The organism is Serratia sp. OS31, from assembly GCF_014164835.1.
In the GTDB taxonomy this organism is placed as follows: Bacteria; Pseudomonadota; Gammaproteobacteria; order Enterobacterales; family Enterobacteriaceae; genus Serratia; species Serratia liquefaciens_A.
This window is the reverse complement of record NZ_JACJFQ010000014.1, coordinates 1-55,833: the sequence shown is the minus strand read 5'-3', so window position 1 is coordinate 55,833 and position 55,833 is coordinate 1. Positions and strand designations below refer to the sequence as shown.

At 56.5% G+C, this 55,833-nt stretch carries 59 protein-coding genes and 1 riboswitch (1 of these 60 only partly in view); of the genes, 47 read left to right on the top strand and 12 right to left on the bottom strand.

Annotated elements, in window-relative coordinates; genetic code table 11:
* The 12 genes from miaB to H5P17_RS13535 form a co-directional block, all read left to right on the top strand.
* Positions 1-1,097 carry the 3' portion of a tRNA (N6-isopentenyl adenosine(37)-C2)-methylthiotransferase MiaB gene (miaB, locus tag H5P17_RS13590; protein WP_182823462.1) on the top strand. Its footprint begins 328 nt before the window's first position, so 1,097 of the gene's 1,425 nt are visible here — the last part of the coding sequence; its start codon lies off the left edge, out of view; it ends in the stop codon at positions 1,095-1,097.
* Positions 1,098-1,229: 132 nt separating this feature from the next.
* Positions 1,230-1,565 carry a zinc ribbon domain-containing protein YjdM gene (locus tag H5P17_RS13585; RefSeq protein WP_182823460.1) on the top strand — a complete coding sequence of 112 codons (336 nt, stop codon included), beginning with the start codon at positions 1,230-1,232 and terminating at the stop codon, positions 1,563-1,565.
* A gap of 215 nt (positions 1,566-1,780) precedes the next feature.
* Complete coding sequence (locus H5P17_RS13580) at positions 1,781-2,836, top strand: PhoH family protein (RefSeq protein WP_020825631.1); 1,056 nt, start codon at positions 1,781-1,783, stop codon at positions 2,834-2,836.
* Positions 2,833-3,306: an rRNA maturation RNase YbeY gene (gene ybeY, locus H5P17_RS13575; protein ID WP_182823458.1), complete on the top strand. Its 474-nt coding sequence runs from the start codon at positions 2,833-2,835 to the stop codon at positions 3,304-3,306. Before H5P17_RS13580 ends, ybeY begins: the two co-directional genes overlap by 4 nt.
* A gap of 84 nt (positions 3,307-3,390) precedes the next feature.
* Positions 3,391-4,269 (top strand): CNNM family magnesium/cobalt transport protein CorC, encoded by an 879-nt coding sequence (gene corC / locus H5P17_RS13570; protein ID WP_012005653.1) that lies wholly within the window; start codon positions 3,391-3,393, stop codon positions 4,267-4,269.
* Positions 4,270-4,276: 7 nt separating this feature from the next.
* Positions 4,277-5,806 (top strand): apolipoprotein N-acyltransferase, encoded by a 1,530-nt coding sequence (lnt, locus tag H5P17_RS13565; RefSeq protein WP_182823456.1) that lies wholly within the window; start codon positions 4,277-4,279, stop codon positions 5,804-5,806.
* A gap of 577 nt (positions 5,807-6,383) precedes the next feature.
* On the top strand, positions 6,384-7,280 hold the full coding sequence (locus tag H5P17_RS13560) for an amino acid ABC transporter substrate-binding protein (RefSeq protein WP_044548871.1): 897 nt from the start codon (positions 6,384-6,386) through the stop codon (positions 7,278-7,280).
* 211 nt (positions 7,281-7,491) lie between these two features.
* Positions 7,492-8,232, top strand: a complete 741-nt coding sequence (locus H5P17_RS13555) for an amino acid ABC transporter permease (protein WP_017891917.1) — start codon at positions 7,492-7,494, stop codon at positions 8,230-8,232.
* Positions 8,232-8,906, top strand: coding sequence for a glutamate/aspartate ABC transporter permease GltK (gene gltK, locus H5P17_RS13550; protein WP_020825627.1), 675 nt, complete (start codon positions 8,232-8,234; stop codon positions 8,904-8,906). The genes H5P17_RS13555 and gltK overlap by 1 nt, the downstream gene beginning before the upstream one ends.
* Positions 8,906-9,631 carry an amino acid ABC transporter ATP-binding protein gene (locus tag H5P17_RS13545; protein ID WP_020825626.1) on the top strand — a complete coding sequence of 242 codons (726 nt, stop codon included), beginning with the start codon at positions 8,906-8,908 and terminating at the stop codon, positions 9,629-9,631. The genes gltK and H5P17_RS13545 overlap by 1 nt, the downstream gene beginning before the upstream one ends.
* A 117-nt stretch (positions 9,632-9,748) precedes the next feature.
* Positions 9,749-10,681: a pyrimidine-specific ribonucleoside hydrolase RihA gene (rihA, locus tag H5P17_RS13540; protein ID WP_182823454.1), complete on the top strand. Its 933-nt coding sequence runs from the start codon at positions 9,749-9,751 to the stop codon at positions 10,679-10,681.
* A gap of 146 nt (positions 10,682-10,827) precedes the next feature.
* The gene (locus tag H5P17_RS13535; RefSeq protein ID WP_044548866.1) at positions 10,828-11,526 is read left to right on the top strand and encodes an FMN-dependent NADH-azoreductase; all 699 of its coding nucleotides are present in this window, start codon (positions 10,828-10,830) and stop codon (positions 11,524-11,526) included.
* A gap of 54 nt (positions 11,527-11,580) precedes the next feature.
* Here the strand turns inward: H5P17_RS13535 and H5P17_RS13530 are convergent, their stop codons facing one another.
* The gene (locus H5P17_RS13530; RefSeq protein WP_020825623.1) at positions 11,581-12,063 is read right to left on the bottom strand and encodes a zinc ribbon-containing protein; all 483 of its coding nucleotides are present in this window, start codon (positions 12,061-12,063) and stop codon (positions 11,581-11,583) included.
* 390 nt (positions 12,064-12,453) lie between these two features.
* Here H5P17_RS13530 and leuS point away from each other — a divergent pair, with 390 nt between their 5' ends.
* The 13 genes from leuS (at position 12,454) to lipA (ending at position 25,941) form a co-directional block, all read left to right on the top strand.
* Complete coding sequence (gene leuS, locus H5P17_RS13525) at positions 12,454-15,036, top strand: leucine--tRNA ligase (protein ID WP_182823452.1); 2,583 nt, start codon at positions 12,454-12,456, stop codon at positions 15,034-15,036.
* Positions 15,037-15,050: 14 nt separating this feature from the next.
* Complete coding sequence (gene lptE / locus H5P17_RS13520; protein ID WP_182823450.1) at positions 15,051-15,611, top strand: LPS assembly lipoprotein LptE; 561 nt, start codon at positions 15,051-15,053, stop codon at positions 15,609-15,611.
* Positions 15,608-16,642, top strand: coding sequence for a DNA polymerase III subunit delta (gene holA, locus H5P17_RS13515; protein WP_182823448.1), 1,035 nt, complete (start codon positions 15,608-15,610; stop codon positions 16,640-16,642). Before lptE ends, holA begins: the two co-directional genes overlap by 4 nt.
* Positions 16,632-17,294 (top strand): nicotinate-nucleotide adenylyltransferase, encoded by a 663-nt coding sequence (gene nadD / locus H5P17_RS13510; protein ID WP_044548860.1) that lies wholly within the window; start codon positions 16,632-16,634, stop codon positions 17,292-17,294. The genes holA and nadD overlap by 11 nt, the downstream gene beginning before the upstream one ends.
* A 189-nt stretch (positions 17,295-17,483) precedes the next feature.
* On the top strand, positions 17,484-17,801 hold the full coding sequence (gene rsfS / locus H5P17_RS13505) for a ribosome silencing factor (RefSeq protein WP_020825618.1): 318 nt from the start codon (positions 17,484-17,486) through the stop codon (positions 17,799-17,801).
* A gap of 3 nt (positions 17,802-17,804) precedes the next feature.
* A complete protein-coding gene (rlmH, locus tag H5P17_RS13500; RefSeq protein WP_004949595.1) occupies positions 17,805-18,275 on the top strand; it encodes a 23S rRNA (pseudouridine(1915)-N(3))-methyltransferase RlmH in 471 nt (156 codons plus the stop codon).
* 38 nt (positions 18,276-18,313) lie between these two features.
* Entirely contained in the window at positions 18,314-20,209 is a 1,896-nt protein-coding gene (mrdA, locus tag H5P17_RS13495) for a peptidoglycan DD-transpeptidase MrdA (protein WP_044548858.1), read from the top strand.
* Positions 20,210-20,217: 8 nt separating this feature from the next.
* A complete protein-coding gene (gene mrdB, locus H5P17_RS13490) occupies positions 20,218-21,330 on the top strand; it encodes a peptidoglycan glycosyltransferase MrdB (protein WP_044548856.1) in 1,113 nt (370 codons plus the stop codon).
* A gap of 10 nt (positions 21,331-21,340) precedes the next feature.
* Positions 21,341-22,417: an endolytic peptidoglycan transglycosylase RlpA gene (gene rlpA, locus H5P17_RS13485; protein ID WP_182823446.1), complete on the top strand. Its 1,077-nt coding sequence runs from the start codon at positions 21,341-21,343 to the stop codon at positions 22,415-22,417.
* 176 nt (positions 22,418-22,593) lie between these two features.
* On the top strand, positions 22,594-23,805 hold the full coding sequence (gene dacA, locus H5P17_RS13480; RefSeq protein ID WP_020825614.1) for a D-alanyl-D-alanine carboxypeptidase DacA: 1,212 nt from the start codon (positions 22,594-22,596) through the stop codon (positions 23,803-23,805).
* Positions 23,806-23,916: 111 nt separating this feature from the next.
* A complete protein-coding gene (gene ybeD / locus H5P17_RS13475; protein WP_020825613.1) occupies positions 23,917-24,180 on the top strand; it encodes a DUF493 family protein YbeD in 264 nt (87 codons plus the stop codon).
* A 134-nt stretch (positions 24,181-24,314) separates the two neighbouring features.
* Positions 24,315-24,983, top strand: a complete 669-nt coding sequence (gene lipB / locus H5P17_RS13470) for a lipoyl(octanoyl) transferase LipB (RefSeq protein ID WP_044548854.1) — start codon at positions 24,315-24,317, stop codon at positions 24,981-24,983.
* Positions 24,976-25,941, top strand: coding sequence for a lipoyl synthase (gene lipA, locus H5P17_RS13465; protein ID WP_182823444.1), 966 nt, complete (start codon positions 24,976-24,978; stop codon positions 25,939-25,941). Before lipB ends, lipA begins: the two co-directional genes overlap by 8 nt.
* A 95-nt stretch (positions 25,942-26,036) precedes the next feature.
* On the opposite strand, the gene tatA is transcribed toward lipA, so the two are convergent.
* Positions 26,037-26,246, bottom strand: a complete 210-nt coding sequence (gene tatA, locus H5P17_RS13460) for a Sec-independent protein translocase subunit TatA (RefSeq protein WP_020825610.1) — start codon at positions 26,244-26,246, stop codon at positions 26,037-26,039.
* A 218-nt stretch (positions 26,247-26,464) separates the two neighbouring features.
* On the opposite strand from tatA, the gene H5P17_RS13455 reads away from it, so the two are divergent.
* The 4 genes from H5P17_RS13455 to H5P17_RS13440 all read left to right on the top strand — a co-directional run bounded on the left by H5P17_RS13455 (position 26,465) and on the right by H5P17_RS13440 (position 30,238).
* On the top strand, positions 26,465-27,526 hold the full coding sequence (locus H5P17_RS13455) for a diguanylate cyclase (protein WP_044548851.1): 1,062 nt from the start codon (positions 26,465-26,467) through the stop codon (positions 27,524-27,526).
* 98 nt (positions 27,527-27,624) lie between these two features.
* Positions 27,625-27,687: riboswitch (Fluoride riboswitch) on the top strand.
* A gap of 76 nt (positions 27,688-27,763) precedes the next feature.
* Positions 27,764-28,147: a fluoride efflux transporter CrcB gene (crcB, locus tag H5P17_RS13450; RefSeq protein ID WP_020825608.1), complete on the top strand. Its 384-nt coding sequence runs from the start codon at positions 27,764-27,766 to the stop codon at positions 28,145-28,147.
* A 298-nt stretch (positions 28,148-28,445) separates the two neighbouring features.
* A complete protein-coding gene (locus tag H5P17_RS13445) occupies positions 28,446-29,042 on the top strand; it encodes a TetR/AcrR family transcriptional regulator (protein WP_044548850.1) in 597 nt (198 codons plus the stop codon).
* A 5-nt stretch (positions 29,043-29,047) separates the two neighbouring features.
* The gene (locus tag H5P17_RS13440; RefSeq protein WP_182823442.1) at positions 29,048-30,238 is read left to right on the top strand and encodes a multidrug effflux MFS transporter; all 1,191 of its coding nucleotides are present in this window, start codon (positions 29,048-29,050) and stop codon (positions 30,236-30,238) included.
* A 67-nt stretch (positions 30,239-30,305) separates the two neighbouring features.
* On the opposite strand, the gene cspE is transcribed toward H5P17_RS13440, so the two are convergent.
* Positions 30,306-30,515: a transcription antiterminator/RNA stability regulator CspE gene (gene cspE, locus H5P17_RS13435; RefSeq protein ID WP_002210315.1), complete on the bottom strand. Its 210-nt coding sequence runs from the start codon at positions 30,513-30,515 to the stop codon at positions 30,306-30,308.
* 341 nt (positions 30,516-30,856) lie between these two features.
* Here cspE and H5P17_RS13430 point away from each other — a divergent pair, with 341 nt between their 5' ends.
* From H5P17_RS13430 to H5P17_RS13405, 6 genes are all read left to right on the top strand, one after another.
* Positions 30,857-32,020, top strand: a complete 1,164-nt coding sequence (locus H5P17_RS13430) for a M20 peptidase aminoacylase family protein (protein ID WP_182823441.1) — start codon at positions 30,857-30,859, stop codon at positions 32,018-32,020.
* Positions 32,021-32,206: 186 nt separating this feature from the next.
* The gene (locus H5P17_RS13425) at positions 32,207-33,532 is read left to right on the top strand and encodes an LLM class flavin-dependent oxidoreductase (protein ID WP_044548831.1); all 1,326 of its coding nucleotides are present in this window, start codon (positions 32,207-32,209) and stop codon (positions 33,530-33,532) included.
* A 29-nt stretch (positions 33,533-33,561) separates the two neighbouring features.
* Positions 33,562-34,494, top strand: a complete 933-nt coding sequence (locus H5P17_RS13420; RefSeq protein WP_182823439.1) for an ABC transporter substrate-binding protein — start codon at positions 33,562-33,564, stop codon at positions 34,492-34,494.
* Between the two features lie 10 nt (positions 34,495-34,504).
* Positions 34,505-35,032 (top strand): GNAT family N-acetyltransferase, encoded by a 528-nt coding sequence (locus H5P17_RS13415; RefSeq protein WP_182823437.1) that lies wholly within the window; start codon positions 34,505-34,507, stop codon positions 35,030-35,032.
* Between the two features lie 46 nt (positions 35,033-35,078).
* The gene (locus H5P17_RS13410; RefSeq protein WP_044548827.1) at positions 35,079-35,966 is read left to right on the top strand and encodes an amino acid ABC transporter permease; all 888 of its coding nucleotides are present in this window, start codon (positions 35,079-35,081) and stop codon (positions 35,964-35,966) included.
* A gap of 9 nt (positions 35,967-35,975) precedes the next feature.
* Positions 35,976-36,803 carry an amino acid ABC transporter ATP-binding protein gene (locus tag H5P17_RS13405; protein ID WP_044548825.1) on the top strand — a complete coding sequence of 276 codons (828 nt, stop codon included), beginning with the start codon at positions 35,976-35,978 and terminating at the stop codon, positions 36,801-36,803.
* Positions 36,804-36,833: 30 nt separating this feature from the next.
* Here H5P17_RS13405 and H5P17_RS13400 read toward each other — a convergent pair whose 3' ends face one another.
* A complete protein-coding gene (locus tag H5P17_RS13400; protein WP_182823435.1) occupies positions 36,834-37,343 on the bottom strand; it encodes a VOC family protein in 510 nt (169 codons plus the stop codon).
* A gap of 166 nt (positions 37,344-37,509) precedes the next feature.
* Between H5P17_RS13400 and H5P17_RS13395 the strand changes: the two genes are divergently transcribed.
* Positions 37,510-37,989: a cold-shock protein gene (locus tag H5P17_RS13395; protein ID WP_044552831.1), complete on the top strand. Its 480-nt coding sequence runs from the start codon at positions 37,510-37,512 to the stop codon at positions 37,987-37,989.
* 292 nt (positions 37,990-38,281) lie between these two features.
* Positions 38,282-38,443, top strand: a complete 162-nt coding sequence (locus H5P17_RS13390) for a YnfU family zinc-binding protein (protein WP_182823433.1) — start codon at positions 38,282-38,284, stop codon at positions 38,441-38,443.
* 5 nt (positions 38,444-38,448) lie between these two features.
* On the opposite strand, the gene H5P17_RS13385 is transcribed toward H5P17_RS13390, so the two are convergent.
* The 3 genes from H5P17_RS13385 to H5P17_RS13375 all read right to left on the bottom strand — a co-directional run bounded on the left by H5P17_RS13385 (position 38,449) and on the right by H5P17_RS13375 (position 42,297).
* The gene (locus H5P17_RS13385; RefSeq protein ID WP_255477913.1) at positions 38,449-39,897 is read right to left on the bottom strand and encodes a GGDEF domain-containing protein; all 1,449 of its coding nucleotides are present in this window, start codon (positions 39,895-39,897) and stop codon (positions 38,449-38,451) included.
* 806 nt (positions 39,898-40,703) lie between these two features.
* Positions 40,704-41,255: a flavodoxin family protein gene (locus H5P17_RS13380; RefSeq protein WP_044548820.1), complete on the bottom strand. Its 552-nt coding sequence runs from the start codon at positions 41,253-41,255 to the stop codon at positions 40,704-40,706.
* Positions 41,256-41,403: 148 nt separating this feature from the next.
* Positions 41,404-42,297 (bottom strand): LysR family transcriptional regulator, encoded by an 894-nt coding sequence (locus H5P17_RS13375; RefSeq protein ID WP_182823429.1) that lies wholly within the window; start codon positions 42,295-42,297, stop codon positions 41,404-41,406.
* A 96-nt stretch (positions 42,298-42,393) separates the two neighbouring features.
* Between H5P17_RS13375 and H5P17_RS13370 the strand changes: the two genes are divergently transcribed.
* Positions 42,394-43,455, top strand: a complete 1,062-nt coding sequence (locus H5P17_RS13370) for an aldo/keto reductase (RefSeq protein WP_182823427.1) — start codon at positions 42,394-42,396, stop codon at positions 43,453-43,455.
* A 314-nt stretch (positions 43,456-43,769) separates the two neighbouring features.
* On the top strand, positions 43,770-43,931 hold the full coding sequence (locus tag H5P17_RS26550) for a YnfU family zinc-binding protein (protein ID WP_220496837.1): 162 nt from the start codon (positions 43,770-43,772) through the stop codon (positions 43,929-43,931).
* Between the two features lie 97 nt (positions 43,932-44,028).
* Here H5P17_RS26550 and H5P17_RS13365 read toward each other — a convergent pair whose 3' ends face one another.
* From H5P17_RS13365 to H5P17_RS13350, 4 genes are all read right to left on the bottom strand, one after another.
* Entirely contained in the window at positions 44,029-44,172 is a 144-nt protein-coding gene (locus H5P17_RS13365; RefSeq protein WP_182823425.1) for a hypothetical protein, read from the bottom strand.
* A 232-nt stretch (positions 44,173-44,404) separates the two neighbouring features.
* On the bottom strand, positions 44,405-45,769 hold the full coding sequence (locus H5P17_RS13360) for an MFS transporter (RefSeq protein WP_182823423.1): 1,365 nt from the start codon (positions 45,767-45,769) through the stop codon (positions 44,405-44,407).
* Between the two features lie 69 nt (positions 45,770-45,838).
* Positions 45,839-47,311, bottom strand: coding sequence for a 2-hydroxymuconic semialdehyde dehydrogenase (locus H5P17_RS13355; protein WP_370570039.1), 1,473 nt, complete (start codon positions 47,309-47,311; stop codon positions 45,839-45,841).
* Positions 47,312-47,461: 150 nt separating this feature from the next.
* Positions 47,462-48,451: a LysR substrate-binding domain-containing protein gene (locus H5P17_RS13350; RefSeq protein WP_182823421.1), complete on the bottom strand. Its 990-nt coding sequence runs from the start codon at positions 48,449-48,451 to the stop codon at positions 47,462-47,464.
* A gap of 296 nt (positions 48,452-48,747) precedes the next feature.
* Here H5P17_RS13350 and H5P17_RS13345 point away from each other — a divergent pair, with 296 nt between their 5' ends.
* From H5P17_RS13345 to H5P17_RS13310, 8 genes are all read left to right on the top strand, one after another.
* Positions 48,748-49,518 (top strand): 2-keto-4-pentenoate hydratase, encoded by a 771-nt coding sequence (locus H5P17_RS13345; RefSeq protein ID WP_182823511.1) that lies wholly within the window; start codon positions 48,748-48,750, stop codon positions 49,516-49,518.
* Positions 49,515-50,462: an acetaldehyde dehydrogenase (acetylating) gene (locus H5P17_RS13340; RefSeq protein ID WP_044548815.1), complete on the top strand. Its 948-nt coding sequence runs from the start codon at positions 49,515-49,517 to the stop codon at positions 50,460-50,462. Before H5P17_RS13345 ends, H5P17_RS13340 begins: the two co-directional genes overlap by 4 nt.
* Positions 50,459-51,496: a 4-hydroxy-2-oxovalerate aldolase gene (dmpG, locus tag H5P17_RS13335; RefSeq protein ID WP_182823418.1), complete on the top strand. Its 1,038-nt coding sequence runs from the start codon at positions 50,459-50,461 to the stop codon at positions 51,494-51,496. Before H5P17_RS13340 ends, dmpG begins: the two co-directional genes overlap by 4 nt.
* Positions 51,493-52,275, top strand: a complete 783-nt coding sequence (locus H5P17_RS13330; RefSeq protein WP_182823416.1) for a 2-keto-4-pentenoate hydratase — start codon at positions 51,493-51,495, stop codon at positions 52,273-52,275. The genes dmpG and H5P17_RS13330 overlap by 4 nt, the downstream gene beginning before the upstream one ends.
* Entirely contained in the window at positions 52,272-52,691 is a 420-nt protein-coding gene (locus tag H5P17_RS13325) for a RidA family protein (RefSeq protein ID WP_182823414.1), read from the top strand. The genes H5P17_RS13330 and H5P17_RS13325 overlap by 4 nt, the downstream gene beginning before the upstream one ends.
* A 39-nt stretch (positions 52,692-52,730) precedes the next feature.
* Positions 52,731-53,303, top strand: coding sequence for a 3-hydroxyanthranilate 3,4-dioxygenase (locus tag H5P17_RS13320; RefSeq protein ID WP_044548811.1), 573 nt, complete (start codon positions 52,731-52,733; stop codon positions 53,301-53,303).
* On the top strand, positions 53,300-54,295 hold the full coding sequence (locus tag H5P17_RS13315) for an amidohydrolase family protein (protein WP_182823412.1): 996 nt from the start codon (positions 53,300-53,302) through the stop codon (positions 54,293-54,295). Before H5P17_RS13320 ends, H5P17_RS13315 begins: the two co-directional genes overlap by 4 nt.
* Positions 54,296-54,560: 265 nt before the next feature.
* Positions 54,561-54,881, top strand: a complete 321-nt coding sequence (locus H5P17_RS13310; protein WP_182823410.1) for a hypothetical protein — start codon at positions 54,561-54,563, stop codon at positions 54,879-54,881.
* Between the two features lie 66 nt (positions 54,882-54,947).
* Here the strand turns inward: H5P17_RS13310 and H5P17_RS13305 are convergent.
* Positions 54,948-55,833, bottom strand: an 886-nt coding sequence (locus H5P17_RS13305) for an autotransporter outer membrane beta-barrel domain-containing protein (RefSeq protein ID WP_182823408.1), incomplete at its 5' end; no start/stop codon positions are given.

Genomic DNA, 55,833 nt, shown 5'->3' with positions numbered 1-55,833 from the left:
GCCTGCCGGAAATGCTCAATCACGTGCAGGGCACCCGCAGCCCCATCGTCGACATCAGCTTCCCGGAAATCGAGAAATTCGATCGCCTGCCGGAACCGCGCGCCGAAGGCCCTACCGCCTTCGTCTCCATCATGGAAGGCTGCAATAAGTACTGTACCTTCTGCGTGGTGCCTTATACCCGCGGTGAAGAAGTCAGCCGCCCAAGCGATGACGTCCTGTTTGAAGTCGCCCAACTGGCGGCGCAGGGCGTACGCGAAGTCAACCTGCTCGGCCAGAACGTCAACGCCTACCGCGGCGCGACTTACGACGGCGAAATCTGCTCGTTTGCCGAACTGCTGCGCCTGGTGGCGGCCATCGACGGTATCGACCGCATCCGTTTCACCACCAGCCATCCGATTGAATTCACCGACGATATCATCGCGGTTTACCAAGACACGCCGGAGCTGGTGAGCTTCCTGCATCTGCCGGTACAGAGCGGTTCAGACCGCATACTGACCATGATGAAGCGCGCGCATACCGCATTGGAATACAAAGCGATCATTCGTAAGCTTCGCAAGGCGCGGCCGGACATTCAGCTCAGCTCCGATTTTATTATCGGCTTCCCGGGCGAAACCCAGGCCGATTTCGAGCAGACCATGAATCTGATTGCCGAGATCAACTTCGACACCAGCTTCAGCTTTATCTACTCCTCGCGCCCTGGCACACCGGCGGCCGATATGGTCGATGACGTCAGCGAAGACGAAAAGAAACAGCGTCTGTATATCCTGCAGGATCGCATCAACCAGCAGGTGCTGCAGTTCAGCCGTCGGATGCTCGGGACCGTACAGCGTATTTTGGTGGAAGGTACTTCCCGCAAAAGCGTGATGGAGCTGGCGGGCCGGACAGCCTGCAACCGCGTGGTGAACTTTGAAGGCACGCCGGATATGATCGGTCAGTTCGTCGATGTGGAAATCACCGAGGTTTTGACCAACACACTGCGTGGCGCAGTGGTGCGTACCGAACAGCAGATGGACCTGCGCGTGCATGAATCCCCGCAGTCAGTCATCGCCCGAACCCGAAAAGAGAACGCGCTGGGCGTCGGCATTTATCAGCCCTGACGCCCTCTCCGCAGTGCTGTAAGCCGTGGCGCCCGACGCCACGTCAGCGATTATCCTTATGACTTATCAGCCGGGTCTCGATGCCCGGCCATTTTCTTTTTTTTTATTTTTTTGATTAAGAGGCGACATAACATGCAACTCCCACACTGCCCGAAGTGCAACTCCGAATACACCTACCAGGATAACAACCTGTTTATCTGTCCTGAGTGCGCCCACGAGTGGAGCGACAGCGCGCCGGCGGAAGACAGCGATGCGCTGATTGTCAAAGACGCCAACGGCAACCTGCTGGCCGACGGCGACGCCGTGACCGTTGTGAAAGACCTCAAGGTCAAAGGCAGCTCTTCGATGCTGAAAATCGGCACCAAGGTGAAGAACATCCGCCTGGTGGAAGGCGACCACAACATCGACTGCAAGATCGATGGCTTTGGCCCGATGAAGCTGAAATCCGAATTCGTGAAAAAGAACTGATCGCCAGCCCTGATTCCCCAAAGCATTACGCGGCTGTTTTGGCCGCGTTTTTCCTCCTTCGGCCCTTGAATTTTGCCGCCGACGCACAGATAGATCATGGGTAAACTTGCGCCAGTGCGGCGCACCATGAATAATTCAAGGTAGAGAGTTCAGGCTTGGCCCTGAGCGCGCGTACCGAAAACCAACCAGGCCCGATATGAGCCTTGAGGAATAGTTTGAACGTCGCAACACAAGAAATTTTGTTAGAGCCGGCAGACAATAAGCGATTGCTCAGCCTGTGCGGCCCGTTTGATGACAATATCAAACAACTCGAACGCCGGTTGGGCATTGAGATCAACCGCCGTGACAACCGTTTCAAGCTGGTCGGCAAAAACCCTTGCGTGGTTGCCGCCGCCGATATCTTGCGCCATCTGTATGTCGACACCGCCCCCATTCGCGGCGTGATCCCGGATATCGACCCGGAGCAGATCCATTTGGCGATCAAAGAAAGCCGGGTGCTGGAACAGGTTGCCGACAGCGTGCCGGATTACGGCAAGGCGGTGACCATCAAAACCAAACGCGGCATGGTGAAACCGCGAACGCCGAATCAGGCGCAGTACATCGCCAATATTCTCGATCACGACATCACCTTCGGCATCGGCCCGGCCGGTACCGGCAAGACCTACCTGGCGGTCGCCGCCGCGGTAGACGCATTGGAACGCCAGGAGATCCGCCGCATTCTGCTGACCCGTCCAGCGGTCGAAGCCGGTGAAAAACTGGGCTTCCTGCCAGGGGATTTGAGCCAGAAGGTCGATCCTTACCTGCGCCCGCTGTATGACGCCCTGTTCGAAATGCTGGGCTTTGAGCGCGTGGAGAAGCTGATCGAGCGTAACGTGATAGAAGTAGCGCCGCTGGCCTATATGCGCGGCCGCACCCTGAACGACGCGTTTATCATCCTCGACGAGAGCCAGAACACCACTATCGAACAGATGAAGATGTTCCTCACCCGTATCGGCTTCAATTCCAAGGCGGTCATTACCGGTGACGTGACGCAGATAGACCTGCCACGCAACCAAAAATCCGGCCTGCGCCACGCGGTGGAAGTGTTGTCGGACGTCGAAGAGCTGAGCTTCAATTTCTTCCATAGCGAAGACGTGGTGCGTCATCCTGTGGTGGCCCGCGTGGTCATCGCTTATGAAGCCTGGGAAGCCGCCGAACAAAAACGCAAAGATGCGATTGCCGAACAACGTAAACGCGAGGCGACCATCGCCTCCGAGCAGGAGACACCATGAGTCAGGTGATTTTGGATCTGCAGATTGCCTGTGCAGACAGCAACGGCCTGCCGGATGAAGCCACCTTCCAGCGCTGGCTGGAAGGCGTGCTGCCGCAGTTTCAGGAGGAGGCCGAGGTCACCATTCGCCTGGTGGATGAAGCGGAAAGCAACGAACTGAACCTGACCTATCGCGGCAAAGACAAACCGACCAACGTGCTGTCTTTCCCGTTCGAAGCTCCTCCGGGTATCGAGCTGCCGCTGCTGGGCGATCTGATCATCTGCCGCCAGGTGGTTGAACTGGAAGCAGTCGAGCAAGAAAAGGCGCTGGAGGCCCACTGGGCGCATATGGTTGTCCATGGCAGCCTTCATCTGCTAGGGTATGACCACATCGAAGACGATGAAGCCGAAGAAATGGAGTCTTTGGAAACCGAAATCATGCACGGCCTGGGTTACCCGGACCCGTACCTGGCGGAAAAAGACCCCCTCTGACGTCAGCTGATTTCCCCGCAGCCCCCGTATGGGGCTGCCGCTGACTCCCCTAACTCTGACATGAGTGATATTAACTAAAACGCCATGAGCGACGACCATTCACAAAGCAATGACAGCCCCAGTCCCAAGAAGGGGTTCTTTACTCTTATCCTTAACCAGCTGTTCCACGGCGAACCCAAAAACCGTGGCGATCTGGTAGAGCTGATCCGTGATTCCGAGCAAAACGACCTGATCGATCCCGATACCCGAGACATGCTGGAAGGCGTGATGGATATCGCCGAGCAGCGCGTGCGCGATATCATGATCCCGCGCTCCCAGATGGTGACGCTCAAGCGTAACCAAACGCTGGAAGAGTGCCTGGACGTGATCATTGAATCCGCCCACTCGCGCTTCCCGGTGATCAGCGAAGATAAAGATCACATCGAAGGCATTCTGATGGCCAAGGATCTGCTGCCGTTTATGCGTGCGGAATCCGAGGAATTCAGCATCGACAAGGTGCTGCGCACCGCCGTGGTGGTGCCTGAAAGCAAGCGAGTAGACCGGATGCTGAAGGAGTTCCGCTCCCAGCGTTATCACATGGCGATTGTCATTGACGAGTTCGGCGGCGTGTCCGGCCTGGTCACCATCGAAGATATTCTGGAACTGATTGTCGGCGAAATCGAAGACGAATATGACGACGAAGACGATCTGGATATCCGCCAGCTCAGCCGCCATATGTATACCGTGCGAGCGCTGGCGCCGATTGAAGACTTCAACGAAGCCTTCGGCACCCACTTCAGCGACGACGAGGTCGACACCATCGGCGGTCTGGTGATGCAAGCCTTCGGTCACCTGCCTGCACGCGGGGAAACCATTGAAATCGAAGGTTACCTATTTAAAGTTGCGATGGCGGACAGTCGACGTATCATCCAGGTTCATGTAAAAATTCCGGACGATTCTCCGCAACCGAAACTGGAAGAATAAATCAAACATGGCTAAAGCCTCTTTCCTTGAACGCCAGTGGGTTCGCGCCCTGCTGGCGCTGTTGACCGGCGCCAGCGGGACGCTGGCGTTTTCCCCTTACGATATCTGGCCGGCGGCCCTTGTCTCTCTGTTCGGCCTGTTGGCCGTAACCCTGAACCGCACCACCAAACAGTCTGCCCTGCTCGGTTTTTGCTGGGGCTTCGGTCTGTTCGGGACGGGGATCAACTGGGTTTACGTCAGCATTGCCGACTTCGGCGGCATGCCTTTCTCCATCAACATCTTCCTGGTCGTGCTGCTGGCGGCTTACCTGTCGCTGTATACCGGGCTGTTCGCCGGGTTACTGGCACGTCTGTGGCCGACCACCAGTTGGTACCGTTTAGCGATTGCCGCGCCCGTATTGTGGCAAGTCACCGAGTTTTTACGCGGCTGGGTGCTGACCGGTTTCCCCTGGCTGCAGTTCGGTTACAGCCAGCTTAACGGCCCGCTGAAAGGCGTGGCGCCGTTGCTCGGGGTCGATACCATCACCTTTATGCTGATGGCGATCGCCGGGCTGTTGGTGTACGCCGTCAATCAGCGTCGGATCGCCGCGGCAGGGGTTGCCGTCGCACTGCTGTTGCTGCCGTGGCCGTTGCGCCAGCTGCACTGGTTTACCCCGCAACCGGACAAGGCGGTCAACGTCGCGATGGTGCAGGGCAATATCGCTCAGTCGATGAAGTGGGATCCGAAAGCGTTGGTCAGCACCTTGCAAACCTATTTGGACGAAACGCATCCTTATATGGGCAAAGCGCCGATCATCATCTGGCCGGAGTCTGCCATTCCGGATTACGAAGCCAGCCAGAACGGCTTCCTGACCATGATGGATGACCTGATGCGCGCCAAAAACAGCAGCCTGATCACCGGTATCGTTGATGTGCGTGCTACGCCGCAGGGCCAGCAAATCTACAACAGCGCCATCGTGCTGGGCGAGCCGACGCCGTACGTTTATCCGGCCAAGGACCGCTATAACAAGCACCATCTGGTGCCGTTTGGCGAGTTTGTGCCGCTGGAAACGCTGCTGCGCCCGCTGGCACCGTTCTTCGATTTGCCGATGTCCTCTTTCAGCCGTGGCGACTACGTCCAGCCACAGCTCAGCGTGAAAGGCTATAACCTGACGGCGGCGATCTGTTATGAGATTGTTCTCGGCCAGCAGGTTCGCGACAACTTCCGGCCGGATACCAACTTCCTGCTGACCATCTCCAACGACGCCTGGTTCGGCCATTCCATCGGCCCGTGGCAGCACTTCCAGATGGCGCGCATGCGTGCTCTGGAGCTGGGTCGCCCTCTGTTGCGCAGCACCAATAACGGCGTCACCGCCGCGGTAGACGCCAACGGTGAGGTGATCGCAGAGATCCCTCAGTTCACCCGCAAGGTACTTGAGGTGAAAGTCACACCAACCACCGGCATCACGCCTTATGCCCGTTTTGGCGCCACGCCGTTGTGGATCATCACCCTGCTGCTCGGCGGCCTGGCGTTGATCCTCGGCCTGCGCCGTAAATAAGCCCCACCGGGGCGCTGCCCATCAGCGCCCCGTTCAATTACTCGCGGTATACCCTATGAATTTCAAGTTGCAGCTAGGCGACCAGCTCGCTCATCCCCAGGCGCTTACTTAAGTAAGTAACTGGGGTGAGTGACAAATCTGTCGGGAACAGATTTGAACGCTGCTTGCAGCGGCCCCGCAGGGCAAGGCCCATGGATGGGTCTTGTAAAGCAGGTAACAACGCTGCAGCTTGAAAGGCGACTAGCATAAACCATCGCCAAATCAATGCTTCTGGCACACTCCTTGCTTTAATTACTCTGTTACAGAGAGCCGATTTACTTTTACTGACGTTTTGTCGCACCTGTGCACAACTCAAGAGCATGACCGGCACCACAAAGGTGCATTGGGGTTTTGTTGCATTAATTTGGTGCGCGTGGCGTCTCAAAAAAAGAAACATTTTAGTTTCAATCCATTCACAATCGGCTATTTTCTAACGGTTATGTGTTCTAAGACTATCTTTATACTTGAGCAATAAATCTCCATTTAGAATCTGATGCTCTTTGAATTTGAGCCACCACAACAGCAAAGGAGTTGGACCATGCAAATGCGTAAATTGGCGTTATCGTTACTGCTGATCGGTATGGCAGGTAACGTAGCCCATGCGGAAGAACTGACCGGTACGCTGAAGAAAATCAAAGACAACGGCGTGATCGTTGTCGGCCACCGCGAATCGTCAGTGCCGTTCTCCTACTACGACAACCAGCAAAAAGTTGTGGGTTACTCCCAGGACTACTCCAACCAAATCGTTGAAGCGGTTAAGAAAAAACTGAACGCTCCTGGTCTGCAGGTCAAAATGCTGCCGATCACCTCACAGAACCGTATCCCGCTGCTGCAAAACGGCACCTTTGACTTCGAATGCGGCTCGACCACCAACAACCTCGAGCGCCAGAAACAGGCGGCCTTCTCCGATACCATCTTCGTGGTCGGCACCCGTCTGCTGGTGAAAAAAGGCTCTGACGTCAAAGATTTCAAAGACCTGGCCGGAAAAGCCGTGGTGGTGACATCCGGCACGACCTCGGAAGTGCTGCTCAATAAACTGAACGACAGCGGCAAGATGAACATGCGCATCATCAGCGCCAAAGACCACGGTGACTCCTTCCGTACTCTGGAAAGCGGCCGTGCGGTAGCCTTTATGATGGATGACGCCCTGCTGGCAGGTGAGCGCGCGAAAGCGAAGAAGCCGGACCAATGGGAAATTATCGGCACGCCTCAGTCGAAAGAAGCCTACGGCTGTATGCTGCGCAAAGACGATCCTGAGTTCAAGAAACTGGTCGATGACACCATCGCTCAGGCTCAAACTTCAGGCGAAGCGACCAAATGGTTTGATAAGTGGTTCAAGCAGCCTATCCCACCGAAGAACCTCAACATGAACTTCGAACTGTCCGACGACATGAAGCAACTGTTCAAAGAGCCTAACGATAAAGCACTGAACTAATAGAACAAGAGCTGGGGCGGCCGCCAGGCCAAACCAGCCCTGTTGATGGCTAGGACAGACAGGAATACGGGAGGCCGTTCCCCTCCCGTATTTTTCCCATAACGCATTACCGATGCCCGCACACATAAGTCAGCCCGACTGGCCGCGGTGCCCTCGGCGTTGAATAGTCATCAATCTTTAGGCGCTCTGCGCCCGCTTAACGGAGTTTGTTATGTCAATAGATTGGAACTGGGGTATCTTCCTGCAGCAGGCCCCGTTTGGGAATACCACCTACCTCGGCTGGATTTGGTCCGGCTTTCAGGTCACGGTAGCCCTCTCCGTCTGTGCATGGATTATCGCTTTCTTTGTCGGTTCGCTATTCGGTATTTTGCGTACCGTGCCCAACCGCTTTCTTTCCACCCTCGGTACCTGTTACGTCGAACTGTTCCGTAATGTGCCGCTGATCGTCCAATTCTTTACCTGGTATCTGGTGATCCCGGAACTGCTGCCGGCAAATATCGGCATGTGGTTCAAAACCGAACTCGATCCCAACGTGCAATTCTTTGTTTCCTCGATGCTGTGCCTCGGGCTGTTTACCGCCGCTCGCGTCTGCGAGCAGGTACGTGCCGCCATTCAGTCACTGCCGCGCGGTCAAAGAGCGGCCGGGTTGGCGATGGGCCTGACGCTGCCGCAAACCTACCGCTACGTGCTGTTGCCGAATGCCTACCGGGTGATTGTGCCGCCGATGACTTCGGAAATGCTCAACCTGGTCAAAAACTCCGCCATCGCTTCCACTATCGGGTTGGTCGACATGGCTGCCCAGGCCGGCAAACTGCTGGACTACTCTGCGCATGCCTATGAATCCTTTACCGCAATTACGCTGGCCTATATCGCCATCAACGCCGTGATCATGCTGTTTATGCGGTTGGTAGAGAGAAAAGTGCAGTTGCCCGGCAACTTGGGGAGTAAATAATGTACGAATTTGACTGGGCATCGATTGTCCCAAGTTTCCCTTATCTGCTACAGGGCCTGTTGATCACGCTGAAGATCACCGTGACCGCCATCGTCGTCGGTATTCTGTGGGGAACCGTTCTGGCGGTAATGCGCTTGTCGCCCATCAAACCGATCAGCTGGTTCGCTGCCGTTTACGTCAACCTGTTCCGCTCCGTCCCGCTGGTGATGGTGCTGCTGTGGTTCTATCTGGTAGTTCCAAGCTTATTACAACAGGTTCTAGGGCTGTCGCCGAAAACCGATATTCGCCTGATTTCGGCTATGGTAGCCTTTTCCCTGTTTGAAGCGGCTTATTACTCGGAAATTATCCGCGCCGGTATCATCAGCATCTCCCGCGGCCAGTCCTCCGCCGCGCTGGCACTGGGCATGACCCAATGGCAGTCAATGAAGCTGGTGATCCTGCCGCAGGCGTTCCGCGCCATGGTGCCGCTGCTGCTGACCCAGGGCATCGTACTGTTCCAGGATACCTCCCTGGTGTACGTACTGAGCCTGGCTGACTTCTTCCGTACCGCCTCGACTATTGGCGAGCGCGACGGCACCCAGGTTGAAATGATCCTGTTTGCCGGCTTTGTCTACTTTGTTATCAGTCTCGCCGCCTCGGCGCTGGTAAGCTATTTGAAGAAAAGGACTGTTTGATGATATCCCTGAAAAATGTTTCTAAGTGGTACGGTCACTTTCAGGTTCTGACCGATTGCACCACCGAAGTAAAAAAAGGCGAGGTGGTGGTGGTCTGCGGTCCTTCAGGCTCGGGCAAGTCTACCCTGATCAAAACCGTCAACGGTCTGGAGCCGATCCAGCAGGGCAATATCCTGGTGAACGGTACCCCGGTCAACGACAAGAAAACCAATCTGGCGCAGCTGCGTTCCAAGGTCGGTATGGTATTCCAGCACTTCGAGCTTTTCCCGCACCTGTCGATCATCGATAACCTGACGCTGGCGCAGGTGAAAGTGCTTAAGCGCGATAAAGACGCCTCCCGCGAGAAAGGCCTGAAGCTGCTGGAACGCGTCGGCCTGACCGCCCACGCCAACAAGTTCCCCGGCCAGCTTTCCGGCGGCCAGCAGCAACGCGTGGCTATCGCCCGGGCGCTGTGCATGGATCCTATCGCCATGCTGTTCGATGAGCCCACTTCGGCGCTCGATCCGGAAATGATCAACGAAGTGCTGGACGTTATGGTCGAACTGGCCAATGAAGGCATGACCATGATGGTGGTAACCCACGAGATGGGCTTTGCCCGTAAAGTGGCGAACCGGGTGATCTTTATGGATGAAGGCAAAATCGTCGAAGACCGCAATAAAGATGACTTCTTCAACAATCCGGAGTCCGAACGCGCGAAGGACTTCCTGGCGAAAATCCTGCACTGATGCCTCGCCTGCGCCCCGCCCGGGGCGCAGTTTCATTCCCTCTTTCCGGCACTAAAAGCACTTGTTTCTCTCCGATTTTGATCCGATGCTCACTGGATAACAAATAAGGAGATAAACATGCCCCGCCCTATCATCATCGATTGCGACCCCGGCCTGGACGATGCCATTGCCCTTGCCATGGCGCTGAGTTCACCAGAATTGGACGTTAAAGCCATTACCACCTCCGCCGGTAACCAGACGCCGGAAAAAACGCTGCATAATGCGCTGGGTCTGTTGACGTTGATGAAGCGTGAAGACATTCCCGTCGCTGCCGGTGCCGCCGCGCCGTTGATGCGAGACCTGGTGATTGCCGACTACGTTCACGGCAAAACCGGCATGGGCAATACCCATCTGCCAACGCCCGCCATCAAGCCGGTGGCGCAAACTGCTGTAGAGCTGATCGCCAGCCTGCTACGCAGCAGTCCACAGCCGATCACGCTGGTGGTCACCGGCCCCATGACCAATATCGCCCTGCTGCTGGCCCAACACCCAGAGCTAAAAGGCAACATTGAACGCATCGTGTTTATGGGGGGAGGCATGAATGCCGGCAACACCACCCCGGTGGCCGAGTTCAACATCTATGTCGATCCCGAAGCCGCCGAAATGGTGCTGAAATCCGGCGTGCCGCTGACCATGGCCGGGCTGAACGTGACCCACCAGGCACTGGTGCTGCCGCAGGATATCGAACGCATCCGCCGGATAAACAATCCGGTGGCGCAGGCGGTGGCCGAAATGCTCGACTTCTACCTGCCGCTGTACCTTAGCCATCCGCGCAGGCTGCCCGGTGCCGCGATGCACGATCCCTGCACTATCGCCTGGCTGCTGGCGCCACAGCTGTTTGGCAGTATCGAACGCTGGGTCGGCGTGGAAACCAAAGGGGAATATACCCTCGGCATGACCGTAGTAGATATCTTCGGCCAGAACGGCAAGCCGGCCAACGTTGAAGTACTGACCGATATCGATCGTGAAGGCTTTATCGATCTGTTGGCCGAGCGCGTAGCCCGCTATTGACCACCGGGCGGGAAACAGCCCTAACATTCAATATTTTTGATTTAACTCAGCGAATTTTTACGCTATCACTGGCCCAGGCTTGCCTCTAAGATGCAGTTAAACGCACAGCATCGCTGACACCTTAGACCAAGCCTGGAGATAGCCCAATGAGTCGTATACTGGTCCTGAAATCGAGTATCCTGGGTGATTACTCCCAGTCTGGAAAATTGGTCGATTTTTTTGTTCAACAGTGGCATGAAGCACACCCTAATGACAGCTTTACGGTTCGTGATTTGGCCAACCCGACCCTGCCGGAGCTGGATGGCGAAGTGATTGGCGGGTTTAGCGCCGGTGACAAGCCTTTAACGCCGCATCAGCAAAAGACGCTGGCACTTTCCGATGAACTGATCGCCGAGCTGAAATCGCACGACACCATTATCATCAGCGCACCAATGTACAACTTCAACATCCCGACGCAGTTGAAAATCTATTTCGACCTGGTGGCGCGCGCCGGCCAAACCTTCCGTTACACCTCTGAAGGCTCAGAAGGTCTGGTCACCGGCAAGAAAGCGATTGTGATCTCCAGCCGCGGCGGTATCCACGCGGATACGCCAACCGATCTGATCACGCCGTACCTGAAGCTGTTCCTGGCGTTTATCGGCATTACCGACGTCGAGTTCGTGCTGGCGGAAGGCTTTGCTTACGGCCCTGAAGCGGCAGAAAAAACCGCTCAGGAAAGCCGGGTGGCGGTGGCGCAGAAAGTGCCGGCCAAAATCGACAGCACCCCCGTCCCTCAGCCTGAAGTGGCTACGGCCCCGGCCAGCGGAAGCTTTCTTGGCAACCTGATGAAAAAACTGTTCGGCTAAGCGCAGCGCCTGCCCTGACCTTTTCTAGCGGAGAGGCCAGGGCGCGCAGCAAGCTTAAGGTTCGAAAGGCCGACGCTGGAACTGGTCATGACCGCATTTCGGGCACAGCGGCAGCACTTCCGGCGTGTAAAACGCCAAATGATGGTGGCATTTCTCGCACACCAGATTGCCCAGCCCGACAACCTCACCGCTGTGGTAAACGCCATGGTGGCTGACGTCCTTAAACACCTCGCGCCATTCCAGTTGGGTTTTGTCGGTAATATCCGCCAGCTCCTGCCACAGGCTCTCCTTGATGACCCGCATGAAAACGCTGTCGGTAAACTCGTCCCGGCTTTCCTGATAACTGCGAGCGAACTCTTCCAGATCGCGCCGTACCGCCTGTGTAACCTGCTCAACTTCGTCGCGCGTCAGTTCACCCGCTTCGTTGAGCCGTTTTTCTGCGCTCGCGACCAGCGAGTCAATATCACGCTCGCCATTTTTCAGGCGTTCCGTCAGAGATGCCACCAATTCGCGGTAGTACTGAGCAACCTTGTTCATAATCTCTCCTCGATGAACTTACGTGACTGGGCTTACCGCCTAAACTATCCCTTATCATTTTAGCCGTAAATTGCTGATGTCACTTGGCAAGACATGGGTTCCTCAGGATGTGAGTCATATCATGGCCGGTATTTTTTAAATACGTCGAGTCGGGCGCTTGGTGTTGTTGCAAAGAGGTCTTATCAGCTATGCTATGCGGATCTATAAGTATACCCGTCGTATTTCAAGTTGCAGCGTTGTTACCTGCACTCGCTCACCCCAGTTACTTACTAAAGTAAGCGCCTGAGGATGAACGAGCTGGCCGCCTAGCCGCAACATGAAATCCATAGGGTACGCACAACAGAATGCTACGGATGTAGCTGTTTTACACCTACAGGACCACCAGCCGCCATGCAAGAGCAATACCGTCCAGAAGACATAGAATCGAACGTACAGCTTCACTGGGAAGAGAAGCAAACTTTCAAGGTTACCGAAGATGCGAGCAAGGAAAAGTATTACTGCCTATCCATGCTGCCGTACCCATCAGGCCGTCTGCACATGGGGCACGTTCGTAACTACACTATCGGCGACGTGATCTCGCGCTATCAGCGCATGCTAGGTAAAAACGTGCTACAGCCTATCGGCTGGGATGCGTTCGGCCTGCCGGCGGAAGGCGCTGCGGTTAAAAACAACACCGCACCGGCTCCGTGGACCTATGACAATATCGAATACATGAAGAACCAGCTGAAACTGCTGGGCTTCGGCTATGACTGGGATCGCGAGATAGCCACCTGCGATCCGGACTATTACCGTTGGGAACAGTGGTTCTTCACCAAGCTGTACGAAAAAGGCCTGGTCTACAAGAAGACTTCCGCGGTGAACTGGTGTCCGCACGATCTGACCGTGCTGGCCAACGAACAGGTGATCGACGGCTGCTGCTGGCGCTGCGACACCAAGGTTGAGCGTAAAGAGATCCCGCAGTGGTTTATCAAAATCACCGACTACGCCGATCAACTGCTCAACGATCTGGACACGCTTGAAAGCTGGCCAGAACAGGTGAAAACCATGCAGCGCAACTGGATTGGCCGCTCCGAAGGGGTGGATATCACCTTTGACGTAGCGGGCAGCGACGAAAAGCTGACGGTTTACACCACCCGTCCCGACACCTTTATGGGCGCAACCTACGTGGCCGTTGCCGCAGGTCACCCCTTGGCGCAGCAAGGCGCGGTGAACAACCCGGCGCTGGCTGAATTTATCGAAGAATGCCGCAACACCAAAGTGGCCGAAGCCGAAATGGCGACGATGGAGAAAAAAGGCATGCCGACCGGCCTGTTCGCCATCCATCCGCTGTCCGGCGAGCAAGTGCCGATTTGGGTTGCCAACTTTGTGCTGATGGAATACGGCACCGGCGCGGTGATGGCGGTTCCGGCTCACGATCAGCGCGACTGGGAATTCGCCACCAAATACGGCTTGCCGATCAAACCGGTGGTCCTGGCGCTCGACGGCAGCCAACCGGATGTACAAGCCGAAGCGATGACCGAGAAAGGCACGCTGTTCAACTCCGGCGAGTTTGACGGTCTGGATCACCAGGACGGTTTCAACGCTATCGCCGACAAACTGGTCGCCAAAGGCGTTGGTCAGCGCAAGGTCAACTACCGTCTACGCGACTGGGGCGTTTCCCGCCAACGTTATTGGGGCGCACCAATCCCGATGGTCACGCTGGAAGACGGCACCGTAATGCCAACCCCGGAAGACCAACTGCCGGTGATCCTGCCGGAAGATGTGGTGATGGACGGTATTACCAGCCCGATCAAAGCCGATCCCGAGTGGGCAAAAACCACCGTTAACGGCCAACCGGCGCTGCGCGAAACCGACACCTTCGACACCTTTATGGAGTCATCCTGGTACTATGCGCGCTATACCTGCCCGCAGTACGACCAGGGGATGCTGGATCCCGCTGCCGCCAACTACTGGCTGCCGGTCGATCAGTATGTCGGCGGCATCGAACACGCCATCATGCACCTGATGTATTTCCGTTTCTTTCACAAGCTGCTGCGTGACGCGGGCCTGGTCGACTCTGACGAGCCGGCAAAACGCCTGCTGTGCCAGGGCATGGTGCTGGCAGACGCCTTCTATTACACCGGCAACAGCGGCGAACGCGTCTGGGTTTCCCCGGTCGACGCCAACGTTGAACGTGATGACAAAGGCCGCATTATCAAAGCCACCGATCCACAAGGTCGTGAACTGGTCTATGCTGGCATGAGCAAAATGTCGAAGTCGAAAAACAACGGCATCGACCCGCAGGTGATGGTAGAGAAATACGGTGCAGATACCGTCCGTCTGTTCATGATGTTTGCTTCACCGGCAGAAATGACGCTGGAATGGCAGGAATCCGGCGTAGAAGGGGCAAACCGCTTCCTGAAACGCGTGTGGAAACTGGCCTACGAACACCTGGAAAAAGGCGCAGTTCAGCCGCTGAACGTGGCAACGCTGAATGAAGATCAGAAAGCGCTGCGTCGCGATCTGCACAAAACCATTGCCAAAGTGACCGACGATATCGGCCGTCGTCAGACCTTCAACACCGCGATTGCCGCCGTGATGGAGCTGATGAACAAGCTGGCCCGTGCACCGCAAGAGAGTGAGCAAGATCGCGCCCTGCTGCAGGAAGCGCTGTTGGCAGTAGTTCGCATGCTGTATCCGTTCACTCCGCACGTGTGCTTCTCACTGTGGCAGGCGCTGGGCGGTGAAGGCGATGTGGATACCGCAGCCTGGCCGCAAGCCGACGAGCAGGCCATGGTCGAAGACTCCAAGCTGGTGGTGGTGCAGGTCAACGGTAAGGTTCGCGCTAAAATCACCGTGGCTGCCGATGCAACCGAAGAGCAGGTACGCGCGCGTGCCGCCGAGGAACATCTGGTCGCTAAATATCTGGACGGGGTCACGGTTCGTAAAGTGATCTATGTTCCGGGCAAATTGCTTAACCTGGTTGTGGGTTAACACAAGGAGGCGTTGTGCGACATCGTATTTTGACGTTGTTGCTGGGGTTGGCGGTGCTGGTCACCGCCGGCTGCGGTTTTCACCTGCGTGGTACCACGCAGGTCCCTTCGGAAATGAAGACGCTGCTGCTGGACAGCTCGGATCCTTATGGTCCGCTGACCCGCGCGGTGCGTGAGCAGTTGCGTCTGAGCGACGTGACCATCGTCAAGGATGCCAAGCGTAAGGATCTCCCTTCCCTGCGCATCATTGGCGCTACGGAGAGCCAGGATACCGCCTCTATCTTCCAGGACGGTAAAACCGCAGAGTACCAGTTGGTGCTGACCGTGCAGGCACAGGTGTTGATCCCGGGTCACGACCTGTATCCGCTGAACGTGAAAGTTTTCCGTTCGTTCTTCGATAACCCGCTGACCGCATTGGCAAAAGATTCCGAACAGGACATCATTCACCAGGAAATGCGCGAGCAGGCCGCCCAACAGCTGGTACGTAAGCTGCTGACGGTGCACGCAGCGGAAGAAGAAACCCAACAGAAAGCCGCTGCCGCCGGTGAAAAAGCGGCCAGTCGCGTAGATCAATGATTCGTATTTACCCTGAACAACTTGCCGCGCAGCTCCGAGAGGGGCTGCGCGCTTGTTATTTATTGAGTGGCAACGAGCCGCTGCTGCTGCAGGAAAGCCAGGATCTGATCCGCCACGCGGCCCAAGAGCAGCAGTTCACCGAGCACTACAGCATTTCGCTGGACGCCCATACCGATTGGGATGCCATCTTCAGCATCTGTCAGGCCATGAGCCTGTTCGCCAGCCGTCAGACGCTGCTGCTGATCTTCCCGGAAAACGGGCCGACGGCACCGATCGGCGAACAGTTGATCAAACTGGCCGCACTGCTGCATGACGACATTTTGCTGATGCTGCGTGGGCCACGCCTGACCAAAGCGCAAGAAAACAGCGCCTGGTTCAAGGCGCTCAGTCCGCACGGCGCTTACGTCAGTTGCCAGACGCCGGAACAGGCGCAGCTACCTCGCTGGGTCGCTCAACGAGCCAAAACCCTGAAGCTGGAACTGGACGACGCGGCGAATCAACTGCTGTGTTACTGCTACGAAGGCAACCTGCTGGCGCTGTCGCAGGCGCTGGAGAGGCTGTCGTTGCTGCATCCGGACGGCAAACTCACGCTGCCGCGCGTTGAACTGGCGGTCAACGATGCCGCCCACTTCACGCCATTCCACTGGCTGGACGCCCTGTTGGCCGGAAAAAGCAAACGCGCCTGGCATATTCTGCAGCAGATGCAGCAGGAAGATGTCGAGCCGGTGATCCTGCTGCGAACCCTGCAACGGGAACTGCTGCAGTTGCTGAACCTGCAACGCCGCATGACTTCAGTGCCTTTGCGTACGCTGTTCGACCAATACAAGGTTTGGCAAAACCGCCGTAACCTGGTGACTCAGGCACTGCAACGGCTGTCCGGTGCCCAGCTGCGGCAAGCGGTTCATCTGCTCGCGCAGATAGAAATCACCCTGAAGCAGGATTACGGCCAGTCGGTCTGGTCTGAATTGGAAACCCTGTCGATGCTGCTGTGCGGCAAACCTTTGGCCACGAGTTTTTCAGATGTCCACTAATCCGCAAGGCACTCCCGTCCTGCACGCCCTGTTTGGCGGCACCTTCGACCCTATCCATTACGGCCACCTGCGGCCGGTGGAAGCGCTGGCCGCAGAGGTTGGTCTGAACCGGGTCACGCTGCTGCCGAACCACGTTCCGCCACACCGCCCTCAGCCCGAAGCGAATGCTCAGCAGCGGTTGAAAATGGTGGAATTGGCCATTGCCGGTAACCCGTTGTTTGCGGTTGACGATCGTGAACTGCATCGCACCACCCCTTCCTATACCATCGAGACGCTGGAGGCCATTCGTAAAGAACGTGGCGCCGCCTTGCCTCTGGCGTTTATCATTGGCCAGGACTCGCTGTTGACGCTGCACAAATGGCACCGCTGGCAGTCGCTGCTGGACACCTGTCATCTGCTGGTGTTGGCTCGCCCTGGTTACAACGATCGCATGGATACGCCTGAGCTGCAGCAGTGGCTGGAGCGACATCAGGTGAGCGATCCCGCCCAGCTCAGCCGGCATCCTCACGGATTTATTTATCTGGCCGATACGCCGCAGCTGGAGATTTCGGCCACGGAAATTCGTCAGCGCCGCCATCAGGGACTCAACTGTGACGACCTGTTGCCGCGTTCAGTCCAGCGCTATATCGAGTTACAGGGTTTATATCGCTAGCAACAGCCGCGTGATATACTGCGCCGCTATTTTTCAGGTATTCGCTGAAAACCCCGGAATCCTTAGCTGGCCGGGCAGTCACCAGCTGGCTTTCAGCGGCATCCTGCCGACTTATCATTGATTCAGGCCGCAAAACGGGTAAATTGCCCGCCGCAGTCGAATGAACAGAACACACCCGAGGGGGAACCTTTGCAAGGTAAAGCGCTCCAAGATTTCGTCATCGATAAAATTGATGACCTGAAAGGCCAAGACATTATCGCTCTGGATGTACAAGACAAATCCAGCATCACCGATTGCATGATCATCTGCACCGGGACCTCTACCCGTCACGTGATGTCGATCGCCAACCACCTGGTGCAGGAAGCTCGCACCGCCGGTATGGAACTGTTCGGCATGAAAGGCCAGGAAGCCTCCGACTGGATCGTTGTCGACCTGGGTGACGTGATCGTTCACGTGATGCAGGAAGAGAGCCGTCAGTTGTACGAGCTGGAAAAACTCTGGAGCTAAACGGTGAAACTGCAACTGGTAGCCGTCGGCACTAAAATGCCAGACTGGGTGCAGACCGGTTTTATGGATTATCTGCACCGCTTTCCCAAAGACATGCCGTTTGAGCTGACCGAAATCCCGGCGGGCAAGCGCGGCAAGAATGCCGATATCAAACGCATTCTGGAAAAGGAAGGCGAGCAGATGTTGGCTGCGGTAGGCAAAGGCAATCGCATTGTCACGCTGGATATCCCCGGTACGCCGTGGGAAACGCCGCAGTTGGCGCAACAACTCGAACGCTGGAAGCAGGACGGCCGCAACGTCAGCCTGCTGATTGGCGGCCCGGAAGGGCTGGCCCCGGCGTGCAAGGCCGCCGCCGAACAGAGTTGGTCGCTCTCACCGTTGACATTACCGCATCCTTTAGTGCGCGTGCTGGTGGCCGAAAGCCTCTATCGCGCCTGGAGCATTACAACAAATCATCCTTACCACCGGGAATAACCGGTGGTAATAGTGACAGAGTGAAATAAAGCAGCGGGATGAAAATAGAACGTAACCCTTTTCGCGACTATACGGCTGAATCTGCCCTGTTTGTACGCCGCGCCCTGGTGGCGTTCTTGGTCATCCTGGTGCTGACCGGCACCCTCATCGCCAATCTGTATAATCTGCAAATCGTCCGCTTTGAGGATTACCGCACCCGCTCCAACGAAAACCGCATCAAACTGGTGCCGATCGCCCCCAGCCGCGGCATTATTTACGATCGCAACGGCACCCCGCTTGCGCTCAACCGCACCATTTACCAACTGGAACTGATGCCGGAAAAGGTCGATGATCTGAAAGCCACGCTGCAGGCGCTGCGTTCGGTGGTCGATTTAACCGATGACGACATCGTCAACTTCGAAAAAGAGCGCAAGCGCTCGCGTCGTTTCGTCTCTATCCCGGTGAAAACCGCCCTGACCGAAGTGCAAGTGGCGCGTTTTGCGGTTAACCAGTTCCGCTTTCCCGGCGTAGAGGTCAAAGGCTATCAGCGTCGCTATTACCCTTATGGCTCCGCCCTGACCCATGTGATCGGCTACGTGTCGAAGATCAACGACCGCGACGTCGAACGCCTGGATAAAGACGGCAAGTTGGCCAACTATGCCGCGACCCACGATATCGGCAAGCTGGGTATCGAACGCTATTACGAAGAAACTCTGCATGGCAAAACCGGCTACGAAGAGGTTGAAGTCAATAACCGTGGCCGGGTGATCCGTCAATTGCATGAGCAGCCGCCTTCCGCCGGCAAAGACGTCTATCTGACGCTGGATCTCAACCTGCAACGCTATATCGAGCAGTTGCTGGTGGGCAGCCGTGCGGCAGTGGTGGTGAGCGATCCTCGCACCGGCGGCATTCTGGCTATGGTGTCCAACCCCAGCTATGACCCGAACCTGTTCGTCGATGGCATCTCCAGCAAGGATTACCAGGGGCTGCTCAACGATCCGAACCGGCCGCTGATCAACCGTGCAACGCAGGGGCTCTATCCACCGGCATCCACGGTGAAGCCTTATATTTCCGTTTCGGCGCTCAGCGCCGGAGTGATCACCAAGAACACCATCGTCTTCGATCCCGGCTGGTGGCAACTGCCCGGCTCGGAAAAACGCTTCCGCGACTGGAAAAAATGGGGCCACGGCCGCCTGAACGTCACCAAAGCGCTGGAAGAATCTGCGGATACCTTCTTCTACCAGGTCGCTTACGACATGGGCATCGATCGCCTGTCAACCTGGCTGACCAAGTTCGGTTACGGCGAATATACCGGCATCGATCTGTCCGAAGAGCGTTCCGGCCTGATGCCGACCCGCGACTGGAAATTCAAACGTTATAAAAAGCCCTGGTATCAGGGGGACACCATTCCGGTAGGTATCGGCCAGGGTTATTGGACGGCGACGCCGATCCAGATGGCCAAGGCGCTGACCACCCTGATTAACGACGGCAACGTCAAAACGCCACACCTGCTGCAGAGCACCCGCATCAATGGCGTGCTGGTCCCTTTCCAGCAGGAAGAAAGCAAGCAGATCGGCGATATTCATTCCGGCTTCTGGGAAATTGCCAAAGACGGCATGTATGGCGTGGCCAACCGCCCGAACGGGACGGCGCGCAAGTACTTTGCAGGTACACCATACAAAGCCGCGGCGAAATCGGGGACCGCACAGGTATTCGGTTACGAAACCTATAACGCCCACAAACTCGCAGAGCACCTGCGTGACCACAAACTGATGACGGCCTTCGCTCCCTTCGATAATCCGACGGTTTCGGTCGCCATCATTCTGGAAAACGGCGGTGCCGGTCCAGCGGTCGGGACGATCACTCGTCAGATCCTCGACCATATCTTGCTGGGCGACAACAATACGCAATTACCGGACGCGGCTCCGCTGCCGCCCGGTGTAGAAGGTGATTAAGGTAGAACATGACTGAAAGCCAACAAAAAGCGTCGATCTGGACCAAAATCCATATCGACCCTACATTCCTGCTGCTAATTCTGGCCCTGCTGGTCTACAGCGCCTTCGTGATGTGGAGCGCCAGCGGCCAGGACATCGGCATGATGGAGCGCAAGATCGGCCAGATTGTCATGGGGTTGATCGTCATGGCCGTCATGGCGCAAATCCCGCCGCGGGTCTATGAAAGCTGGGCGCCGTATCTGTATATTTTCTGCGTGATACTGCTGATTTTAGTGGACGCCTTCGGCCAGATCAGTAAAGGCGCACAGCGCTGGCTGGATCTCGGCTTCGTGCGCTTCCAGCCGTCCGAGATCGCCAAAATCGCGGTACCGTTGATGGTAGCGCGCTTTATGAACCGCGACGTCTGCCCCCCTTCGCTGAAGAATACGGCCATTGCGCTGGTGCTGATTTTCCTGCCGACGCTGCTGGTTGCCGCGCAGCCGGATTTGGGCACCTCGATTCTGATCGCCGCCTCCGGCCTGTTCGTGCTGTTCCTGTCCGGCATGAGCTGGAAGCTGATCGCCGTAGCCGCCGTGCTGCTGGCGGCCTTTATCCCGGTGCTGTGGTTCTTCCTGATGCACGGCTATCAGCGCGACCGCGTCATGATGCTGCTCGATCCGGAAACCGACCCCCTTGGCGCCGGTTACCACATTATTCAGTCGAAAATTGCCATCGGCTCAGGCGGCTTGTCCGGTAAAGGCTGGCTGCATGGCACCCAGTCACAGCTGGAATTCCTGCCGGAGCGCCACACCGACTTTATCTTCGCGGTGCTGGCCGAGGAGCTGGGGCTGATCGGGGTACTGGTGCTGCTGGCGCTGTACCTGCTGGTGATTATCCGCGGGCTGATGATCGCCGCCAAGGCGCAAACCACCTTCGGCCGAGTGATGGTCGGCGGGCTGATGCTGATTTTGTTCGTTTATGTGTTTGTTAACATTGGTATGGTCAGTGGTATTTTGCCGGTAGTTGGCGTACCTTTGCCTCTGGTCAGTTACGGGGGGTCGGCGCTGATTGTGCTTATGGCTGGGTTCGGCATTATCATGTCGATCCACACGCATCGGAAAATGATGTCTAAAAGTTTATAAGGGGTGAGTAATGCGTAAGGAATGGCTTTGGATCGGCGTAGTTGCGGTGTTGCTTTCCGCCTGTACCGCCCCGACCACGGAACAGCAAGCGCCGCCGCAGCAGCCGTATAACGGACCGGTGGTGGAAATCGGTGGCGTTGAGCCTCAATATGAACCCTATAACCCTAATAACCTTCAGGATTATAAGGTTAATGGCGAGACTTACCGCATTGTGAAAGATCCTCAGAACTTCTCGCAGACCGGTCTGGCCAGTTCCTATGGCGAAGAAGCCAGGGGCAATACCACCGCGCTGGGGGAACAGTTCGATCCTAACGGCCTGACCGCCGCGCACCCGACGCTGCCAATCCCAAGCTACGTACGCGTGACCAACCTGGCCAATGGCCGCCAGTTGGTGGTGCGAGTTAACGATCGCGGGCCTTACACCAAAGGTCGCATTATCGATTTGTCGCGAGCCGTCGCCGATCGTCTGAACCTGTCCAACAACACCAAGGTCAAGGTTGATTTTATCAACGTTGCTCCCGATGGCACCCTCAGTGGCCCTGGCACCATCGGCACCACCGTCGCCAAACAAAGCTATGCCCTCCCCGCTCGCCCGGATCTGGGCTCCAGCAGCATGGGAACCCCAATTCAGCAGGACGCCCCGGTGGCCAGCGGTGCCGCCGTGCGCCCGATTGACAACAGCAACCTGAATACCGGCGATGCCGCCCCGGCAAGCACCGCCGGCAATAGCCGCAGTGGCTTTCTCGGTGCGCCAAGCGCCGTACCGGCTGGCGTATTGGAAGGCTCCGAGCCTGAACCCGCCGCCATTGTCGCACCGGTCGCCGCGACCGCAGCCGTTGCCGCAAGCAGCGCCTCTTCAGCAGGCGGCTATGTGGTACAGGTCGGCGCGTTGAGCAGTGCCGAACGCGCGCAGAGCTGGCAACAAAGCCTGAGTCAAAAATTTGGCGTACCGGGTAAGGTTGCCGCCAACGGCAGCGTTTACCGCGTTCAGCTCGGCCCGTTCAGCGACCGTCAACAAGCGGCTCAGCTGCAGCAGCGTCTGGCCACTGAAGCGCAGCAACAATCTTTTGTCACTGCCGCACCTTAAACGTAGACCGGCGGACAATCACGACCGATAAGCTGACTTTTAGCTGAAACATTTTCTTTCAGCAAAAGCTTGTAAAGCGTGATGAGTCAGAGGATTGGCTAATGCCTGCCGGGATCTCATCTGTTATAGTGTGGCTCGTTTTTAACTTTACCCTCATGGATGTTGTAGTCTCGATCATGAAACAAGTAACTTCTTTTCGCTTAATCAAGAGCATAGCGCTCGGCACCGTTATCGCGATGAGTGCAACCACCGTTGCGCATGCCGATGACGTTAATATCAAGACCATGATCCCAGGCGTGCCGCAGATCGATGCGGAATCCTACGTCCTGATTGATTACAATTCCGGTAAAGTTTTGGCGGAAATGAACGCCGATGCGCGCCGTGATCCTGCCAGCCTGACAAAAATGATGACCAGCTACGTCATCGGTCAAGCGCTGAAAGCCGGCAAAATCGGCCAGGAAGATCTGGTGACCGTAGGTCAAGATGCCTGGGCGACCGGCAACCCGGTATTCAAAGGCTCTTCCCTGATGTTCTTGAAGCCTGGCGACCGCGTACCGGTCTCCAAGCTGACCCGCGGCATCAACCTGCAGTCCGGTAACGACGCCTGCGTGGCCATGGCCGACTACGTGGCCGGCAGCCAGGACGCATTCGTTAACCTGATGAACACCTACGTCAGCAAGCTGGGCCTGCAAAACACCCACTTCCAAACGGTACATGGCCTGGACGCTCAGGGTCAGTACAGCTCCGCACGCGATATGGCGTTGATCGGCCAGGCGCTGATCCGCGACGTGCCGGACGAATACGCAATTTATAAAGAAAAAGAGTTCACCTTCAACAACATCCGCCAGATGAACCGTAACGGTCTGCTGTGGGATACCAGCCTGAACGTGGACGGCATCAAAACCGGCCATACCGACGCCGCGGGCTACAACCTGGTCGCTTCCGCTACCGAAGGCCAGATGCGTCTGATCTCCGCGGTGCTGGGTGGCCGGACTTATAAAGGTCGCGAAACCGAGAGCAAGAAACTGCTGACCTGGGGCTTCCGCTTCTTCGAAACCGTTGCGCCACTGAAAGTGGGCAAAGAGTTTGCGTCTGAACCAGTCTGGTTCGGCGATGCAGATCGCGTTGAGCTGGGCGTAGACAAAGACGTTTACCTGACCATCCCACGCGGCCGCATGAAAGATCTTAAAGCCAGCTACGTGCTGAACACCCCGGAAATTCATGCGCCACTGGCTAAAAACCAGGTTGTCGGCAGCATCAACTTCCAGCTGGACGGTAAAACCATCGATCAGCGTCCGCTGGTGGTGATGAACGAAGTGAAAGAAGGCGGTTTCTTCAGCCGTATCGTGGATTACATCAAACTGATGTTCCACCACTGGTTCGGTTAACAGTTGAAATGGGCAAAATTGCCCCCATATACTGATTAACATTAACTCCCGCTCCGGCGGGAGTTATAATTTATAGACTCGCTATATCGATAGCCGCACTCTGGAGCGCACATGAAAACTAAACTGAACGAACTGCTCGAATTCCCTTGCTCATTTACCTACAAGGTAATGGGCCTGGCACAACCCGAGCTGGTAGACCAGGTGGTTGAAGTGGTGCAGCGCCACGCTCCTGGGGATTATAACCCGCAGGTTAAACCTAGCAGCAAAGGCAATTACCACTCCGTGTCCATCACCATCAATGCCACCCATATCGACCAGGTGGAAACCTTATATGATGAGTTGGGCAACCTTGAAATTGTCCGCATGGTGCTGTAATTCCAGCACAATCCTCTACTTTTCAGCCCGGGCCAGAGCATCCTCTGCCCGGGTTGCGCATTTTTGGTCAGCGAAATGCTGGTCGCGGGCCAGAGCGCCCGGTATAATGGCTTTACCACTTCTGTAACCTGACGATGACTCTTTTGCAACCAGACAAGATCATTTTGCGTCAGCTGGGGTTGCAGCCCTACGAGCCTGTATCCCAAGCCATGCACAACTTCACCGATCGCCGAACCGAAACCACGCCCGATGAGCTGTGGCTGGTTCAGCATCAGCCCGTATTTACCCAGGGCCAGGCCGGTAAAGCGGAGCATCTGTTAATGCCGGGTGACATTCCGGTGATCCAGAGCGATCGCGGTGGCCAGGTAACCTACCACGGGCCGGGGCAACAGGTGATGTACGTGATGGTCGATCTGAAACGCAGCAAGGTTGGCGTTCGCCAACTGGTCACGGCTATCGAAGATACCGTTATTAATACCCTCGCCCACTTTCACATTGAATCGCGTGCCCGTCCGGATGCGCCCGGTGTTTACGTAGGGGAGCAAAAGATCTGTTCGTTGGGTTTGCGGATCCGCAAAGGCAGTTCATTCCACGGCCTGGCCCTGAATGTGGCCATGGATCTCACCCCTTTCCAGCGTATCAACCCTTGCGGTTACGCCGGCATGCAGATGGCGCAGGTCAGCGCGCTGGCGCCCGGCGTCGGCATAGAAGACGTACACCCCGTCCTGGTACAGGAATTTGTTCATTTACTCGGCTACCCGAAGGTCGAGCTTCGTAACTGGAACCTGCACGATTATGAGTAAACCAATTCAGATGGAACGCGGCGTCAAATACCGCGATGCAGACAAAATGGCGTTGATCCCGATTAAAACGGTGGTCACCGAACGGCAGGAGCTGTTGCGTAAACCCGAGTGGATGAAAATCAAACTCCCTGCCGACTCTACGCGCATTCAGGGCATTAAAGCCGCAATGCGTAAAAACGGTCTGCATTCGGTGTGCGAGGAAGCTTCCTGCCCGAACCTGTCTGAGTGTTTCAACCACGGTACCGCCACTTTTATGATCCTGGGCGCTATCTGTACTCGTCGTTGCCCGTTCTGCGACGTGGCCCACGGCCGCCCGGTGGCCCCGGATGCCAACGAGCCGGAGAAACTGGCTCAGACCATCGCCGACATGGGCCTGCGCTATGTGGTGATCACCTCGGTTGACCGCGACGATCTGCGTGACGGCGGTGCCCAGCACTTTGCCGACTGTATCTCTGCCATCCGCGCTAAAAACCCGACCATCAAGATTGAAACGCTGGTGCCTGACTTCCGCGGCCGTATGGATCGCGCACTGGAAATTTTGACCGAAACGCCGCCGGACGTGTTTAACCACAATCTGGAAAACGTGCCGCGTGTTTACCGCCAGGTGCGTCCGGGCGCTAACTACGAATGGTCATTGAAGCTACTGGAGCGGTTCAAGGAAGCGCATCCGCATATCCCAACCAAGTCTGGCCTGATGGTCGGCCTAGGGGAAACCAATGCGGAAATCGTTGAGGTAATGCGCGATCTGCGTCGCCACGGCGTCACCATGTTGACCCTGGGCCAGTACCTGCAGCCAAGCCGTCACCACCTGCCGGTGCAGCGTTACGTCAGCCCGGCCGAATTCGATGAAATGAAAGAAGAAGCGATGACAATGGGCTTTACCCATGCTGCCTGCGGTCCGTTTGTTCGTTCTTCCTACCATGCCGATTTGCAGGCTAAAGGGATGGAAGTCAAGTAACCGCAGCAATGATTTGTTACGTTTCCCTCTGCGGAAACGGCAAAAAACGGATGTCCTCGCGGCATCCGTTTTTTATTGCCCGGCAGAAAGCGTGATTAAACGTCTTTCTTTTCGACGCTCTGCGGGTTGGCCTGGCTTTCTGCCGTGTTGGCCGGCGGTGGGGTGGTATCGTCGCCCACGGCCTTTTTAAAGCCCTTCAGCGCAGCCCCCAAATCCGCGCCCAAAGTACGCAGTTTGCTGGTACCGAACAGCAAGATGATCAACACCGCAATCACCAGAAGTTTGGTAATACTGATCCCTTCCATACTCACCTTCTTATTCATATAGCGCTGCGCACGCAGCGAGAAAACAAACCTTGCCTGTGGGTATTTACCTACTTTCTCCGGAGCAAGACAACAGCAACATGTAACAGAGTGAGATCCCCGCCACGGCTCGATTTTATCCGCACTGGACATTAATCAGACTATTCTGAGTTTAGAAGCCGCGTGGTACGCTGTCACCCTGCTCATCATGGAGTTGCCGGATGTACAAACCATCAGTCATAGATACCCGAAGATCCGGCCTTAGCTTTGCCAGACGCACCTACCTGCCGCGTATCGTCGGGTTGGGCATCGGCTCCCTGTGCGTATTTTCAGTTTTCTACACGCAAAACACCGCCCCTTGGTTGTGGGTACTGCTTATTTCGCACGGTTTTATCTGGCCGCACCTTGCCTACCAATGGGCACGACGTTCCCCCCAACCGTTCAAGGCCGAAATCCGTAACCTGCTGCTCGATTCGTTTTTCGGCGGCCTGTGGGTGGCGATGATGGCCTTCAATGCCTTGCCGTCGGTGGTTATCTTATCGATGATGGGAATGAACAACATTGCCGCTGCGGGTAAACCGCTGTTCTTCAAAGGCCTCATGGCACAGCTGGCCGGCGCCCTGACCATCGGCGCCCTGATGGGCTTCCCCTTTCAGCCGGAAAGCACGGCGCTGCAGGTCTACCTGTGCCTGCCAATGATCTACCTCTATCCGGTGCTGCTGGGGTTAGTCACCTACCGCACGGCAAAGCGGCTGGCGGAGAAAAAACAGGAGCTGCTGCGCATCAGCATGCGCGACGGGCTTACCGGGTTGTACAACCGCCGCCACTGGGAGCATTTGCTGCATCATCAATTTGACAGTTGCCGCCGCTATCAGCACACCGCAACCCTAATCCTGATGGATATCGATCGCTTCAAAACCATCAACGATACCTTCGGCCATGCGCTGGGTGACGAAGCGCTGGCCGTGCTGGCGGAAGAGCTGTTAATCGGCCTGCGCGCCGTGGATATCGTTGGGCGCTACGGCGGCGACGAATTTGGCGCAGTGCTGCCCAACACCAGCGCCGAGCAGGCCAGCATCGCGCTGTTACGCATACAGGAACGGCTGAACGAGGTCATTTTTCGCGAAGCCCCGCAGCTTCGGCTCAACATCAGCGCCGGCATTGCGGATTATCACGGCGAGATGAGTGGCTACCTGGACTGGCTTAAGGCCGCAGACAATGCGTTGTACCGTGCGAAGAACAACGGCCGCAATCGCCTGGAGCTGGCCGTACCCGGCCATTGACGCCCAGAGTGACGATTTGCGCTTTTTCTGTCACTTTTGCTACTACAAAACGGGCTGCGCTAGGTGTAACATCCCCTATGCGCAGCTAAACAGCCGTGCCGAACAACGGAGATGACATTCCTCCATAACCGCCCTCACAGGCTGATGATGTCTACGTAACCTCTCAGAGGGGTGCGTAGCGTTACGCCTGAACCTTTCTGAGTTTTATTTCCCCTTGAATGAAAGGTAGTTTCGACCATGTTGAGTTCTTTACTGGCAGTTTTTATTGGCGGCGGTGTCGGCAGCGTGCTGCGCTGGGCCATAAGCATGAAGATGAACCCGCTGAACGCGCACATTCCGCTGGGGACGCTGGCGGTGAACCTGCTGGGCGGTTTTATCATCGGCCTGGCTATGGCGATATTCACCCGGATGACGCATCTGGATCCAACCTGGAAGCTGCTGATTACCACCGGTTTTTGCGGCGGCCTCACCACCTTTTCCACCTTTTCTCTGGAAGTGGTGTATTTGCTGCAGGATGGTCGTTTCGCCTGGGCGCTGGGCAATATGCTGCTCAACCTGGCAGGGTCGCTGGCGATGACCCTGCTGGCGTTTATGCTGGTCATTTGGGTCAACGGGCAATAAGTGATTTCGTTGCCTTAATGTTTCCTTAATCTCCCGTGCGCATAATCTCATCCAGTCACCCCAACTGGATGAGAACTCAGATGCCAAGCCTGCCAAGAACCGTCACTGAAGTTGCCGCAACCCTGCTGTGCCTGCTGGTTGTTGCCGCCTTTATCAAGGTTTATCTGTTCGCCTAAACCGCAGCGCTTCCCCGCCTTTACAGTTGCCCTATTGCCTATTGCCGTTGTTGCATTACAATTGAGAATGAACGTTCACACCCAGAAGGTGAACAACACATTTCTTGGCAAAGGATCGGGACATGATATCCACCAGCGACAGCAAGCAGGCTAAAGTGCAGGCCCGCCGCGATCAGATTGTCGACGCTGCAAAACTCTGCTTTCGCCAGCACGGCTTTCACGCCGCCAGCATGGCGCAAATCGCGCATGCCTCGCAGCTGAGCGTTGGCCAGATCTACCGCTATTTCGACAATAAAGACGCCATCATCGAAGAGATCGTCAACCGCATCATTGCCAGTAAAATGCAGCGGCTGGAAGATCTTGGCGATCATATCAACCTGATCGCCGGCACTTTGGCGGCACGCAGCCTGTTTCAGCAGCCGGGCGAAACAGAAACCGATCACATGCTGATGCTGGAAGTGACCGCTGAAGCCACCCGTAATCCAACGGTGGCTAAAATGCTCAGCGATGCGGAAACGCGCTTGTTCCATCATGTTTGCCAAAGCCTGCGTCGGCTCTACCCGTATTTCAGCGAGCAGGAAATTGCCGCCAGGGTAGAATTTGTCGCGGTGTTGAGCGAAGGCACCGGTTATCGCATGCTCACCACACAAAAGGCCGACGTCAGCTTGCTGAACGGCCTATACCAACAAGCTATCTCTCACCTGTTCAGGAAACCTTAATCCTTATGACCAGACAATTAGCCAGACAACGTCTGGTGTACGCGCTCGTGCTTGGCCTGCTCGCCTCACTGGGGCCGCTGTGCATCGATCTCTACCTGCCCGCCCTGCCGGAGATGGCCGGAGAGCTGAAAACCTCTACCGCCACGGCACAGCTCAGCCTGACGGCCGGCCTGTTAGGGCTGGGTGTCGGCCAGCTGATTTTCGGCCCTTACAGCGACAAGCTCGGCCGCATGCGTCCGCTGCTGGTTTCGTTAGCGCTGCTGCTGTTCGCTTCCCTCTGGTGTGCGCTGGCACCGAATATCGACCAGTTACTGGTTGCCCGCCTGTTGCAAGGACTGGCCGGTGCCGGCGGCGCTGTGATTTCACGCGCTATCGCCCGAGATCTCTATTCCGGGCATGAACTGACACGTTTCTTCGCCTTGCTGATGCTGGTTAACGGCCTGGCGCCGATCGTTGCGCCGGTGCTGGGGGGCGCCATGTTGCAGTTCATGGACTGGCGAGGAATTTTCGGCGTACTGGCAGGGATCGCAGTGCTGTTGTTTACGTTAGCCAGTTTGAAGCTGAACGAGTCACTGCCCGCGGAACGTCGCAGCCAGGGCGGGATATTGGCGATGCTGCAGTCGCTGGGCGGCTTGCTGACCCAACGCCAATTTATGGGCCTGTGCCTGACGCAAGGCTTTGTGATGGCCGGGATGTTCGCCTACATCGGCGCCTCTCCTTTTGTGCTGCAACAGATTTACGGCCTCAGCCCGCAGATGTTCAGCCTGTGCTTCGCCATCAACGGCGTCGGGTTGATTATCTCGGCGCAGGTCTCCAGTCGCCTGAGCATACATTGGGGTGAAAGAAAGGTGCTGAAAGGCGGTTTAACGCTGGCCGCGGTTTCCTCGCTGCTGCTGTTGCTGGCCGCCAGCCTGCATGCCCCATTGACGCTGTTGCTGGTGCCGCTGTTCTTCTCGGTAGCGGTGATCGGCATCGTAGGTCCTACGGCGTCTTCCCTGGCGATGCAAAGTCAGGGAGACAAAGCCGGCAGCGCCTCTGCGTTGATTGGCGTGAGCATGTTCGCTCTGGGTGCCTGCAGCGTGCCGCTTACCGGCCTGGGCGGCACCTCCAGCGTGTCGATGGCGCTAACCATTGTCGGCTGTTATGCCATCGCCATCCTGCTGTTTAAGCTGCTGGTACGCAAACCACAGGCGTAAATCGCCGTAAAAAGGCAATAAAAAACCCGCTCAGGGAGCGGGTTTTAAGAATTTCGGCTACTGTAGCTTAGATAGCGATAACGTTAGCAGCAGATGGCCCTTTGGCACCGTTCGTGATTTCAAATTCTACACGCTGGCCTTCAGCAAGAGTTTTGAAACCATTGCTAGCGATGGCAGAGAAGTGAACGAAAACGTCCTTGCTACCATCTTCCGGAGTAATGAAGCCGAAGCCTTTGGATTCATTAAACCACTTAACGCTACCTTTAATCTTAGACATCAAACTTACCTTTAACGTGAATGTAAGACACAAAACGTGTGTCCAGTACAGCAATTAGACGGGATTTTGTCCACAACCTGGATCACATAAAAACGATAAAAAGTGAAAAAATCCGTCTCCGCCGCTGTAAACCGCCCGCCCCTTTGGCCATTGCCGTCACGGGCAGCCCAATCCTCTCTAAACCCCAGCGAACAGCGGTCGAACGCCTGTTTGATCGGCCGTCAACGCGCATTGACGGCCTGATGCAGACACAATCGCTATGAAATATAACCAGACAGTCTTTTTGCTTCCGGCCGCCCTGCACTAGGGTTAGAACTTATTAACCACTGTGAGCCAAGACTATGACCAGCCAACTGGCCGAAAAAATCATCGCCTACCGCCGTGAACTGCATCAGAACCCTGAGCTGTCCAACCACGAGTTTGCCACGACCGCCCGCCTGACCCGCTGGCTGGAAGAGGCCGGTATCCGTATTTTGCCGCTCGGGCTGAAGACCGGCGTGGTGGCCGAAATCGGCAGTGGCAAGGGACCGATCATTGCCTTGCGCGGCGATATAGACGCCTTGCCGATCGAAGAAATTTCTGGCGTGCCGTTCAGCTCGCAAAACAGCGGCGTGATGCACGCCTGTGGGCATGATTTCCACACTTCAGTGATGCTTGGCACCGCCCACTTATTAAAAGTGCGCGAATCTACCCTGCCCGGTACGGTGCGTATTTTCTTCCAGCCGGCAGAAGAAACCTTTAACGGTGCCCAACACCTGATCGATGCCGGTGCTTTGGATAACGTGGCTGCGGTATTCGGCTTACATAACGCGCCAGAATTGCCAACAGGTACCTTTGCCACCCGTGCAGGCGCATTTTATGCCAACGTCGATCGTTTCCAGATCCTAATCACCGGCAAGGGCGCGCACGCTGCCAAGCCGGAGCAAGGGGTCGATACCATCGTCACCGCCAGCCAGATTGTCACCGCCCTCCAGACCCTGCCCAGCCGCAGCTTCAGTTCGCTGGAATCCCTGGTGGTGAGCGTCACACGCATCGAAGGCGGCAATACCTGGAACGTTTTGCCGCAAACCGTGGAGCTGGAAGGCACGGTGCGCACCCACAGTGATGCAGTTCGCCGTCAGGTACCGGATAAAATCCGCCAGGTGATTAACGGCGTAGCCGCCTCGTTAGGCGCCGAAGCAGAGCTGCGCTGGCAGGCCGGACCGCCGGCCGTCGTCAATGACCCGCGCTGGGCTGCGTTCAGTAAAACCGTCGCGGCCGAAGCGGGCTACCGGGTGGAAGAGGCAGAATTGCAAATGGGGGGTGAAGACTTCGCGCTTTATCTGCACCATGTCCCTGGCGTGTTCGTCAGCATCGGCTCGGCGAGCGAGTTCGGCCTGCACCATCCGCGTTTCAATCCGGATGAACAGGCGATTTTCCCCGCTTCACAATATTTCGAACTGTTGGCGGAGCGCACGCTGCAACAATTAACCACGGTGCCGGAAAAAGCCACCAGCAACGTGTAAAACCTGCCTGATTATTATTTCGCGGCGCAGAGTATTCTGCGCCGCGATTTATTATTTCCCTCACCGTTATATTTGCTATTTTCAACATTTGAATATGCTGTTTTGTTGTTTTACATCCTGATGACGCTAATCAATAGTGGAAGCTCTAAAGAGAGCGCCACACCGGCATTTAACAGGGTGAAAGCAATGAGCAACAGTGCGAATAATCAACGGCAATTGCGTCTTGGCGCCATTTTGCATGGCGCGTCGGGAAATATGTCCGCATGGCGGCATCCGGATGCCACCGCCGACGCCAGTATTAATCTCGATTTTAATATTGCCACGGCAAAGAAAGCCGAACAGGGTAAATTGGATTTCGTGTTTGTTGCCGACGGCTTATATATCAATGAGAAGTCCATCCCGCATTTCCTTAATCGTTTTGAACCGCTAACCCTGCTTGCCGCCCTGTCCGCCGCCACCGACAAAATCGGCCTGGTGGGCACACTATCCACCTCCTACAGCGATCCCTTTACCGTGGCGCGCCAGTTCGCCAGCCTCGATCATCTAAGTAAAGGCCGGGCGGGCTGGAACGTTGTCACCTCGCCACTGGAAGGATCGGCGAAGAATTTCTCGCGTACCGAACATCCGGAACACAGCTTGCGTTACCGCATTGCCAGCGAATACCTCGACGTGACCAAAGGGCTGTGGGACTCGTGGGAAACCGACGCCTTCGTGCGTAACAAGCAGAGCGGCGAATTTTTCAGCGCCGGAAAACTGCATACCCTGAACCATCAGGGGGAGTTCTTCTCGGTGCAGGGGCCACTGAATATCGGCCGCACACCTCAGGGCCGTCCGATCCTGTTCCAGGCGGGCGCTTCGGAAGACGGCAAGCAGTTGGCCGCCAAACACGCCGATGCCATTTTCACCCATCATGAATCGCAACAACAGGCGCAGGCATTTTATCAGGACGTCAAAAAACAGCTGGTGGAACAGGGGCGTGAACCGGATGACCTGCGGATCTTCCAGGGCGTCAGCGTGATCGTCGGTGACGATAATGAAGACGTGGAGCGTCAGTATTGGGAAACCGCGCGCCTGGTCAGCATCGAAAATGCGCTCAATTATCTGGGCCGCTACTTTGAGCACTATGACTTCTCGCGCCACCCGCTGGATGAGCCCTTCCCAGACATTGGCGACCTTGGGCAAAACAGCTTTCGCAGCACCACCGACGCCATCAAACGCAACGCCCGCGAGCGCAATCTGACGCTGCGCGAAGTGGCGCTGGAAGCGGCCTCACCGCGTCCGGTATTCGGCGGTACGCCGGAAGCGGTGGCCGACGGCCTGCAAGACTGGTTCGACACCCAGGCCGCCGACGGTTTCATCATCAGCGGCGGTACGCCCAATTCATTCAACCACTTTGTTGACCGCGTGGTACCCATTTTGCAACAACGTGGCCTGTTCCGCAGCGATTACAGCGGCGACACGCTGCGCGATCACCTTGGCCTGAAGCAGCCACTGAACCAATTTACTCAATAACAATAATATTTTTTTCAGGGATAGCTGCTATGCGAAAAACCTTTACCGTCACCGCCGTTGCCGCACTGTTGGCTTCGTTGAGCCTGGCTGGCTCGGCCCTGGCCGCCGGCACCGGCATCGATTTAAAAGCCAATGAAACCCGTATCCACGTGGCTAAAAACCCGCAGGCGATCGCTAAACTGCCGCAAGGCTTCCATTTCGTGCAACCGGGCAAGTTCACCGTGGCGATTGCCGCGCTCAACACCCCGCCGCTGGCGCTGTTCGCCTCGGACAATAAAACGTTGATTGGCAGCGAGTCCGACATCGCACAGTTGGTTGCCGACAGCCTGGGCCTGGAACTTAACGTGGTGCAAACCTCTTGGGAAGACTGGCCGCTGGGCGTCGCCTCCGGAAAATACGACGCCGCTATCACTAACGTCACCGTGACCAAAGAGCGTAAGACACGCTTCGACTTCGCCACCTATCGCATCGATTCCCTCGGCTTCTACGTGAAATCGAACGGCAAGATCGCCTCGATTAAAGAGGCGAAAGACATTGCCGGGCTGAAGATCATCGTCGGCTCCGGCACCAACCAGGAAGCGATCTTGCTGGAGTGGGATAAACAGAACCAACAGCAAGGGCTGAAACCGCTGCAGCCTATCTACGTCACCGATGACGCTGCCGCCACACTGGCTCTCCAGTCCGGCCGCGCCGATGCTTACTTCGGTCCCAATGTCATGGGTGCCTACAAGGCTGCGCTCAATGGCCGAACCAAACTGGCTGGCACGGTAGACGGCGGCTGGCCAAAAGTGGCACACATCGCCGTCACCACCAAGAAAGGCAATGGCCTGGTGTACGCAGTGAACGAAGCGCTGAACGGGGTGATCCAGGGCGGTCAATACGATCAGGTGCTGAATCGCTGGGGGGAAAGCGTCGAACGTATCCCGCATTCGGAGATCAACCCTCAAGGCTTGGGCGATTAGGAGCATGCAGATGGCAAATGACGTTTTTATCCAAACGCTGCCGAACGATCCGCTGATCGCGCCGGTGATCGCCGGGCTGTTTGACGAGTACCGCCAACGCTACGGCAACTATTTTGGTGACCAGGAGCAGGAAACGCTGGATCTGTACGCCCCACCGCAGGGAGCCTTTACCGTGCTGCTGCGGGCCGGCGAGCCCATCGCCATGGGAGCCTTCAAACGCTACGATCCGCAAACTGCCGAGCTCAAACGTATCTGGACCCGAACAGACCTGCGCCGACAGGGGCTGGCGCAGCGGGTATTGCAGCAGCTGGAGACGCTGGCGCTGGAACAGGGTTATCGCCAGCTCTATCTGACCACCGGCTTTCGCCAGCCGGAAGCCGTGGGCCTGTATTTGAGCAACGGCTATCAGCCGCAGTTCGATCCCAGCGTCGACAGTGAAGTTTACAGCCGCCCACCCTACGACGGCCGGCTGCCGTTTCGTAAAAGCCTGATAACAGCGGACGCGCTCTGTTGTGCGCCGGAAAGGAAGATTGCCTAGGGGAGCGCCCCTTATTCACCCTTTGATCTGTTTCAGGAGACCTGCAATGTCCAAACAAGAAGTGTTAAAAGTGGTTCCTGCACGCTACCCGCTACGGCTGGTGGGCGCGCTGTTTTCAGTCTTTATTCTGGCGGCCATCGTCCAGTCGGTGGCGGCTAACGAACGTTGGGAATGGGGCGTCTTCGCCGAATGGTTCTTTGCACCTGCGGTGCTGTCGGGCTTGGGGCAGACCCTGCTGCTGACGCTGCTTGGTACCCTGTTTAGCATCATCTTCGGTACCCTGCTGGCGCTGGCGCGGCTGTCACGCTCTTATCTGCTGGCCTCGCTGGCGTGGGGGTATATCTGGCTGTTCCGCTCACTGCCGCTGATTCTGGTGCTGATTATTCTGTATAACTTTTCATACCTGTACGATGCGATCTCGTTAGGAATTCCCTTTACTTCACTGGTGTTCGCCAGCTATCCGACCATCGATATTCTCAGCCAGTTCTCCGTGGCAGTGCTGGGGCTCACATTAGTGCAATCGGCCTATACCGCAGAAATCATCCGCGGCGGCATTCTCGGCGTGGAATATGGCCAGCATGAGGCAGCGGCGGCGCTCGGCCTGCCGGGCTATCGCCGCACTTTCCGCATTATCCTGCCGCAGGCGCTGCGCTCCATCGTGCCGACCGGTTTCAACGAAATCATCAGCCTGGCGAAAGGAACTTCAATCGTTTACGTATTGGCGCTGCCGGAGCTGTTTTACACCATTCAGGTGATCTACAACCGCACTCAGCAGGTGATTCCACTGCTGATGGTCGCCACGGTTTGGTACCTGTTCATCACTACCGCATTGTCGGTCATTCAGTATTACATCGAACGCTATTTCGCCCGGGGCGCAGTCCGCGAGCTGCCGCCAACGCCATGGCAGAAACTGGCCGGCTGGTTAAAACGTTAGGAGGATCCCATGTCCGAAGCCATTGATTATTATGCCCTGCGCGAAGCGCCGGTGCGCAACATTGTCCCGGTACCGGCCCGCGGCCTGATTGAAATCAGCAACGTGAGCAAATATTTTGGCAAGCATAAAGCGCTGGACGACGTCAGCCTGACGCTGCAGCCGGGAACCGTCACGGTCATTCTTGGGCCATCCGGCTCCGGCAAGTCCACCCTGCTGCGGGCCATCAACCATCTCGAGCGCGTCGACGAAGGTTTTATCCGTATCGACGGCGACTACGTCGGCTATCGGCGCAAGGGCGACAAGCTGTATGAACTGAAAGAAAACGCCATTCTCAAGCAGCGCATCAACGTCGGCTACGTGTTCCAGAACTTCAACCTGTTCCCGCACCTGACGGTACTGGAAAACATCGTTGAAGCGCCGGTGGTGCATAAGATTTACTCGCGGGCCCAGGCCAGAGAGGTCGCTTATCAGTTGCTGGATACCGTCGGCCTGCGGCACAAGGCGGATGCCTACCCGCGCCATCTGTCCGGTGGTCAGCAACAGCGTATCGCCATTGCTCGTGCTCTGGCGCTGAATCCAAAGGTGATTTTGTTCGATGAACCGACTTCGGCATTGGATCCGGAACTGGTTGGCGAAGTGTTGGACGTCATCAAAGGACTGGCGGATCTGGGAGTTACGCTGGTGGTGGTGACCCATGAAATTGGCTTTGCGCGCGAAGCGGCGGACCAGATAGTCTTTATGGTCGATGGGCAAATCGTCGAACAGGGGAATGCGCGGCAGGTACTGAACCATCCGCAGCATCACCGCACCGTCAACTTTCTCAATAAGGTTCTGTAACTGTAGGGCGCCCAACGGCGCCCCGTTCTATCATGCCTGCGCGAAACGGCGTTTTTCGGCGACGAAATCCAGCGGTTTGATGCCGCGCTGGTTGCGATCTTCTTCGGTCTGCAACGCCGCCGGAATAAACCAGGTCACTTCAAACAGCAGTCCGTCCGGATCATGCCCGTAGATGCTCTTGTGCACGCCATGGTCTTCCTCCAGTCCAAGAATGCCCCGCTGCGCCAATTGATCGCGAATGCGCTCCAGTTCGTCCAGGCTATCGACTTCCCAGGCCAGATGATACAACCCGGCCGGAGGCTCGTTTTCCGCCGGCGGCTCACCGTTAGCGCGAAAAACACCGGCCCGCTGCTGCCCCAGGTTCTTGCTGAACAGCGCCAAATCGTGATCATTGTCCGAATCGGCCGCCTGGGTAAACACCGCTTTATCGGGGCTGCCCGAAGGCTTGAGCTTGAATCCCAGCACCTGATGATAAAAGTCCGCACTTTGCTGCACGTCGCTGACATACAACACTGCGTGGTTAAGCCGTTTAATTCCCATCGATTTTCCCTTTCAGAAATGAATAAAGTCAGGCTGAAAATAGCATGCGGCCACCACGCGGCTAAATGCCGTTATCGCATTATCAAATGCCGGGCACGCAATCTGTCACTGCAAGGCATTCCGCGCTATCATAAGCACTGTATTGAACGACTTTATGAGAATGATGATGAACGGCAAGATAACGACTTTTTTTGAAGACAAAGGCTTTGGCTTTATTACCGACGAGAACGGGGAAAATCGTTATTTTCACGTGATTAAAGTGCAAAACCCGGAGCTGATTAAGAAAAACGCGGCGGTGACTTTCGAACCGACCAACAACACCAAAGGCCCTTCGGCATTTGCGGTCAAGGTGCTGGCGTCGAGCAAGTACATCATCATCGCCAACGAAAGAATCAAAATCACCAGCATCAAATCCTTCAATACTTTCACCAAGGAAGTGCCGGTGAAAGCAGACGTGGATAAAGAAAATACCGTGCTGTCGGTTGGCCTGCTGATGAACCGCATCCGCCCGCAGTCTGAGGACGCGGCCCAGACCATGCAGACGCTGCGCATGCTGACTATCACCACCTTCCAGAACGAAACCCATACCTTCTCCGAACACGAGATCGACATGGACGAAACGCTGAAAGTGCTTAAAAGCCTGTAATCACAACCACCGCCAGCCGCATATACCCTATGAATTTCGAGTTGTAGCTAGGCGACCAGCTAGCTCATCCCCAGGCGCTTACTTCAGTAAGTAACTGGGGGACAAATCTGCCGGGAGCAGATTTGAACGCTGCTGGCAGAGGCCCCTAAAAGGGGTGTGGCCCATGGACGGGCCACATAATTGAGTGCAGGTAACAACGCTGCAGCTTGAAAGGCGACGGGTATAAAACATTCTAAGCAATTTGATACCACCTGTGTTAGCGTGGGTTTTCACCTGACACAGGCCATTTATTATGTCTGGTACCAGCAGTGTTAAAGGTTTCATCAACCGCTCAACCCAAATCGCCTGCCCGAAATGCGCCTATGTGACGACCCAAAAGTGCTCGATGCTGCAGCAAAAAGTCATGCTGATCTGCCCAAACTGCGGCACCGAGTTTGAACCCAAGCAGAACTGACGCCTTTATTTAAACAGGATGTGGCCCACGCTGTTGCCGTTGATCACATTAAACGACTCCACCCTGTTACGCCCCTGCGACTTGGCGCGATAAAGCGCGATATCCGCCATATTCATCAGCTGTTCCAGCGATTTCACTTCGTTCATCGCCAGACTGGCGACACCCACGCTGATGGTGATGTTTAACGACACTTTACCGCCGGGGGACAAGTCGGCTTTTTGCACCAACTGCCGTAAATGCTCTGCCAGGGCCACGCCCTGCGCCGCCAGCGCGCGCGGCAGCATAATCGCAAACTCTTCACCGCCCAAACGCCCAAACAGCTGATCGTGACGCAGCTCGCGCCTGACGATGTGGGCGAATGAAGCCAACACCTGATCGCCGACCAAATGGCCGTAGGTGTCGTTTATCTGTTTAAAATGGTCGATATCGATCAGCAGCAAGGACACCGCTTCTTTCGATTTAAGTTTGTGGTCCAACAGCTCTCCGGCCTTGCGCGTCAGGGCGTTACGCGCCAACACGCCCGTCAGGAAATCATGGTTGGCGCTGTGCTCCAGGCGCCGCAGCAGCTTACGGTTAACCGCGATTGAGCTGGAAAGGATCAGCGGCCCCATGACCAGCATGGCAATGCCCAGGCGGGCCGACATCAGCGTATCGAGGAAGGCATTGTGGTTGTTCGGCGTTTCATACAGCATCAGGTTGGCTGAAATGCTGCTGATCTCGGTCATGCCGGTCAGTAACGTCAGCAGAGTCACGGTGAACAACTGATAGCGAACCGCGCACCACAGCAACGCAGGTATTGGGAAGGCAATCGCCCCCGGCCCGCCGATATAGACGCTAAACGCCAGTGAAAACAGCAGCGCCAGCAGTGGCATACCGGCGCGCAGCTGCCAGTTGATCTGCATGCGCAGCAGTTGCTTAATTCGTGGGGCTGCCAGCAGGACAGGCAGCAGCAGCAGGTTGGTCGAGAACTGTTCGCTGAACCACGCCAACCAGGCAATAATCGCCGTGTTGTTGTACAGGCTGTCGTTGCGCAGAATCGACAGCGTCGACGCCACTGCCGCACCGCTCAGGCTGGCGGTGAACATGTAGAGGATGGCCTGAGGCTTGCCCATTCGGCGCTGCGACTGCGGCAACAGCAGCATCACACCATAGCCGGTGGCAATCAGGGACATATTGCAGGCATTCAGCCACAGCGCCAGCGCCAGGCTTTCGCCATTAGTCAGATCGGCGGCAATCATCCCAAGATAGGTGATCAACCACCCGGCAGGGCTGGCATAGGCGGGCTTGCGTAATAGCAGACCGAGTAAAATCGCATTCACCGGCCAAAACAGAGAAAGCGAACCTATTGGGCGTGTAAAAATACCCAGCAGGGACAGTAAATAGGCCAGCAGAAAAAGCGTGATCAACTGGATGGCGACCGGCAATCCCTGCTTGGCATTTATTCTGGCGTTCATCGCCTTACCCATATATTTATAATCACCAGAGCAATTCTATGCATATTCCCCCGCCCGAGATGATGAGGAAGACATAACAATCAGAGTTAAAATTAAAAAATACAGACAGATCAGCAACAAAGATAGATTCGTTTTTTATTAACAGAATGCTCTTAACGCCACCGCTCAGCGGTATCCTTCAACGCGAAACGGATTTTCACCCGCCCGAAAATAATGTTCAAGGATATCTATCAGCATAGCGTAAACCCTCACCGATCATCACAACGCCAAAACCATAATAATAAGATGGGTATTTTACTTGCCGCTCAAGCCGCACTGCCGGTTATTATTTTCCGGTAACACGCAACGAAGCGCAATTCATAAAAAAAGCCCGCAGTGCGGGCTCAGACTGCTGACAAAGTCCTTTGTACTTAAAAGTTATGTTTTATGTGCGAATAAAAACAAAGGATTATGTCTTCAGGTTTACCCCAAACATCCGAAAACCACGCTTTTCGGGTGTTTGTCATCAAATTAAGCCCGCACAGTGCGGGCTCGCTTGAAGAGCAGCTAATTGACAGTTACGACACGGCCATTGCTGGCCCTGCTGCCGTTCATGGTATCGCCGCAAGCTTAAGCACACCTTAGCAACAAAAAACCCGGCCTAGGAACCGGGAATATTTGTACGAAATGCAGTGTTAGCCCAAGCAGGCTAATAACACACACTAATTTACGCCCCAATTGTGTAGAAAAAATGAGCAGAAAAAGTGTGCATATGAATAAAAGCGTGCCTGGCTAATCTCCCCCTTTAGCGTGCAAGGGAATAATACTTAAGCCAGTTTGGCGGCAAAGCCCGCAACGCGTTGGCCGTAAAGCGCGGCGGTTTCCAGATCGCCCGACAGCATTTCATCCACACCGGCATCCGAAGGCGTCTGTACCAGCAGCCCTACAGAACCGCCGAGGTTGTTCACGTCGGTACGCTGCGCCGACTTGGTATTAGCCGGCAATAAACCCAGACTGACCCACAGGCCGCCATGCTGGGAGGCCAGCGTCTGCAGAGCGATCAGCGTAACCTGCTTATCGCCGTTCAGGCTGGCGCTGTTGGTGAAGCCACCAAAAACCTTGTCCTGCCACTTGCGGGTAAACCAGGCTTTTGAACTGGCGTCGGCGAATTTTTTAAATTGCCAGGACGGGCCCCCCATATAAGTTGGCGAACCAAAGATAATGGCATCCGCCTCATCCAGTTTTTGCCAGGCTTCATCGCTGATATTGCCTTCCTGATCGATAGCGATCAGTTCCGCTTCGGCACCTTGCGCAACCACGTTTGCCAAACGTTCGGTGTGGCCGTAGCCGGAGTGAAAAATTACCACTGTCTTCGCCATTAGAAACTCCCTGATCGTTGCATGAGGGTGCCGATGGCACCCGGAGATACTCTGATCCAATCTACTTAACTGTCACTGGAGGGAATACCAAATTTATCTGACAGAGTTATTCAAAAAAACCGGATGCATATCAGCTCACTGCTGCCCGTTAACCCTGCTGCCTGGCGAAATCGATAAACGCACGCAGCGGACGCGGCATTTGCCGATTAGCGGGATAATAAAGGTAAAATCCGGGGAAAGGCGGCGTCCAGGCCGTGAGCAACGACAACAACCTTCCGTCCCCCAGGGCCTCAGCCACCTGGCTTTCGAACAAATAGGCAATCCCCATCCCCTCCACGGCGGCACGCACCAGAACCTGCGGTTCATCCGCGATCAGGGGCCCCTCCACTGCAATCTCCAGCTTTTCGCCACCGCGCTCGAACTCCCAGCGATAGAGGCTACCGTTGGTCGGCCAGCGAGTATTCAGACAACGATGCCGCCGTAGCGCCTCCGGCGTTTGCGGCGTACCGAAACGGGCCAGGTATGCCGGCGAGGCGACCACGCACATGCGTTGTTCCCCCCCAAGCGCGACCGCCACCATGTCTTTTTCCAGCCGCTCATGCAGACGTACGCCCGCGTCGAAACCGGCGGCAACAATATCCACCAGCCTATCATCCACACTCAGATCCACCACAATATCGGGATAATGTGCATTAAACGGGGTCAGCAACGGGGCCAGATAATAGATCGCCGCCAAGCCGGAGGCATTGAGTCGCAACGTGCCCGCCGGTTGTAAACGCAGCGCTGCCGTCTGGGTCACGGCGGCCTCAATTTCGGCCAAGGCCGGCGAAAGGCGCGCCAACAGCTGCTCCCCCGCCTGGGTAAGCGCCAGGCTGCGAGTGGTTCGGTTCAGCAGCCGAACGCCCAACCGCGTTTCCAGATTACGCTGAGTCTGGCTGAGCGCGGAAGCGGACATGCCCAGTTGCGCTGCGGCGCGGGCAAAACCGCCATGTTCCACAATGGCAGCAAAAGCGCGCAGCTCTGCAAAGTCACTTCCCCTCATTATGCCTCCTGCGCTTAATAATTCATGCAGATTATAGCGTATTCAATCAGAGTATCACGGGGCCTATTCTGGGAAAAAACCACAGAGGAATACCCAATGCACACATCACTGGCCCTCAATCACTACCGTCTGCTGGGCCGTTCAGGCCTGCGCGTCTCGCCGCTGGCGCTCGGCACCATGACCTTCGGCAGCGACTGGGGCTGGGGGGCGGAACAGGCGGAAGCACGCCGCCTGTTTGATATTTATGTCGAACGCGGCGGCAATTTCATCGATACCGCCAACCGCTATACCGAAGGCAGCGCCGAACGCTTTGTGGGAGAGTTCGCCGCCGGACGCCGCGATCGGTTGGTGATCGCCACCAAATACACGCTGCCCATGCAACCCGATAATCCCAACTCCGGCGGCAACCATCGCAAGAGTATGGTGCGCTCAGTGGAAGACAGCCTTCAGCGCCTGAATACCGATTATATCGACCTGCTGTATCTACACGCCTGGGACTTCACCACCCCGGTGGAAGAGATCATGCGCGCCATGGATGACCTGGTGCGCGCCGGCAAGGTGTTATACCTGGCCGTTTCGGATCTACCCGCCTGGCAGGCCGCCAGAATGCAAACCCTGGCGGAGTTGCGCGGCTGGACACCGCTGATTGGCCTGCAGATCGAATACAGCCTGCTGGAACGCACCGTCGAGCGCGAGCTGATCCCGATGGCGCAGGAACTGGGCCTCGGCGTGATCCCCTGGTCACCGCTGTCCGGCGGTATCTTAAGCGGTAAATACAGCCGACGTGATTTGCAGCCCATGGGGGAAGAGAACGGGACAAGGCGCGCAATGGTACGCAATAAGGGCATGCTGACCGAACGCAACCTTTCGATTGCCGCTCAGGTCCAGGCGCTGGCCGACGAATCCGGCTTCAGCCCTTCACAAGTGGCCCTGGCCTGGACGCTGCGTAACCCGGCGGTGACCGCCCCTATCATTGGCGCACGTACGCTGGCGCAATTGGAAGATAATCTGGGCGCGTTAGACGTCCAGCTCACAGAAGAACAATGGCAACGGCTGGAAACCGCCAGTGCCATCGAGCTCGGTTTCCCCCATGATTTTCTGGCGCTGCAGGCCACTCGCGACATTATGTTTGGCGGACTGGCGATTGCACGCAGATAAAAAAAATCCCGCACAAGGCGGGATAAACTTAACAGGGATGGGGTAATACACTACAGGGAATGGATAACACACAACATCATCGGGTAGCTGTTAAATTACCAGCCACAATGTATAGAACTGTCATGCCTGCGTAAGGTTGCTCCGGCAGATGTAACCTCGGATGGAAATGTGACATTTTTACTGCGGCGGCGTTTGATGCAGGGCCCAGCGTCACCACGCCGCCCTCACAAAAATGATTAATAAACAATCAATAAAGGGCTATTAACCCCGGCCAATGCTAGACTGAGGCTCCTTACATCTACCCGGTGAAAGATATGTCTATCTTTGATGCCCTTAAGATGTTCAGTGACTCATCAGTAAAAGTGATCTGCCCAAAATGCGCCCACGCTTCTGAGCAAAACGGTCGCAAAGTGCGTAAAAACATCACCATGATCTGCCCTAAGTGCGGGCATTATTTCCTTCCCGACGAAAAATAGCGCCTTTTCATTGGCGATGCTGCGACGTTATAAATACGGCCCAAACCGGCACTGCCGCGGCGGTACAAAGCAGCCAGTTGGGATAGGATGGCGGGTCTTAGCGGATTTCAATGCTGATATCGGGGTAGGCTTTCTCGCCGTCGCTGAGATAATGACCCAGCGACCGGTAGGCCAATACATAAAGCGCGGTAGCTGCACACAGGCAGAGTAACGTTACCAGCAAGAATTTTGATTTACGCACGGTGAGATCCTAATGGGCATTTGGCTGTATTTTAACGCTGCAGCATAAACAAAAGCTCAATTGTTCACCGATCGGATCACATAAACCAAAGCCCCAGCGCACAGCCAGGGCTTCAATCCCGAATTATTTCTTCAGGATGCAGATAAGCGAATCAACCCGGCCCCGCAGTTCCCTCAACGGTGGAATAAGAAGACAGTTGAGCGATGCAGTGCACCAATCGTGGGCGCCGTATTCAGCGTTTATCCTGCAGGCGGGTCAACAGTGGCTCTCGCCGCCGCCCGCTGAAATACTTCAGCATTAGCGCCAGGCAAACCAACCAGGCCGGGATCAGCAACAGGCTGAAAATGGTCGTCGCAGGGTACTGATGACGCAACAATTCAGCGCCGGCGAGCACACCGGATATGGCACCAAAACGCCCCACGCCATACATGCTGCCCACCCCGGTAGCTCGGCAACCGGTGGGATAATACGAAGCGGCCAGCGACGCCAGTGCAGACTGCCCGCCACCAGAAACAAACCCCATAAAGAACACCAGTGAACCCAACAGCAGAGTATGGGTGACGTTGCCGACCGCCAACCCTACGCCATAGGCCAATAACCCGGCAATCAGATAGGTCAAAGCCAATGCTTTGTTGGGTTCACGGCGGTCCATCACCCAACCGATCAGTATGGATCCCACGCCACCGCCTAACGGGAACAGCGCGCTGATATGGGAAAATTGCAGCACCGACAGCCCCGCCTCTTTTAGCAACAGGGGCATCCAGCTAACAATCATATAAAACACCAGCATGCTCATAAAACAGCTAAGCCACAGCAAGCCGGTGATAGTGCGATGAGGAGAGCTCAAAATGGCGCGGATCGCGGAGTGTCCGTCGGCAATTCTGTCCGCAATCACGAACTGCTCTGCCCGCTCGACGCCTTCCTTCTTTATACGCCGCAGAATGGCGCGAATACGGGCACTGGGATAGCCCTTAAGTACCATATAACGCACCGATTCCGGCAGTAACCAGGGCAAGGCTACGCACAGCAGGATAGGCACGACGCCCCCCACCACCAGCACCGAACGCCAGCCAAATGAAGGGATAAGGTAACAGGCCAGCAGGCCACCGACGGCCGCCCCCAGCGGGAAGCCGCAAAGCATGGCACTGACTATCATGGTGCGCCGTTTGCTGGGGCAGTATTCGGACAGCAGCGTGATGCTATTGGGCATCGCAGCCCCTAACCCTAATCCGGTAATAAAGCGCAACAGGGTCAATGATCCTATCGAAGATGACCAGGCGGTAGCCAGACTGAACACCCCAAACAACAATACGGAATAGATCACCGCCGGTTTGCGGCCCACCCTGTCCGCCAGCGGCCCGGACAGCAGCGAACCAAAAGCCAAACCAAACAACGCCGCGCTCATGGCCGGCCCCAGTTCGGCCTTCTGCCCTCCCCATTCGTCCAACAGTGAAGGAGCCACGTAGGCAATCGCGGCCATATCGTAACCGTCCATGAAAATCACCAAAAAACACAGCAGCAGCAGTAGCCATTGGAACGGGGAAAACCCCGCGCTATCGATGAAGCTTTCAATATCCAGAGGTGGGGAATGAGACATGAGGTCAGGCTCCTTCAGCGAAGAGGGGACTCTGCGGGCTGCCACGGGCTGGCGGCAGCCGGTGAGCGATTATAGTTTTATGCAGACATTGCTGATTTCAGAGTAAAAATCCAAAGAGTGGCGGCCACCCTCGCGACCCATACCGGAAAGTTTGCTGCCGCCAAACGGGGTACGCAGATCGCGGGCATACCAACTGTTGACCCAGACAATACCGGTGTGGATACGCCTTGCCAGACGATGCGCTCGCCCTACCTGGCTGGTCCACAACGCGCACGCCAGGCCATATTGGCTGTCGTTGACCCTCGCCAGCACTTCCTCTTCGCTATCGAAAGGCGATATGTGACATACCGGTCCAAAAATCTCTTCGCGCACGCAGCGTGCGTCGTCGTCCAGCCCGGTCCAAATGGTTGGGCGGATCCAGGAGCCGTTATCGCGCTCGTCACCGAATACCGGCACTTCTCCCCCGGTGATCAGGTTTGCTCCTTCGCTACGCGCCAGCGCGAAGTAGGAAAGCACTTTATCCCGGTGCTTTTGCGACACCAGCGGGCCGAGATCCACGCCCTCTTCATCGGGATAGCCTATTTTCAAGGCTTCGGCCCGTTCTTTTAATGCCGCGACGAAACGCTCGAAGATCGGGCGTTCCACATAAACCCGCTCAGAGCACAAACAGACCTGCCCGGTATTGAAAAACGAAGAACGTGCCACGCCGGCAACCGCCGCCTCAAAGTCAGCATCGGCAAACACCACCGCGGCATTTTTGCCGCCCAATTCGAAAGAGACCTCTTTTACGCCATCCGCCACCGCTTTCATGATGGCGCTGCCCGTACGAGATTCACCGGTGAAGGAAACGGCGGCAATCTCTGGCTGGCGGGTAAGGTATTCCCCCGCAGAACCCGGTCCAAAACCGTGGATCAGATTAAAGACCCCGGCAGGCAAACCGGCCTCATGCATCACTTGCGCCAGTAGCGTTGCCGAAGAGGGCGTTTCTTCCGACGGTTTGCACACCACGGTGTTACCCATCGCCAACGCCGGCCCGAGCTTCCAGGTCAGCAGCAGCAACGGCAGGTTCCAGGGAGAAATCACGGCCACCACCCCAAGCGGTTTGCGGACCGTATAGTTGAACAGCAGGCCGCCATCGGCCTGTGGCGTTTCGCAGCATTCATTGACCGCGGTTGCGGCCAGATCGGCGAAAGTGCGGAAGTTGGCAATGGCTCGGGGAACGTCCAGCGTACGAGCCAGACTCTCGGGGCGCCCTGTGTCCGCCACTTCTGCCGCGACAAATTCGTCAAAACGGGCTTCGATACCCTCGGCTACCCGGTGCAATAGCGCAACACGTTCCGGCACGCTCAGTTGCCCCCAGGGCCCTGAGAGTGCGGCATGAGCGGCCTTAACCGCTGCCGCGACCTGCGCTTCCCCCGCTTCGGCAACGCGCGAAACGAGATGTCCATCAACGGGGCTGATATTGTCGAACTGTCGGATCCCATCGACAAACTGACCGTCGATATACAAGGGTAAATCCGGCGCGGATTGATAAATTGCCACGGCACTGTTCCTCCTGAGTCACAAAGCGGCACGAAGAAGCCTGCCATTGGCGTCTGAAAGCAACGCCGTTGGAGGGGAGCCTCGGCCGGGTATCGTTACGCAGTGTAGGGAGCCGTTGAAATAAGGTGAAAATGAATAAAGCGGGCTTTGCTATGCCGTTTGGTTATAGCCAGGCAACGTATTGTCTTCCTGAACCGCCAATTTCAGGCATTCAATCAGTTGCCGGCTCGCCGGCGTCAAAGGCTTATCTTCACGGATGGAAAACCCGACCTCGGTGGAGGGGCCCACGTCGCCAAGCGGCAGTTGGAATAGCAGGCCGGCAGCAATAAAGCGCCGCGCCGCGGCGGTCGGCATCAGGCCAAGGAATGAAGAATCCACCAGCAGGTTGACGTTGGTCAGCAGCGACAATGACTCCACGATATTTTCAGGGGCCGGCAACCCGGACTCTTTGAAGAATTGATCGGCAACGCGCCGGGCCGGCGAGTCGAGCGGCGGCAGGATCCACGGCCAGGGCGCAAGGTGTTGCAGGTTAAGATTGGCTTCTTGTACCAGCGGATGGCGACTGCCGGCCACCACGCAAAGGCTGTTGCAATATAACGCCCGGTGACTCAGCGCCATTCGGCCAGTCAGAGGCGCATCGGGTTCGGGCAAACGCCCCACCACCACATCCAGCTCACCGGTCGCTAACGCAGGAAATAAGTAGTCCTGCGGCCCTTCCCTTACGCTGACTAAAATTTTGGGTGCCCGCTCTTTCAGCAACAAGATAGCGCGCGGCAACAAACTGGCGCTGGCCGAGATCTGCGTTCCCACCACGACATGCCCGACAACGCCGCCCTTAAAGGTGTTCAGTTCATCGGTCAGGTAGCGCAGCTCGGCAATCACCGACTTAACCCGTTCTCCCAGCAGCACACCGCAGTCCGTTGGGGTCACGCCCCGATTATTACGATCGAACAGCAGGGTATCCAGCTGTTGTTCCAGTTCGCGGATCGCTTTGGTCACTGCGGGCTGGGTCAGATTCAGTTCCCGAGCCGCACGAGCAATCGACTGATTGCGTAATACCCGGTCAAAAATCAGCAGCGGACGCAGCTTGAGCCGATTCAGGATCATATCGCTAACGTTAAAAGGGGAACGTTCATTCATGGTCGTTTACTCCCAAAAATCGTCTGGCCCAGGCGCCTTGTCTGGCGACTATGGCATAACTTTAGGGAATAGCAAAAGCCACTTTATTCATTTTCGCTTATTGGCCATCTGATTAGACTGCCCTGTATCCACTCTCGCCGGCTGGCTAAATCATGTTCGCCAACGCGCTCTTTCTTCAAGGGCATGGTTCACGGCAATACCCGGCCGCAGGGAAAACGGCCACGTTCACTCGTGGCGCATAACAGGAGAGTCATGTGTCAAATTCACTGAAGCCTGAACACCATGAAGCCGCCAAAATGCTCAGACAAGCCGCCGAGAGTGGCCGCCCCTGCTCGCCGGTTCGCCACCTGGTGGGTTCTCAGGATATCGATGCCGCTTATGCCGTACAGCGGTTCAATAACCAGGAGCGGATCCAAAAGGGACAGCGGCCGGTGGGCAGCAAAATCGGACTGACGTCGGCGGCGGTACAACGCCAACTGGGGGTCAATCAACCGGATTTCGGCCAGCTGTTCGCCGACATGGCGCTGTGTGACGGTGAAGAGATTGCCGCCGGACGGCTGATTCAGCCCAAGGTGGAAGCCGAAATCGCCTTGGTACTTGAACAGGATCTTCCCCATGAAAAAAACACGCTCGCCGATCTGATCCGCGCCACCGCCTATCTGCTGCCCGCTCTCGAAGTGGTTGATAGCCGCATCGCCGGCTGGGATATCTCACTGGCAGACACCATTGCCGACAACGCCTCCTGCGGCCTGTTCGTGCTGGGCAACAGCCCGGTGCAGTTGAAGGACGTCGATCTGCTGGGCTGTGGCATGGTGCTGGAGCGCGCGGGCGAACCGGTTTCGGTGGGCGCTGGAGCGGCCTGTCTGGGCAATCCGCTGCTTGCCGCCTTGTGGTTGGCAGACACGCTGGCGCAACGCGGTAACGCCCTGCGAGCCGGCGATATCATCCTCACTGGCGCGCTGGGGCCAATGGTCGCGGCCTGCGCCGGGGATGTGTTTAGCGCCCGCATTGAGGGCCTCGGTCAGGTCAGCACCCGCTTCGCCTCTGCTACAGGAGGTGATCAATGAGCAACTCAGCGCAAATTGCTGCTGCAATCATCGGTTCGGGCAATATCGGCACCGATCTGATGATCAAGATCCTGCGCCAGGGCCGGCACCTGAAAATGGCCGCGATGGTCGGAATCGATCCTGCCTCCGATGGATTGGCGCGGGCGAATCGGCTGGGCGTGGCGACGACGCCTGAAGGTATTGATGGCCTGCTCGCGCTGCCCGACTTCAGCGAAATCAAAGTGGTTTTTGACGCCACCTCGGCCGGGGCGCACGCGCATCACAATAAACTGCTGCAACAGCATGGCGTTCGGGTGATCGACCTGACCCCGGCAGCCATCGGTCCCTACGTGGTGCCGGTGGTAAACCTGGCAACCCAGAGCGATGCGCCAAACCTGAACATGGTCACCTGTGGCGGACAGGCCACCATTCCGATGGTGGCCGCCGTCGCCGGCGTCACCGAGGTTTACTATGCCGAAATTGTCGCTTCGGTCTCCAGCCGCTCTGCGGGGCCCGGCACTCGCGCGAACATCGACGAATTTACCGAAACCACCGCGCTGGCATTGCAAAGTGTGGGCGGTGCAAGGCGGGGCAAGGCCATCATTATCCTCAACCCGGCCGAACCGCCCTTGATGATGCGTGATACCGTTTTCTGCCTGACGCCACCGAGCGATCGCCAAGCGATTACCGACGCGGTGGTTGCCATGGTGGCCAAAGTGCAAGAGTACGTACCCGGCTATCGCCTGAAGCAGGAAGTCCAGTTTGAAACCATAGCCCCGGCCGATGCGCATCTTTATCCGGATTTGGGCCCACAAGGAGGCCTGAAAGTATCCATCTTCCTGGAAGTCGAAGGGGCCGCCCACTATTTACCGGCCTATGCCGGCAACCTCGATATCATGACGTCAGCCGCACTGGCCTGCGGTGAGCATATCGCAAGGCGCTTGCTGCAAGGTCAGGGAGCATGAAGATGAAAAAACTCTATATCTCCGATGTCACTTTGCGTGACGGTTCCCATGCCGTACGCCACCGCTATTCATTGCCTCAGGTGCGGCAAATCGCCGCCGCATTGGATCGCGCCGGCGTGGACTCGATTGAAGTGGCCCACGGTGATGGGCTATCCGGCTCCAGCTTCAACTACGGCTTCGGCGCACACAGCGACGTAGAGTGGATTGCCGCTGCCGCAGAGTCGGTCAACCGTGCCCGGATTGCGACGCTGCTGCTGCCCGGCATCGGCACCGTTCATGATTTACGTAATGCCTATGATGCTGGCGCGCGGGTAGTGCGCGTCGCCACTCACTGTATTGAGGCGGACATCTCACGCCAGCACATCAGCTATGCGCGCGAACTGGGAATGGATACCGTCGGTTTTCTGATGATGTCCCACATGGCTGAACCCAAACATCTGGCACAGCAGGCAAAGCTGATGGAGTCCTACGGGGCCACCTGCGTGTACGTGGTCGATTCTGGCGGTGCCATGCTGATGCACGATATCCGCGATCGCTTCCGCGCGCTGCGCGACGTGCTCGATGAACACACGGAAATCGGCATGCACGCTCACCATAATTTATCGCTCGGCGTCGCCAACTCGATTGTCGCGGTGGAGGAAGGCTGCCAGCGGGTCGATGCTTCGCTGGCCGGCCAGGGTGCCGGTGCCGGCAATGCGCCGCTTGAGGTGTTTATCGCCACCGCCGAACGCCTGGGCTGGAACCACGGTTGCGATCTGCTGCAGCTGATGGATGCGGCAGACGATCTGGTACGGCCATTGCAGGATCGCCCGGTACGCGTCGATCGTGAAAGCCTGTCGCTGGGGTATGCCGGTGTCTACTCCAGCTTCCTGCGCCATGCCGAGAAGGCCGCACAACAGTATCAGCTCAAAACCGCCGATATCTTACTGGAGATCGGCCGCCGCCGGATGGTGGGCGGCCAGGAAGATATGATCGTTGACGTCGCCCTGGATTTGCTGGCCCAGCGAAACAGACCGCAGGAGAAAACCGCATGAGCAAAGTCATGGATCTTACCGCACTGGCCACTCAGTTGGACCAGGCCACGCTAAGCCAGAAAGCCACGGCACAGCTCACCGGACAGGTTGCGCTGGATCTTCCCACTGCCTATCGGATACAGGCTGAAGGGATCCGGCTACGCGAGCAGCGCGGTGAGCGCCGCGTCGGCCTGAAGTTGGGTTTCACCAGCCGCGCCAAAATGCAGCAAATGGGCGTTGACCATCTTATTTGGGGAGAACTGACCGATGCCATGCAGATTGAAGAAGGGGGAATGCTGGATCTGCAGGAGTTGATCCACCCGCGCGTGGAACCTGAACTCTGTTTTATCACCGGCAAAGAGATCAATGGCCCGCTGTCCTTGGCCGAAGCCGGCCGGGTGCTTGAAGGGGTATGCCCTGCGCTGGAGATTATCGATTCCCGCTACCGTGATTTTCGCTTCACCCTTGAAGACGTGGTGGCCGACAACTGCTCATCCGCCAAATTTGTCGTAGGGGCCATGCAGAACCCGCAGCGCGCCATCGATAACCTGGGTGTGGTGATGAACTTTCATGGGCGTCCGGTGCAGGTTGGCAGCACCGCAGCTATTCTTGGGCATCCATTGCGCGCACTGGTGCAGATCGCCAGCCTGTTGCATCAACAAGAACGCGTGTTGCCTGCCGGCTCGGTGATCCTCGCAGGTGCGGCGACCGCAGCAGAAGCTTTACGCCCCGGGCTGCACGTCAGCGTCGATATCTCCGGTTTTGGGCGAACGGCATTTCATACCGAGGGCAAGCTATGAGTAACCAGGCTGTGGTTGTTAAAGGAAAAGCCGCCCCACGCGGACGCTTTCCACACGTGAAACGAGCCGGCGATTTTCTGTTTGTCTCCGGCACCAGCGCCAGATTACCGGACAACAGCATTGCCGGGGCCGAAGCCGATGCCATGGGCGCAACCCGCCTGGATATCGACGTGCAGACTCGGGCGGTGCTCGATAATATCCGCGACATTCTGCGCAGTGTCGGAGCCGATCTGAATGATGTTGTCGAGATCGGCGCTTTTCTTGTCAACATGAACGATTTTGCCGGTTATAACGCGGTGTATGCCGACTATTTTGACTACGAAGGCCCGACCCGCACCACCGTGGCGGTACACCAACTGCCCCACCCGCACTTGTTAATTGAAATCAAGGCCATCGCTTATAAGCCCCAAAAATAACCTGTGCATATCCTCTGCCCTACGAATCGGAGAATAACAATGTCTAACTTCAAATATGGATTTCCGCTCAACTTCAATACTTGGCTAGACAGTAACGCGCATCGGCTCAAACCCCCGGTCAATAACCAACAGATTTGGCAGGACAGCGATTACATGGTCACCGTCGTCGGTGGGCCGAATCAGCGCACCGATTTTCATGACAACCCGGTGGAGGAGTTCTTCTACCAGTTTAAAGGGAATGCCTATCTGAACATCTGGGATGACGGCCGTTATGACCGCATCGACCTGCGTGAAGGGGACATTTTCCTGATGGCGCCCCACGTGCTTCATTCTCCTCAACGCCCGGAAGAGGGCAGCCTCTGCCTGGTGCTGGAGCGGAAGCGCCCGGAAAATGAACCGGACGCCATACAGTGGTCATGCGCGGCCTGTGGCAACCTGATCAAAAGATATGAAATGAACCTCAAGAGCATCGTGGCGGATCTCCCTCCGGTTTATGAACAATTTTATGCAACCAGCGATGAAGAGCGCCGCTGCAGCCAGTGCGGCGAAATTCACCCAAGCCGCGATGCACAAACCTGGCATCGCACACTGAAGGCAACAGAAAACCGATGAAAATAGATATCCACTCGCATTTTTTCCCTAAAATCAGCCAACAAGAGGCTGCCAGGCTGGATGTTGAGCGGGCTCCCTGGTTGGCAACCCACGGACGCGAAGGCCAGATCATGCTCAATGATAAGCCTTTTCGACCGGTTTATGACGCGCTGTGGGATGCCGAACGCCGTCTGGAACAGCTGGATGAACAGCAGATCGATATTCAAATAATGTGTGCCACGCCGGTCATGTTTGCCTATGACGTTGCTATTGACCGCGCCCTGCCCTGGGCCCAATTGATGAACGATCGGGCGCTGGAAATGGCGTCTGCCAACCCGCGACGGTTGAAGGTGCTGGCGCAGGTTCCGCTGCAGGACAGCGAGGCCGCCTGCCGCGAGGCCAGTCGTGCAAAAGCCTGTGGTCATATTGGCGTGCAGATAGGCAATCACGTAGGGGCAAGGGATCTGGATCATGAATCGCTGATCGCCTTTCTGACCCACTGCGCCCACGAGAGTATCCCGGTGCTGGTGCACCCTTGGGATATGATGGGAAGCTCGGAACGCATGAAGAAATGGATGCTGCCCTGGCTGGTGGCAATGCCGGCGGAAACGCAGTTGGCGATCCTCTCTTTGATTCTCTCCGGCGCCTTCGAACGCTTGCCGCGCAGCCTGAAACTCTGCTTTGCCCACGGAGGCGGCAGCTTTGCTTACCTGATGGGAAGGGTCGATAACGCCTGGGAGCAGCGCGATATCGTGCGTGAAGATTGCCCGCATAAACCTTCAAGCTATCTGGATCGCTTCTTCGTCGACTCCGCCGTGTTCGATCCGCTGGCTTTACAACTCCTGGTGGATACCCTGGGGGCCGATCGAGTCATGTTGGGCTCGGATGCCCCTTTCCCGTTGGGGGAGCAACAAATTGGCCATTTGGTCAGCAGCTCTGCCTTGCCGGAGAACAGTAAACGCCAGATTTTGGGTGAGAACGCGCAGTCGTTTTTCTCGTTGCCAAACGAGTAATATCCACGCTTCGGGAGCGAAAATATTCGTTCCCGAACTTACTTCCTTCCCCTCCCCAATCGATATCGTTCCTCATCGAAACCCCAGATACTGCCGACACGTTTCGTGGTTGTTGTTAACCCCAATCTTCCCATTTTAAAATATGACGTTCGGCAAGAAAAAAGCTCCTTTACCGGGTAAATCACCGATCATGATTCGTTGGGTTATTGTTTATAAAGGCTCGCTTAAACTACTCCCTCAACACCAATAAAGGGAATTTAACAACATGAAAAATATAATCATTCCAGTCATCATTGTCGCGAGCACAATACTCAGCGGATGTGCAGTGCAAAATGATAAAACTCAAATTAATGGCCTGGGCCTCACCTATCAAGCCGATGTAAAAACATTGCCGAACGGCGACTATTTCACCGAGGTGGAAGCCGCTCCTTTTGCTGGTCGAATATCGGGAGCGGAAGGTGCAGCAAATAAAAAAGCCTCTGATTACTGTAAGGCACAAAATAAAGGGATGAAAGAAGTGAAGTTAGAAACAGATTCGCATGTGCTGCTCAATGGCGTTGCGCGTCTGACATTCCGTTGTTCTTAAAACCCCCTGATCTTCACCCTATTGATTAAGCGTGGCCCAATATCTGGCCACGCTTTTTATCGCCCGTCAGAACTTCCAGGTAAAACCGGCGTTGATGCTGTTGTCCTGGTAGTTTTGCGACAGCAGCCCGCCATAGCCCAGCGACAGCGTGGCGTTCTTGTTCACCGCCACTTCCGCACTGGCTTTCAGCACCGCACCGTCACGCGACGCCGACACGCTGTTCACCACGAACGGTGAGTTGCCGCCGCTGAACTTCAGCCCGGTTCCGCGATCCAGATCGCCGTACTGATGCTGCCACCCCAGCTCGCTGCGCAGCGCCACCGCGGTGGTTTTGCTCGCCTGCCACTCGGTGTCTGCACGCAGCCCCAGCGTCGAGACCGTCGCGTCTGTGTGCTGTTTGTCACCGTGCATCGCCGCCGCCCCGCCGTCTTCCGAGATGCCGTTGTTCTGGAAGTTGATGTACGCCAGATTGGCGAACGGCTCCAGATTCACCCAGGCCGCTTTTATGCTGTATCCCGCTTCGGCGAACACCTGCTCGGTGCGCGCGCTGTACTTCGCGGTTTCGCGATCCGACTGCATGCCGTAGTTCACCGAACGTGAGGTATCGAAGCGGTGCCAGGTGTAACCCCCACCGGCACGCAGCGCCAGTTCACCGAACTGTTTGCCGCCGTACACCGCCAGGTGGTAGTTGTCGCTGTCAGCATTCGAGCCATAGCCGCCGTCCAGCGAGGTGCGGGTATAACCGGTCGCGACCCCTAATCGCCATGCATCCGCCAGCGCCGAGTCCAGCCCCACCAGCACGCCGTAGGTCGATGCCTGATAGCCCGTGGCGTTGGCATCGCCCGACGCGTGGTCCCAGGCCCCCAGCAGCTGTGCCCAGGCGCCACCGTCGTCGTCAGCCTTGATGTCCGGCGAGGTCGCCAGCCCTTCCGCCTGACGCAGGCGGCCGTTC

Excerpts from the sequence above, each read along its gene's own strand:
- H5P17_RS13320 (WP_044548811.1), top strand. The coding sequence starts at position 52,731 with ATGTCTAACTTCAAATATGGATTTCCGCTCAACTTCAATACTTGGCTA.
- H5P17_RS13350 (WP_182823421.1), bottom strand. The coding sequence starts at position 48,451 with ATGAATGAACGTTCCCCTTTTAACGTTAGCGATATGATCCTGAATCGG.
- H5P17_RS13425 (WP_044548831.1), top strand. The coding sequence starts at position 32,207 with ATGAGCAACAGTGCGAATAATCAACGGCAATTGCGTCTTGGCGCCATT.
- H5P17_RS13380 (WP_044548820.1), bottom strand. The coding sequence starts at position 41,255 with ATGGCGAAGACAGTGGTAATTTTTCACTCCGGCTACGGCCACACCGAA.
- H5P17_RS13440 (WP_182823442.1), top strand. The coding sequence starts at position 29,048 with ATGACCAGACAATTAGCCAGACAACGTCTGGTGTACGCGCTCGTGCTT.
- H5P17_RS13330 (WP_182823416.1), top strand. The coding sequence starts at position 51,493 with ATGAGCAAAGTCATGGATCTTACCGCACTGGCCACTCAGTTGGACCAG.
- crcB (WP_020825608.1), top strand. The coding sequence starts at position 27,764 with ATGTTGAGTTCTTTACTGGCAGTTTTTATTGGCGGCGGTGTCGGCAGC.
- H5P17_RS13345 (WP_182823511.1), top strand. The coding sequence starts at position 48,748 with ATGCTCAGACAAGCCGCCGAGAGTGGCCGCCCCTGCTCGCCGGTTCGC.
- H5P17_RS13585 (WP_182823460.1), top strand. The coding sequence starts at position 1,230 with ATGCAACTCCCACACTGCCCGAAGTGCAACTCCGAATACACCTACCAG.
- ybeY (WP_182823458.1), top strand. The coding sequence starts at position 2,833 with ATGAGTCAGGTGATTTTGGATCTGCAGATTGCCTGTGCAGACAGCAAC.
- H5P17_RS13420 (WP_182823439.1), top strand. The coding sequence starts at position 33,562 with ATGCGAAAAACCTTTACCGTCACCGCCGTTGCCGCACTGTTGGCTTCG.
- dacA (WP_020825614.1), top strand. The coding sequence starts at position 22,594 with ATGAAACAAGTAACTTCTTTTCGCTTAATCAAGAGCATAGCGCTCGGC.
- cspE (WP_002210315.1), bottom strand. The coding sequence starts at position 30,515 with ATGTCTAAGATTAAAGGTAGCGTTAAGTGGTTTAATGAATCCAAAGGC.
- gltK (WP_020825627.1), top strand. The coding sequence starts at position 8,232 with ATGTACGAATTTGACTGGGCATCGATTGTCCCAAGTTTCCCTTATCTG.
- H5P17_RS13325 (WP_182823414.1), top strand. The coding sequence starts at position 52,272 with ATGAGTAACCAGGCTGTGGTTGTTAAAGGAAAAGCCGCCCCACGCGGA.
- rihA (WP_182823454.1), top strand. The coding sequence starts at position 9,749 with ATGCCCCGCCCTATCATCATCGATTGCGACCCCGGCCTGGACGATGCC.
- H5P17_RS13535 (WP_044548866.1), top strand. The coding sequence starts at position 10,828 with ATGAGTCGTATACTGGTCCTGAAATCGAGTATCCTGGGTGATTACTCC.
- H5P17_RS13545 (WP_020825626.1), top strand. The coding sequence starts at position 8,906 with ATGATATCCCTGAAAAATGTTTCTAAGTGGTACGGTCACTTTCAGGTT.
- H5P17_RS26550 (WP_220496837.1), top strand. The coding sequence starts at position 43,770 with ATGTCTATCTTTGATGCCCTTAAGATGTTCAGTGACTCATCAGTAAAA.
- H5P17_RS13555 (WP_017891917.1), top strand. The coding sequence starts at position 7,492 with ATGTCAATAGATTGGAACTGGGGTATCTTCCTGCAGCAGGCCCCGTTT.
- H5P17_RS13455 (WP_044548851.1), top strand. The coding sequence starts at position 26,465 with ATGTACAAACCATCAGTCATAGATACCCGAAGATCCGGCCTTAGCTTT.
- H5P17_RS13340 (WP_044548815.1), top strand. The coding sequence starts at position 49,515 with ATGAGCAACTCAGCGCAAATTGCTGCTGCAATCATCGGTTCGGGCAAT.
- H5P17_RS13405 (WP_044548825.1), top strand. The coding sequence starts at position 35,976 with ATGTCCGAAGCCATTGATTATTATGCCCTGCGCGAAGCGCCGGTGCGC.
- ybeD (WP_020825613.1), top strand. The coding sequence starts at position 23,917 with ATGAAAACTAAACTGAACGAACTGCTCGAATTCCCTTGCTCATTTACC.
- H5P17_RS13445 (WP_044548850.1), top strand. The coding sequence starts at position 28,446 with ATGATATCCACCAGCGACAGCAAGCAGGCTAAAGTGCAGGCCCGCCGC.
- lipB (WP_044548854.1), top strand. The coding sequence starts at position 24,315 with ATGACTCTTTTGCAACCAGACAAGATCATTTTGCGTCAGCTGGGGTTG.
- rlpA (WP_182823446.1), top strand. The coding sequence starts at position 21,341 with ATGCGTAAGGAATGGCTTTGGATCGGCGTAGTTGCGGTGTTGCTTTCC.
- H5P17_RS13360 (WP_182823423.1), bottom strand. The coding sequence starts at position 45,769 with ATGTCTCATTCCCCACCTCTGGATATTGAAAGCTTCATCGATAGCGCG.
- lipA (WP_182823444.1), top strand. The coding sequence starts at position 24,976 with ATGAGTAAACCAATTCAGATGGAACGCGGCGTCAAATACCGCGATGCA.
- H5P17_RS13310 (WP_182823410.1), top strand. The coding sequence starts at position 54,561 with ATGAAAAATATAATCATTCCAGTCATCATTGTCGCGAGCACAATACTC.
- H5P17_RS13385 (WP_255477913.1), bottom strand. The coding sequence starts at position 39,897 with ATGAACGCCAGAATAAATGCCAAGCAGGGATTGCCGGTCGCCATCCAG.
- H5P17_RS13375 (WP_182823429.1), bottom strand. The coding sequence starts at position 42,297 with ATGAGGGGAAGTGACTTTGCAGAGCTGCGCGCTTTTGCTGCCATTGTG.
- dmpG (WP_182823418.1), top strand. The coding sequence starts at position 50,459 with ATGAAGATGAAAAAACTCTATATCTCCGATGTCACTTTGCGTGACGGT.
- H5P17_RS13400 (WP_182823435.1), bottom strand. The coding sequence starts at position 37,343 with ATGGGAATTAAACGGCTTAACCACGCAGTGTTGTATGTCAGCGACGTG.
- H5P17_RS13390 (WP_182823433.1), top strand. The coding sequence starts at position 38,282 with ATGTCTGGTACCAGCAGTGTTAAAGGTTTCATCAACCGCTCAACCCAA.
- H5P17_RS13415 (WP_182823437.1), top strand. The coding sequence starts at position 34,505 with ATGGCAAATGACGTTTTTATCCAAACGCTGCCGAACGATCCGCTGATC.
- H5P17_RS13395 (WP_044552831.1), top strand. The coding sequence starts at position 37,510 with ATGAACGGCAAGATAACGACTTTTTTTGAAGACAAAGGCTTTGGCTTT.
- leuS (WP_182823452.1), top strand. The coding sequence starts at position 12,454 with ATGCAAGAGCAATACCGTCCAGAAGACATAGAATCGAACGTACAGCTT.
- H5P17_RS13530 (WP_020825623.1), bottom strand. The coding sequence starts at position 12,063 with ATGAACAAGGTTGCTCAGTACTACCGCGAATTGGTGGCATCTCTGACG.
- H5P17_RS13315 (WP_182823412.1), top strand. The coding sequence starts at position 53,300 with ATGAAAATAGATATCCACTCGCATTTTTTCCCTAAAATCAGCCAACAA.
- holA (WP_182823448.1), top strand. The coding sequence starts at position 15,608 with ATGATTCGTATTTACCCTGAACAACTTGCCGCGCAGCTCCGAGAGGGG.
- corC (WP_012005653.1), top strand. The coding sequence starts at position 3,391 with ATGAGCGACGACCATTCACAAAGCAATGACAGCCCCAGTCCCAAGAAG.
- H5P17_RS13560 (WP_044548871.1), top strand. The coding sequence starts at position 6,384 with ATGCAAATGCGTAAATTGGCGTTATCGTTACTGCTGATCGGTATGGCA.
- nadD (WP_044548860.1), top strand. The coding sequence starts at position 16,632 with ATGTCCACTAATCCGCAAGGCACTCCCGTCCTGCACGCCCTGTTTGGC.
- H5P17_RS13370 (WP_182823427.1), top strand. The coding sequence starts at position 42,394 with ATGCACACATCACTGGCCCTCAATCACTACCGTCTGCTGGGCCGTTCA.
- tatA (WP_020825610.1), bottom strand. The coding sequence starts at position 26,246 with ATGGAAGGGATCAGTATTACCAAACTTCTGGTGATTGCGGTGTTGATC.
- lnt (WP_182823456.1), top strand. The coding sequence starts at position 4,277 with ATGGCTAAAGCCTCTTTCCTTGAACGCCAGTGGGTTCGCGCCCTGCTG.
- H5P17_RS13430 (WP_182823441.1), top strand. The coding sequence starts at position 30,857 with ATGACCAGCCAACTGGCCGAAAAAATCATCGCCTACCGCCGTGAACTG.
- mrdA (WP_044548858.1), top strand. The coding sequence starts at position 18,314 with ATGAAAATAGAACGTAACCCTTTTCGCGACTATACGGCTGAATCTGCC.
- H5P17_RS13410 (WP_044548827.1), top strand. The coding sequence starts at position 35,079 with ATGTCCAAACAAGAAGTGTTAAAAGTGGTTCCTGCACGCTACCCGCTA.
- mrdB (WP_044548856.1), top strand. The coding sequence starts at position 20,218 with ATGACTGAAAGCCAACAAAAAGCGTCGATCTGGACCAAAATCCATATC.